Annotated in this window: 47 protein-coding genes and 6 pseudogenes (1 of these 53 running past the window's edge); 26 read left to right on the forward strand and 27 right to left on the reverse strand. The window is 70.0% G+C overall.

The genetic code is table 11. The features are described 5' to 3' along the window. Positions 1-7: 7 nt before the first annotated feature. The 3 genes from K4G64_RS07575 to K4G64_RS39905 all read right to left on the reverse strand — a co-directional run bounded on the left by K4G64_RS07575 (position 8) and on the right by K4G64_RS39905 (position 2321). Positions 8-1333 (reverse strand): HAMP domain-containing sensor histidine kinase, encoded by a 1326-nt coding sequence (locus K4G64_RS07575; RefSeq protein ID WP_221755257.1) that lies wholly within the window; start codon positions 1331-1333, stop codon positions 8-10. Beyond that, on the reverse strand, positions 1330-2019 hold the full coding sequence (locus K4G64_RS07580; RefSeq protein WP_221755258.1) for a response regulator transcription factor: 690 nt from the start codon (positions 2017-2019) through the stop codon (positions 1330-1332). The genes K4G64_RS07575 and K4G64_RS07580 overlap by 4 nt, the downstream gene beginning before the upstream one ends. Before the next feature lie 113 nt (positions 2020-2132). Beyond that, the gene (locus tag K4G64_RS39905; protein WP_260460139.1) at positions 2133-2321 is read right to left on the reverse strand and encodes a hypothetical protein; all 189 of its coding nucleotides are present in this window, start codon (positions 2319-2321) and stop codon (positions 2133-2135) included. A gap of 91 nt (positions 2322-2412) precedes the next feature. Between K4G64_RS39905 and K4G64_RS07590 the strand changes: the two genes are divergently transcribed. Both K4G64_RS07590 and K4G64_RS07595 read left to right on the forward strand, forming a co-directional pair. After that, positions 2413-2625, forward strand: a complete 213-nt coding sequence (locus tag K4G64_RS07590) for a hypothetical protein (RefSeq protein WP_221755259.1) — start codon at positions 2413-2415, stop codon at positions 2623-2625. Positions 2626-2951: 326 nt separating this feature from the next. Continuing rightward, positions 2952-3521: a DinB family protein gene (locus K4G64_RS07595; RefSeq protein ID WP_221755260.1), complete on the forward strand. Its 570-nt coding sequence runs from the start codon at positions 2952-2954 to the stop codon at positions 3519-3521. A gap of 217 nt (positions 3522-3738) precedes the next feature. Here K4G64_RS07595 and K4G64_RS07600 read toward each other — a convergent pair whose 3' ends face one another. Beyond that, the gene (locus K4G64_RS07600; protein ID WP_221755261.1) at positions 3739-4335 is read right to left on the reverse strand and encodes a hypothetical protein; all 597 of its coding nucleotides are present in this window, start codon (positions 4333-4335) and stop codon (positions 3739-3741) included. Between the two features lie 466 nt (positions 4336-4801). Between K4G64_RS07600 and K4G64_RS07605 the strand changes: the two genes are divergently transcribed. Beyond that, positions 4802-6313: a DUF4246 domain-containing protein gene (locus K4G64_RS07605; protein ID WP_221755262.1), complete on the forward strand. Its 1512-nt coding sequence runs from the start codon at positions 4802-4804 to the stop codon at positions 6311-6313. Positions 6314-6373: 60 nt separating this feature from the next. On the opposite strand, the gene K4G64_RS07610 is transcribed toward K4G64_RS07605, so the two are convergent. Further along, entirely contained in the window at positions 6374-7243 is an 870-nt protein-coding gene (locus tag K4G64_RS07610) for a glutathione S-transferase C-terminal domain-containing protein (RefSeq protein ID WP_221755263.1), read from the reverse strand. Positions 7244-7610: 367 nt separating this feature from the next. On the opposite strand from K4G64_RS07610, the pseudogene K4G64_RS07615 reads away from it, so the two are divergent. From K4G64_RS07615 to K4G64_RS07625, 3 genes and pseudogenes are all read left to right on the forward strand, one after another. Next, positions 7611-7880, forward strand: a pseudogene (locus K4G64_RS07615) (LysR family transcriptional regulator); the annotation flags it as partial. A 105-nt stretch (positions 7881-7985) separates the two neighbouring features. After that, positions 7986-10985 (forward strand): LodA/GoxA family CTQ-dependent oxidase, encoded by a 3000-nt coding sequence (locus K4G64_RS39910; RefSeq protein WP_260460140.1) that lies wholly within the window; start codon positions 7986-7988, stop codon positions 10983-10985. Further along, entirely contained in the window at positions 10982-12088 is a 1107-nt protein-coding gene (locus K4G64_RS07625) for an NAD(P)/FAD-dependent oxidoreductase (protein WP_221755264.1), read from the forward strand. Before K4G64_RS39910 ends, K4G64_RS07625 begins: the two co-directional genes overlap by 4 nt. Before the next feature lie 85 nt (positions 12089-12173). On the opposite strand, the gene K4G64_RS07630 is transcribed toward K4G64_RS07625, so the two are convergent. The 4 genes from K4G64_RS07630 to K4G64_RS07645 all read right to left on the reverse strand — a co-directional run bounded on the left by K4G64_RS07630 (position 12174) and on the right by K4G64_RS07645 (position 16297). Further along, complete coding sequence (locus K4G64_RS07630; protein WP_221755265.1) at positions 12174-12632, reverse strand: SRPBCC family protein; 459 nt, start codon at positions 12630-12632, stop codon at positions 12174-12176. A gap of 347 nt (positions 12633-12979) precedes the next feature. After that, complete coding sequence (locus tag K4G64_RS07635) at positions 12980-15256, reverse strand: catalase (RefSeq protein ID WP_221755266.1); 2277 nt, start codon at positions 15254-15256, stop codon at positions 12980-12982. Positions 15257-15505: 249 nt separating this feature from the next. Next, entirely contained in the window at positions 15506-16021 is a 516-nt protein-coding gene (locus tag K4G64_RS07640) for a hypothetical protein (RefSeq protein WP_221755267.1), read from the reverse strand. Between the two features lie 15 nt (positions 16022-16036). Further along, positions 16037-16297 carry a hypothetical protein gene (locus K4G64_RS07645; protein WP_221755268.1) on the reverse strand — a complete coding sequence of 87 codons (261 nt, stop codon included), beginning with the start codon at positions 16295-16297 and terminating at the stop codon, positions 16037-16039. A 229-nt stretch (positions 16298-16526) separates the two neighbouring features. Between K4G64_RS07645 and K4G64_RS07650 the strand changes: the two genes are divergently transcribed. Further along, positions 16527-17714: a PotD/PotF family extracellular solute-binding protein gene (locus K4G64_RS07650; RefSeq protein ID WP_221755269.1), complete on the forward strand. Its 1188-nt coding sequence runs from the start codon at positions 16527-16529 to the stop codon at positions 17712-17714. Between the two features lie 9 nt (positions 17715-17723). Here the strand turns inward: K4G64_RS07650 and yidD are convergent, their stop codons facing one another. The 3 genes from yidD to K4G64_RS07665 form a co-directional block, all read right to left on the reverse strand. Further along, positions 17724-18053, reverse strand: coding sequence for a membrane protein insertion efficiency factor YidD (gene yidD, locus K4G64_RS07655; RefSeq protein ID WP_308122267.1), 330 nt, complete (start codon positions 18051-18053; stop codon positions 17724-17726). A 245-nt stretch (positions 18054-18298) separates the two neighbouring features. Beyond that, positions 18299-20062 carry an FAD-dependent oxidoreductase gene (locus K4G64_RS07660; RefSeq protein WP_221755270.1) on the reverse strand — a complete coding sequence of 588 codons (1764 nt, stop codon included), beginning with the start codon at positions 20060-20062 and terminating at the stop codon, positions 18299-18301. 164 nt (positions 20063-20226) lie between these two features. Beyond that, a complete protein-coding gene (locus K4G64_RS07665; protein ID WP_221755271.1) occupies positions 20227-21210 on the reverse strand; it encodes a class I SAM-dependent methyltransferase in 984 nt (327 codons plus the stop codon). Positions 21211-21894: 684 nt separating this feature from the next. Here K4G64_RS07665 and K4G64_RS07670 point away from each other — a divergent pair. From K4G64_RS07670 to K4G64_RS07680, 3 genes are all read left to right on the forward strand, one after another. Continuing rightward, entirely contained in the window at positions 21895-22515 is a 621-nt protein-coding gene (locus tag K4G64_RS07670) for an SRPBCC family protein (protein WP_221755272.1), read from the forward strand. Between the two features lie 36 nt (positions 22516-22551). Next, a complete protein-coding gene (locus K4G64_RS07675; protein WP_221755273.1) occupies positions 22552-24864 on the forward strand; it encodes an FdhF/YdeP family oxidoreductase in 2313 nt (770 codons plus the stop codon). A 201-nt stretch (positions 24865-25065) separates the two neighbouring features. Beyond that, complete coding sequence (locus K4G64_RS07680) at positions 25066-26856, forward strand: lysyl oxidase family protein (protein ID WP_221755274.1); 1791 nt, start codon at positions 25066-25068, stop codon at positions 26854-26856. 326 nt (positions 26857-27182) lie between these two features. On the opposite strand, the gene K4G64_RS07685 is transcribed toward K4G64_RS07680, so the two are convergent. Beyond that, entirely contained in the window at positions 27183-27425 is a 243-nt protein-coding gene (locus K4G64_RS07685; RefSeq protein WP_079129310.1) for a DUF5302 domain-containing protein, read from the reverse strand. 122 nt (positions 27426-27547) lie between these two features. Beyond that, positions 27548-28501, reverse strand: a complete 954-nt coding sequence (locus tag K4G64_RS07690) for a LysR family transcriptional regulator (RefSeq protein ID WP_221755275.1) — start codon at positions 28499-28501, stop codon at positions 27548-27550. 173 nt (positions 28502-28674) lie between these two features. Here K4G64_RS07690 and K4G64_RS07695 point away from each other — a divergent pair, with 173 nt between their 5' ends. Both K4G64_RS07695 and K4G64_RS07700 read left to right on the forward strand, forming a co-directional pair. Continuing rightward, the gene (locus K4G64_RS07695) at positions 28675-29820 is read left to right on the forward strand and encodes a PrpF domain-containing protein (protein WP_221755276.1); all 1146 of its coding nucleotides are present in this window, start codon (positions 28675-28677) and stop codon (positions 29818-29820) included. Positions 29821-29923: 103 nt separating this feature from the next. Beyond that, entirely contained in the window at positions 29924-31177 is a 1254-nt protein-coding gene (locus K4G64_RS07700; RefSeq protein WP_260460141.1) for an SLC13 family permease, read from the forward strand. A gap of 31 nt (positions 31178-31208) precedes the next feature. Here K4G64_RS07700 and K4G64_RS07705 read toward each other — a convergent pair whose 3' ends face one another. Then, a complete protein-coding gene (locus tag K4G64_RS07705) occupies positions 31209-31670 on the reverse strand; it encodes a C40 family peptidase (protein ID WP_221755277.1) in 462 nt (153 codons plus the stop codon). Between the two features lie 1081 nt (positions 31671-32751). Continuing rightward, positions 32752-33183 (reverse strand): TetR family transcriptional regulator C-terminal domain-containing protein, encoded by a 432-nt coding sequence (locus K4G64_RS07710; protein ID WP_260460146.1) that lies wholly within the window; start codon positions 33181-33183, stop codon positions 32752-32754. Positions 33184-33344: 161 nt separating this feature from the next. Between K4G64_RS07710 and K4G64_RS07715 the strand changes: the two genes are divergently transcribed. Then, a complete protein-coding gene (locus K4G64_RS07715; protein ID WP_221755278.1) occupies positions 33345-34283 on the forward strand; it encodes a GNAT family N-acetyltransferase in 939 nt (312 codons plus the stop codon). A 90-nt stretch (positions 34284-34373) separates the two neighbouring features. On the opposite strand, the pseudogene K4G64_RS39915 reads toward K4G64_RS07715, so the two are convergent. After that, positions 34374-34528: pseudogene (locus K4G64_RS39915) on the reverse strand (alpha/beta hydrolase); the annotation flags it as partial. Between the two features lie 43 nt (positions 34529-34571). Here K4G64_RS39915 and K4G64_RS07720 point away from each other — a divergent pair. The 3 genes and pseudogenes from K4G64_RS07720 (at position 34572) to K4G64_RS07730 (ending at position 36739) form a co-directional block, all read left to right on the forward strand. After that, the gene (locus K4G64_RS07720; protein WP_221755279.1) at positions 34572-35090 is read left to right on the forward strand and encodes a hypothetical protein; all 519 of its coding nucleotides are present in this window, start codon (positions 34572-34574) and stop codon (positions 35088-35090) included. A gap of 32 nt (positions 35091-35122) precedes the next feature. Continuing rightward, positions 35123-35838 (forward strand): annotated as a pseudogene (locus K4G64_RS07725) (beta-glucanase). A gap of 511 nt (positions 35839-36349) precedes the next feature. Beyond that, positions 36350-36739, forward strand: a complete 390-nt coding sequence (locus K4G64_RS07730; RefSeq protein WP_221755280.1) for a thiol-disulfide oxidoreductase DCC family protein — start codon at positions 36350-36352, stop codon at positions 36737-36739. Positions 36740-36867: 128 nt separating this feature from the next. On the opposite strand, the gene K4G64_RS07735 is transcribed toward K4G64_RS07730, so the two are convergent. Then, positions 36868-37812 (reverse strand): MerR family transcriptional regulator, encoded by a 945-nt coding sequence (locus tag K4G64_RS07735; protein ID WP_221755305.1) that lies wholly within the window; start codon positions 37810-37812, stop codon positions 36868-36870. A gap of 123 nt (positions 37813-37935) precedes the next feature. Here K4G64_RS07735 and K4G64_RS07740 point away from each other — a divergent pair, with 123 nt between their 5' ends. Both K4G64_RS07740 and K4G64_RS07745 read left to right on the forward strand, forming a co-directional pair. Further along, positions 37936-39459 (forward strand): alpha/beta hydrolase, encoded by a 1524-nt coding sequence (locus K4G64_RS07740; protein WP_221755281.1) that lies wholly within the window; start codon positions 37936-37938, stop codon positions 39457-39459. 121 nt (positions 39460-39580) lie between these two features. Next, positions 39581-40632, forward strand: a pseudogene (locus K4G64_RS07745) (fatty acid desaturase). 99 nt (positions 40633-40731) lie between these two features. On the opposite strand, the gene K4G64_RS07750 reads toward K4G64_RS07745, so the two are convergent. The 4 genes and pseudogenes from K4G64_RS07750 to K4G64_RS07765 all read right to left on the reverse strand — a co-directional run bounded on the left by K4G64_RS07750 (position 40732) and on the right by K4G64_RS07765 (position 44910). Next, entirely contained in the window at positions 40732-42054 is a 1323-nt protein-coding gene (locus K4G64_RS07750; protein ID WP_221755282.1) for an aldehyde dehydrogenase family protein, read from the reverse strand. A gap of 208 nt (positions 42055-42262) precedes the next feature. Beyond that, positions 42263-42487, reverse strand: a pseudogene (locus K4G64_RS07755) (hypothetical protein); the annotation flags it as partial. A gap of 330 nt (positions 42488-42817) precedes the next feature. Continuing rightward, positions 42818-43816 (reverse strand): type I glyceraldehyde-3-phosphate dehydrogenase, encoded by a 999-nt coding sequence (gene gap, locus K4G64_RS07760; RefSeq protein WP_221755283.1) that lies wholly within the window; start codon positions 43814-43816, stop codon positions 42818-42820. Positions 43817-43953: 137 nt separating this feature from the next. After that, positions 43954-44910 carry a GlxA family transcriptional regulator gene (locus K4G64_RS07765; RefSeq protein WP_221755284.1) on the reverse strand — a complete coding sequence of 319 codons (957 nt, stop codon included), beginning with the start codon at positions 44908-44910 and terminating at the stop codon, positions 43954-43956. Positions 44911-45226: 316 nt separating this feature from the next. Here K4G64_RS07765 and K4G64_RS07770 point away from each other — a divergent pair, with 316 nt between their 5' ends. The 3 genes from K4G64_RS07770 (at position 45227) to K4G64_RS07780 (ending at position 48590) form a co-directional block, all read left to right on the forward strand. Further along, positions 45227-47119, forward strand: coding sequence for an ATP-binding cassette domain-containing protein (locus tag K4G64_RS07770; RefSeq protein WP_221755285.1), 1893 nt, complete (start codon positions 45227-45229; stop codon positions 47117-47119). Between the two features lie 124 nt (positions 47120-47243). Beyond that, complete coding sequence (locus K4G64_RS07775; RefSeq protein WP_308122268.1) at positions 47244-47972, forward strand: thioredoxin domain-containing protein; 729 nt, start codon at positions 47244-47246, stop codon at positions 47970-47972. A gap of 48 nt (positions 47973-48020) precedes the next feature. Next, a complete protein-coding gene (locus tag K4G64_RS07780; RefSeq protein ID WP_221755286.1) occupies positions 48021-48590 on the forward strand; it encodes a DUF6328 family protein in 570 nt (189 codons plus the stop codon). 73 nt (positions 48591-48663) lie between these two features. Here K4G64_RS07780 and K4G64_RS07785 read toward each other — a convergent pair whose 3' ends face one another. Further along, on the reverse strand, positions 48664-49290 hold the full coding sequence (locus tag K4G64_RS07785; protein WP_221755287.1) for a hypothetical protein: 627 nt from the start codon (positions 49288-49290) through the stop codon (positions 48664-48666). 179 nt (positions 49291-49469) lie between these two features. On the opposite strand from K4G64_RS07785, the gene K4G64_RS07790 reads away from it, so the two are divergent. Both K4G64_RS07790 and K4G64_RS07795 read left to right on the forward strand, forming a co-directional pair. Continuing rightward, a complete protein-coding gene (locus tag K4G64_RS07790; protein ID WP_221755288.1) occupies positions 49470-49955 on the forward strand; it encodes a DUF2975 domain-containing protein in 486 nt (161 codons plus the stop codon). Positions 49956-50018: 63 nt separating this feature from the next. Beyond that, positions 50019-50441, forward strand: a complete 423-nt coding sequence (locus K4G64_RS07795) for a hypothetical protein (RefSeq protein WP_221755289.1) — start codon at positions 50019-50021, stop codon at positions 50439-50441. A gap of 16 nt (positions 50442-50457) precedes the next feature. Here K4G64_RS07795 and K4G64_RS40975 read toward each other — a convergent pair whose 3' ends face one another. Both K4G64_RS40975 and K4G64_RS07805 read right to left on the reverse strand, forming a co-directional pair. After that, the gene (locus K4G64_RS40975; protein WP_221755290.1) at positions 50458-53271 is read right to left on the reverse strand and encodes a tetratricopeptide repeat protein; all 2814 of its coding nucleotides are present in this window, start codon (positions 53269-53271) and stop codon (positions 50458-50460) included. Continuing rightward, positions 53258-53713: a hypothetical protein gene (locus tag K4G64_RS07805; RefSeq protein ID WP_221755291.1), complete on the reverse strand. Its 456-nt coding sequence runs from the start codon at positions 53711-53713 to the stop codon at positions 53258-53260. Before K4G64_RS07805 ends, K4G64_RS40975 begins: the two co-directional genes overlap by 14 nt. A 325-nt stretch (positions 53714-54038) precedes the next feature. Between K4G64_RS07805 and K4G64_RS07810 the strand changes: the two genes are divergently transcribed. Next, positions 54039-55190, forward strand: a complete 1152-nt coding sequence (locus K4G64_RS07810) for a S1 family peptidase (RefSeq protein ID WP_221755292.1) — start codon at positions 54039-54041, stop codon at positions 55188-55190. Between the two features lie 216 nt (positions 55191-55406). Here the strand turns inward: K4G64_RS07810 and K4G64_RS41325 are convergent. Continuing rightward, positions 55407-55565 (reverse strand): annotated as a pseudogene (locus K4G64_RS41325) (hypothetical protein); the annotation flags it as partial. Positions 55566-55690: 125 nt separating this feature from the next. Here K4G64_RS41325 and K4G64_RS07815 point away from each other — a divergent pair. Then, a complete protein-coding gene (locus K4G64_RS07815; protein ID WP_221755293.1) occupies positions 55691-56062 on the forward strand; it encodes a DUF6234 family protein in 372 nt (123 codons plus the stop codon). Positions 56063-56141: 79 nt separating this feature from the next. Then, the gene (locus K4G64_RS07820) at positions 56142-57182 is read left to right on the forward strand and encodes a vWA domain-containing protein (RefSeq protein WP_221755294.1); all 1041 of its coding nucleotides are present in this window, start codon (positions 56142-56144) and stop codon (positions 57180-57182) included. An 83-nt stretch (positions 57183-57265) separates the two neighbouring features. On the opposite strand, the gene K4G64_RS07825 is transcribed toward K4G64_RS07820, so the two are convergent. Beyond that, positions 57266-57671 carry the end of an enoyl-CoA hydratase/isomerase family protein gene (locus K4G64_RS07825; protein ID WP_221755295.1) on the reverse strand. 668 nt of this gene lie beyond the right edge of the window, so only the last 406 of its 1074 coding nucleotides appear in the window; its start codon lies beyond the right edge, outside the window; it ends in the stop codon at positions 57266-57268.

Raw genomic sequence — 57671 nt, forward strand, 5'->3', positions numbered from 1 at the left:
ACTCCGGTCACCGCACCCCGCCGCCGGCCCCGCCCCCGTCAGCCAGTACGAACGACACCCGCACCCGGGCGCCGCCCAACGGCGCCCGGGTGATCGTCAGTTCGCCGTCCGCCGCACGGGACGCCCGAGCCACGATGTCCAGGCCCAGCCCCGTCGAACCTGCGACGCTCACACCCCGCGTGAGCGCTGCGTCGGGGTCCGCCACGCCCGGTCCCGCGTCGTCGACCGTGAGGAACACGTGCCGGTCCGCCCGCTCCACGCGCACGGCGAAGGCGGTGCCCTCGGGGGTGTGCCGAAAGACGTTGCCGATCAGGGCGTCGACGACGGCCGCGAGGTCGTCCTCGGAGAAGGCGACGGGCACCAGTCGCGGCGTGAGGGAGCGCTCGCACGGCCGTCCCTGCTTGGCGGCGAGGACCGACCAGAAGTCCAGGCGCATGGCGACCACTTCCGCGACGTCGCACGCCTTCGCCGCTCCGCCCGCGCGGGCCGGCTGGGCCGACGCCAGCGGTGTACGGGCCGCGGCGATGATCGCGTCCAGTTCGCTCTCCAGCTGGCCGGCCGCCTCCGCGACCCGCCGGGCGCTGGGCGTCGACCCCATCCGGTCGGCCTCCAGGTAGAGAGCGGTCAGCGGGGTGCGCAGCCGGTGCGAGAGGTCGGCGACCAGCTCGCGTTCCACGGCGAGCAGGTCCAGGACGCGGTCGGCCATGGTGTTGAACGCCGCACCGGCCTCCTGCAGTTCGGGCGGGCCGTCGGGTTCGACCCGCACGTCGAGGTCGCCGGAGCCGAGCGCCAGTGAGGCGCGCTTGAGACTGCGCGAGGAGCGCACGACGCGGGCGCCGAGCCGGTCGGCGACGAGGACCGAACCGCCGACCAGACCCAGCGCGAGCAGCGCCATGACGCCCCAGGACGCGGCCACGCCCCGGCTGAGGTCTGCGGCGGGCACGAAGGCTTCCACGACCGCGACCCGGTCGCCCTGCAGGACGACGGGCTGGAGGTAGACCCAGCCGCCGGCGGTGTCCACGGCCAGCGTCTCGCGCCCGCGCACGGCCCGCTCGAGCGCGTCCCGTGGCGCGTGCGGGGTGCCGACGAAGTCGCCGTCGGGCAGACGCACGGCGAGCTGGTCGGAGGAGCCGAGCTCGGCGACGGCCTGCTGTACGTCGGCGCGCCGTGTGGTGAGGGCGAGCACCGGAGACAGGGCGGACGCCCGCTGCTCGGCGGCCGTGGTGGCCCGGTCCCGTACCTGTTCGCGTACGAGGAGGGCGAGGGGGATCAGGAAGGACAGAGCCACCATCGAGGTGACGGCCAGGGCGATCCCGGCGAGGGCACGTCTCATGGTGAGCTGACCAACTTGATGCCCAGACCGCGAACCGTGCGCAGATAGCGGGGCTTTCGCGCCTTCTCGCCCAGCTTGCGGCGGAGCGCGGAGAGGTGGACATCGACCGTCTGGTCCTCGACATACGGCTGCTGCCACACCTCGGCGAGTATGCGCTGTCGGGTGACGACCTGGTCGGCGTGGGCGGCGAGGTAGGCGAGCAGATCGAACTCTCGGCGGGTCAGGAGAAGTTCCCGGCCGGCCAGGTGCGCGGTGCGCGCGGTCGGGTCGATGCGCAGGTCTGCCACCTGCAGGACGGGCCGCCGGGCCGCCTGTACGTCGGCGGGCACGGATCGGCGCAGCACGGCGGCGAGCCGGGCGGCGAGTTGGCCGCCGGAGAACGGCTTGACCAGGTAGTCGTCGGCCCCCGCGTTGAGCAGCCGGATGATCTCGTTCTCGTCGTCACGGGCGGTGGCGACCAGGACCGGTACGCGGGAAATGCCCCGGATCATACGCAGTACGTCCAGGCCGTCGAGGTCGGGCAGTCCCAGGTCCAGCACCACGATGTCCGGCGGATTCTGGGTGATCTCGCGCAGCGCCTCAAAACCCTGGTGGGTGGTCCTGACCGCGTAGCCGTGCCCGGTCAGGACCTCGATCAGCGCGGCCCGGATGACGGGGTCGTCCTCGACGACAAGTACGGAGGCCATGAGCAGGCACGTTAGCCGGTCCGTCACTATGGTGTCGTGTCCCGTCTCCTGCGCTACCTGATCATCTGGCTGGCCTGCACGGCAGCCAGTGTCACCGCTGTCATCCTCACGATTCACTTCGTGGTGGGGTCGACCAGGCCGACCGCGCCGGTCGCGCAGTCCGCTCCGAGCAAGCCCCTGAAGCCCCCGCGGCCCAGCCCCACCACCGCGAAGCCCTCTCCGAGTCCGTCGGTGAGCAGCCGCAGGCCCAGCCCGCCGCCCCGGAGCAGCGAGCCGGCGACCGATCCCAGCCCGACGCCCACGCCCACTCCCACCGGCCGCACCAGTACCCCGGGGACGCCGACGGGCGCGGACGGCTCGGGGTGCCAGGAAGGCGGCGCCGGCGTCTACACGGTGCCGTCCGAGGGCGGCAAGGCCACCGTGCGGTTCGGTGACGACGCGGTGTGCCTGATCTCGGCGGTGCCCAACCAGGGGTTCACAGTGAGCACGAGCCGGACCCAGGCGCAGACACTCACGGTGACGTTCTCGGCGAGCCGCCACCGGTCGGAGATCACCGCCACCGTCCAGCCGCAGAGCCGGGCCGACGTCCGCGAGGTGTCATGGTGACACCTGCTCAAGTGGACCTGTTTTGGGTCGCCGGGCTCGTCCTGAAGGAGTGCGGACGCCGGACACGACCACCCTCAGCGAGCTGAGCGCCGCTGCTCGGTCCGGCTGAGCAGGCGTCTGAGCAGCAGAGCGCTGCCGCGCGCCCCGCCGAGTTCCGTGACCATGTCCGCAGCATGCGCTATCGGGACACCTACGGCGACGCATACGACTGCATGTTGGACGACAACGGAGACGGGGCGGTCGACGAGTACGAGCGCCCCAACTGAACCCTCTCTGCGCAGCCGCGAAGGCGCAGCCAGGTCTCCGTTTGTATGTAGTGTGCGGAAATGACAAGAAGCGAGCGGCTCGCGGAGCAGTTGGACTGGCACTGGCACCAGAACTTGCGTCCGCGCCTGGACGGTCTTACCGATGAGGAGTACCACTGGGAGCCGGTGCGCGGCTGCTGGAGCATCCGGCCACGTGGCACGTCGACCGCCCCGATATCTGCCGGTTCGGGGGAATGGACGATGGACTTCGCGTCCCCTGGCCCGGAGCCGGCGCCGGCGCCGGTGACCACGATTGCCTGGCGGCTGGCGCACATCATCGTCTCGTGCCTGGGCTATCGGGTCGCGTGGTACTTCGGCGGCCAGGACGTGGACTCCGAGACATTCGCGTACGCGGGGTCCGCTGACGAGGCGCTGAAACAGCTCGATGAGATGTACGGGAGATGGAACGCTGGGGTCCGCGAACTCTCGGACGCCGACCTGGAGAACCCGCCCACGGTGGGTCCCGAGCGGTTTCCCATGGAGAACAGGATCCTGCACGTCAACAGGGAGTTGATCCATCACGGCGCGGAGATCTCCCTGCTGCGCGACCTCTACCGCTGGCAGGACGGAGTCGTACCGCGTCGCGTATGACGTGTGCGCCTTACGTCTGCGGAGATCCAGACCATCCGGCCCTGCTCGTCGGTCAGAGCAGCCACCGCGTCACCCAGCGGGACCGTGCCGGGTTCGAGGACATCCAGATACACCCCGAGGCACGCCGGCCGAAACAGGTCGAAGACCGGCACCCGGAGGCCATGGATCCCATAGGGATCAACTACGACGCCGCAGGCCCTGCCCGCCGTTGCCCGGCTCAGCCGTTAAGGATGCCGCCGACCTCGGTGACAGGGACCGTTTCCGCGGCCCGCGGCACTGTCACGCGGACCGGCTCGCCTATGTCCGAGAGAGTCATGGTCAGCGCCGACCGGGCACCGGACATGTTCACGCTCATGCCAACCTGCACCAGCCGTCCCCGGCTGTCGACCCATGCGTCTGCGAAGACCGGGACGTCGCTGCCCAGGACATCGCGGGCCTGGTTCATCCTTGTGCGCACGGCCGGGGCCATGCGCAGGGTGACGGTCCGGTGGTCGAGGATGCCGCGGTAGCGCACGGCGTGCACCCCCCTGATGTTCTCCTCGCCCTCCCGGGAGATCTCGCGCATCGCGGCGATTTGCCGCAGGACATGCTCGGGGTCGTTGAGCGGTGCCCGCAGCAGGTAGTGGGCCTCCGCCTTGTCCCGTGGCATGACACCCCAGGCGTCCTCGCCGATTCCCTGGACACCGTTGATGTAGATCTTGCCGCCGGCGAAGACCTGTTCGCTGTGGTCGATGGCGCCGCCGGGGAGGTCGACCGCCAGGTGACCCTTGTCCGCGGCGAAGTCGAACCCGCCGGCGATGGTGAGGCCGTACACCTGCCCCTCCCCCTCCAGCTCGACTTCCTGGCGAAACCCCGCACTGTCTTCCCGAAGAGCCGCCACGGCTGCTCGCACGGCAGAGCGGGCATCGGAGGATGCATCAGACGGTGACGCGGCGGCGGGCTTGTCACGCTTTCCGGCGTCGACCGAGGAGCAGCCGGCGCACAGCAGCGCAGCGACAGCGACAAGGACGAGAGGACGATGCATGGGATTCTCCGAGATTCTTGGGTGAGCACTCGGCCACTGCGGCACCGTCTCGCCGCGAGATCATACGGAGTTGAGCACACCAGTACGAAAGAGAATCGGGCGTCAGACGCCCGGTAGCCGGGGCGCTCGTCTCATCGGCTACCGGGAAACACACAAGGCCGCCCCACGCCGCGGAAACGTCAAGGCCAACGCTGCGGTGTCAGTCTGCTGACGTATTCTTCGCGTCACCGCACACCGACTTCGAGGACGAAGAGAATTGACCGGCTTGTCTGCCTTTCCGTTGCCCTTTCATGCTGCCCGTTCGATATCGTTCGCCACACCCCGAACGCTGCGGGAACTCCAGATGATGCAGTGCAGCGCGCACATCCGGGCGAAGCCGGGGTGGGTAGAGAAGATGAACGATCCGGACATCGTCGCGAGATGGACGCGAGAAGCGGTCGCCCAGGGTCTCACCGAGGCGCAAGTTCGTTACGTGCTCGCCGAACTCGTGCACTATGCCGCGCTGCGGGACGCGCAGAGCGGAACCGAGGTGTCCGCCGTCGACGGGGTGTGGCAGTCGGACCGTCTGGTCGACGACGAGCTCAGATCGCGACTGTGCACAGCGGTTGAGGTTCTGGAACAGGTCCCCGAGGCCGAACAGGACTGGCATCCCGGATCCGACCGCCAGGTGCTGGACTTGGTTCACCCCTCACTGTTCTGCCTGGTGAGAGAGGCGAGCGACGCGCCCGAGCAGGCTTGGCGGAACCCGACGAACCAGTACTCGAAGTACGAGTTCTCGGAGAGGTTCCAATGGCTGCCCACGGACGTCGACGTCAGTGACGACGGCGATGTCGCCTTCCGCTCGTACGTCAACAACGTCCACCCCGACACCCATCGCGAACTGGGCGCCGTTCTACCGGACTTGTTCGCGCGTATGCGCCCGCTGCTGGAGAACGTGCTCACCGATCTGCGTCATCCCCGGCCCCCGCGGATCGAGGCCGATCCCTACGGGTGGTACGACTCGGAGCCGGAGTATCCGAACAAGTCCTCATACGGTGATGACGGGGCCGCCTACGCAGAGGCCCTCCGTGCATGGGAAGTCGCCCAGGACGAGTGGTGGGAAAACCGCCGACCGATCATTCCGGACGCCCCGGCCTTCACTGCACCCGAGTTGCCCGATGAATCCGCCCGAGTCGATCTGCGCGGCCGGCGTCTCCAGGTCATCGTCAAGCTCGCGACCCTTCACCTCACGCCCGACAAACCCGAGTACGCCGGCGGTTCCTGGCATGTCGAGGGCATGTTGAACGAGCGGATCGTCTCCACCGGCATCTACTACTGGGACAGCGAGAACATCACCGAAAGCCGGCTGAGCTTCCGGGCGGCACTCGACGACCCGCACTACGAACAGAACGACGACAACGGTCTCCGTGATGTGTACGGCCTGGAGGACGAAGACGCACTCAACCAGATGCTGGGTTCGGCATCGACGCCTGCGGGCCGCTGCCTGGCGTTCCCGAACATCCTGCAGCACCGGGTCGAACCGTTCCGCCTCGTCGACCCCACCCGCCCGGGGCACCGCAAGATTCTCGCGTTCTTTCTGGTCGACCCCTCGGAAAGGATCGTCTCGACATCTGACGTGCCACCGCAACAGCCGTGGTCCGACACCTCGACCATGACGCTCGAGCAGGCCAGGAACTACCGCGAGCAGCTCATGCAGGAACGCAAGTTCTTCGTCGACGAACACAACGAGCAGCTCTACGAACGAGAGTTCTCCCTCTGTGAGCACTGAGCCCGGGTCCACCGGCTGACGATCCATGGGCGGGCCGCGGCGGACCACGTGCCGCTGCGGTCAACCGGGATGTCGCAGGGACTCATCACGCGACGCGTGGGCCATCCAGTCCACGATCTGTACCGCCGCCCCCGCGGCCTCCATGCCCCGGCAGTGGGTGTGGTGCCTGCGGGCGATGCCGTCCAGGTCGAGGTGGGAACCGAAGGCGGGGTGCGCCGCCAGCCGCCGTGCGTACGCCCACACGTGGCGGTGTCCTGTGATGCGGTGCACCGCGGTGGCGTCCAGGTGATGGCGGTGCACGGTGTCCAGCTGTACGAGCGACACCCACAAGTGGACGTCCGCGAGGGTGAGTTCCTCGCCCAGCGCGCACTCCTGGGCTGCGAGCCGCCGCTCCAGCAGGGCGAGCGTGCGCAGCAAGGTGGCCAGCGCGGTATCGCGTGCCGCCGAGTCCCGACCTGGTTGCCCTGCGCGCTGGGCGGCCCACGTGATGCCCTGCTCGCAGAGCCGCCGGACGGTGTCGATGGCCTTTTCGGCACCGCGGGGGTAGAGATCGCGGCCAGGTCCGTCGAACCGCCGGGCCAGGTCCTGCAGGATGTCGGGGGTGTGGGTGCTGACGATCGTTCCCGTCCAGTTGTCACTCAGGACCGGCGCCACGGCCGGTCCGGAATACTGGTGCGAACTGGCTTCGTACAGCGGGCGCAGAGCCCTGTGCCCGCCGTCGGGAGCGTCTGGCACGGCGGGCAGCAGGGCCACCGGGAGGACGCGGTCGAGGCCGAGCAGACTGTGCGTGACGGCGATCTGCAAGGACTGCGGACAGGACAGCGAGAGGTGGAGCCGGTAGCGCTGTGGCGCGGCGTAGAAGCCGCCGCGCGTGTCACAGCCGATCCTGCTCCGGAAGGACGGCACGGCTGACGGAGATGAGGCGGACATGCGTCTCCCTGGGTGCTCGGTCACAGACGTACGGGCATACGGAGGCGGCGGCTCGTGGCGGCTTCGGCACGGCCGTGATGCGGTACTGGTGTGAGGATCAGGCGCAGGCGGACATGCGCTCACCGTGCCGGGAACTCGCCGCACTGCACACGCGCAGAAGGTCGATGTGGCGGCGGGACGTCAGCAGGGGCAGCATCGGGACGGCGATGCGGACAGCCCGAGGGCCGGGGTCCAGCACAGTGCAGCCCATCTTTCCCTACCGATTCACTAGGACTTCCCTCACTGGAGTGTCGTGTCGCGAGCAGGCCCCGTCAAGAGTGCGCGCGACACCCTCCCCGGAACGTCTCACCACGTGAGAGGGCTCCTACGACCTGGGACCTTCTCGTACTCCACCGACGGCGCCGAGATGGGCAAGCTGATGGTCGCCGAGGGGCTGGAGGCCGCGGTGCTGCCCGACCTCAGTGTCATCGGCGATCCCCTGGGGCGACGCGGCACCGTCACCGTACGGCCACTCGCCGAGGACGAAACCGACATGCTCCTGGTGCTGCAACGCCGCCACGCCGTATCGGTCGCCCGGGCCGTGCGTGATCTGCACGCGTTGTTCGTTCGCAACGCTGCCGGGCACCGAGAGGTGTGAGACGCACACTGCGCCGAACGAGCGACTTAGGCATATTTTCCCGGGTCCTGCTCCACCTATGAGCAGGGAACGCCGAATCAGCTCGACCAGCAGGAGAGCGCGCCCATGACCGGGACAGCCGACCCCCACCGGAACTCGTCGCAGGCTCTGCCCGACTGCGCGACCGAGCCGATCGCCGGCATCGTGGCCGAGTTCGTGGACAAGCGCATGGGGCAGCGGATCGCCCAGGGGCAGGACCCCGTTCTGCGCCCGGTCTTCGTCAAGTACCACGGCACCGCTCGCGGGGTGCTCACGGTCGCCCCCGAGCTGCCGCCGGAGCTGAGCATCGGATTCCTCGGGGCCGCCCAGGACCAGCCCGGCGGTCTGACCGCCTGGGTCCGCTTCTCCAGCGACACCCTGCCGGACCGCCCGGACCTCCGTCGGCCCCTCGGCATGGGCATCAAGCTGTTCGGCGTTCCCGGCCCGAAGCTGCTGGAGGACGAGGACCGGGCGGACACCCAGGATCTCGTGCTCCAGAACCACGACGTGTTCTTCGTCGACACCGCCCGGGACATGTGCGAGTTCCAGCAGGACCCGATCGCCTACCAGAACGCCCACCCGGTGACCCGCGGCATTCTGCAAGCCATGCGCAAGCCCGAAAAGAGCGCGCTGACAGCCCGGTACTGGGGCGTGCTGCCGTACGCCTTCGGGCCCGACCGCCATGTGAAGTACGTACTCGTGCCCGTTGCCTGCCCGCCCGGTGATCCGCAGGCGACGCCCCAGGACGAGGACCCCTCCTTCTTCCGGGGAGACCTGCGGCACCGGCTGGCCGCGGGTGAGGCCGCCTTCGACCTGATGGTGCAGTTCCGTACGGACCCCGAACGAATGCCCCTGGACCGTGCCACCGTCCGCTGGGAGGAATCGCTGAGCCCCCCGGTGCGCGTCGCGCGACTGACCCTGCATCAGCAGGACGTCCGGGCGCGAGGCCAGGACGCCTACGGCGAGAACCTGGCCTACAACCCCTGGCACTGCCTGGCCGAGCACCGGCCCGTCGGCAGCATCGCCGAGGCCCGCAAGGTCGCGTACAGGGCGTCGGCCGTACGGCGCCGCGACGCGAACGGCGTTCCCGTGGTGGAACCCGGACCGGCACGGCCGCCGTCCGGCGAACCCCACGGGCGTGACACCCGGATCGTGCGGGCCGCGATCCATCCCGCCATCGGTGTGGCGCGGGTCGGTGACAGCGCGGACGAGTTCTTCCTCGCGCCCGAGGTGGACGACCCTCCCCCGTTGCCCACCGGGTCGTACAAGGACGCGACCGGCGCCCTGAAGCGGCAGGCGGCGCGCTTCCGCGTGTACGGCTACAACGCCGCCGGGGAACCGGTCGCCGAGCTGACCGCGGACAACGCGGACATCCACTGGACCGTGCACGTGGCCAACAAGAAGGCGTCCTGGTACCAGTTCCAGCTGGCCCTGGACATCCCCGAAGCGGCCGCCGCGCCCGACAGCACGCCCCGCAACGCCAAGGTGCCCGCCGAGAAGCGTGGCCGCCTGGTCATCGACCCCGGTCCGCGCTCGATCCGTGGCCGGGACCGCGCGGGCCGGCCCGAGTACCGGTTCGACACGGGCTGCTTCCTCGGGAAGCCCGTTCATCTGGGTGAAGTGCGCACGGACGCCGTCGGCCGGCTGGTGTTCCTCGGCGGGCACGGGGTCTCGGCCTCGGTGGACCACGCACAGGCCACGCACTTCGCCAACAACGACGGCTGGCACGACGATGTCTCCGACGGCCCGGTGACCGCGCGCGTGCGCGTCGACGGCCGGCCGGTGCCGGTCGAACCGGCGTGGGTCGTGGTGGCGCCGCCCAACTTCGCGCCGGAGCTGAAGTCCGTGCGCACCATGTACGACCTGATGCGTGACGTCTTCGTCTCCTCCGGATCTCTGCCGCCCCCGGAGAACGTTTCGTTCACCCGTGACGTCCTGCCGATCCTGCGGCGCTTGTGCGATCTCCAGTGGGTCAACCGCGGTATCGCCGCCCTGTTCGGGCACGGCGGTCGTGAGCACTTCCTGGCACCGGAGCGGCTCGCCCGGCTGGCCGAGGCCGGGCCCCGCAACGCGGAGCTGCGTCAGCAGATCTGGGCCACGATGCGGGACCTCGACCGTGACGGGCTCTCGCCCGTGCCGTGGCCACCGCTCTACGGCGACTCGATGAGCGTGCGGCCGGTCTCCGCGCGGCAGCACCTGACGCTGACTTCGTTGCAGTACCGGTCCCTGGCCCGGTGGGCGGCAGGAGACTTCGACGCCGACTACGACCCTGCGGCGGTGCCGCCCGCCGGTCTCGACGAGGTGCCGCCGGCGGACCGGCCGGGCATGCTCGACCGCGCGGCCCTGTCGTTCTGTCTGGCGGACGCCTTCCACCCGGGGTGCGAGATGTCCTGGCCGATGCGCCACGGCACGCTGTACTCGGCCCCCTTCCGGGTGCGGCACCGCGATCCCGGCACCCCCGAAGCCGACTACGGCCAGGTGCTGACTCCGCAGACGGCCCTCGGGGTCGACGGCCCGCTGTACGCGCAGGGCCCTGGCCACCTCACGCGGTGGATGGCGGTGCCCTGGCAGACCGACACCGCCCGCTGCCGCTCCGGTTACTACCTCGGGTACGGGCCGCGTTACGACCCCTACCTGCCCACGTTCTGGCCGGCGCGGGTGCCCAACCACGTGCTGACCGAGCAGGACTACGAGACGGCGATCGACCCGGACAGCCCCGCCGATGAGCGCCGGGCCGCCTTCGAGCGCCGGGCCGTGTGGGACAGGTGGCTGCCCCCGGACCGCATCCAGCAGATGAACGCCATGGTCAAGGACTTCGGCAAGCTGGGCCTCGTGGAACGGCGCACCGGGGCCGCCGACGACCCCGAGCTGCCCGCGACGATGTTCGTCGAGTCCGCGGTGGGTTTCCACCCCGAGCAGCCTCCGCCCGCGCTGCGGAACCTGCGGTGCCTGCACGTGCCGGAGGCGGCGGACCCGTCCCTTGACGGCAGCGCCCTGGCCGCGGCACTCGCGCGGACGGACGTGCCGCACGAGCAGGTGATGGCAGGCTACTTCGAGAAGGTGGCGCGCTTCCCGGACGAACGGTGACCCATGAGGTGATCGTGGCCGGTGGCGGCCCGGCGGGCGCCGTCGCGGCCCTGGTACTGGCGCGGGCCGGGCGCCGCGTCCTGCTCGTCGACAAGAGCACCGGCGGTCCCGGCCCCGCCGCGTTCCGGATCGGGGAGACCCTGCCGCCCGCGGCCAGACCGCTGCTGCACGATCTGGGATTGTGGCCCGAGTTCGCCGCGGCTCCTCATCTGCGGTGCGTGGGGACCTATGCCTCCTGGGGATCGGAGGCACTCCACGGCCACAGTCACCTCCACGACCCGCAGGGACACGGCTGGCACCTCGACCGGCCCCGGTTCGACGCGTTTCTGCGCGGGGCCGCCGAAGCCGCGGGTGCCGAGCTGCGCCGGGCAGAGGTCGTACCGCATCCCCCGCACGCGGACGAGCGGCGCGTACTGATCCGCGCAGACGGCCGGCTCGGCGAGGAGCGCTGCGACTGGCTCGTGGACGCCACCGGCCGCCGTGCCGTGATCGGCCGTCGGCAGGGCCGACGCCACAAACAGGACCGGCTGGTCGCCGTGTACGCCCTGTTCCGACGTCGAATTCCCGGTCATCGCACCGAGGACACCGAGCTCCGTACGCTCGTCGAGGCGGTCCCCGGAGGCTGGTGGTACACGGCCAGGGTTCCGGCCGGACGAGTGGTCGCACACCTCACGGACACCGACCTGACCGACTCCGCGCTGCGCACCGCCGAGGGGTTCCTCGACGCGATCGGGAGCACCCGCCACGTCCGCACCCGCCTTGACGGCTACGACCCGGCCGACGCCCCGGCGCCACGCTGGACCTCGGCGCATGGGCTGCGCCTCTACCCGGCGGCCGGTCCCGGATGGATCGCCGCCGGGGACGCCGCCCTCGCCGTCGACCCGCTCTCCTCCCAGGGCCTCCTCAACGCCCTCCACACCGGAGCCCGCGCCGGCCTGACCGTCGACCGGTGCCTGTCCGGCCGGCCGACCGCCCTCGCGGACTACTCCCTGTTCCTGGAGCGGATCACGGGCGCGTACGCGCGGCATCACGCGGAGACCTACGGACAGGAACAGCGCTGGCCGGGTCATACGTTCTGGGAACGCCGGCAGCACGGGCGCTGACGCGGCGCGTCGCGGGGGGGGGACGGCTCGGGCAGCACCCCGCCGCGACCTTGCCCCACCCTGGCGCCGAACCGGCCTGAGCTGATCAGCGAGGCTGGATCGCCGTCTCGGCCGCTGCCTTGATCCGGGCGCCGAAGGCCGGGGCGTCCTTGCGGGCGGCGGTGAGCGCCAGACCGACCAGCAGCTTGCCCAGTCCATGGCCTTCCAGCACGTTGTAGAGACGGACCCGCGTCCTGCCGTCGGCCAGTGGCTCCAGGTCGTAACCGCCCTCGGCCACGGCCACGCTGTTCTTGGACGCCTCGGTCCACCGGATCCGCGCAGGGGCTTCGAGTTCGGTGACACGGAACTCCCTGGCTGTCTTCACCCCGGCGTCCTTGACCGTGCTGCGGAAGACCGTTCCCACGGCGGTCGGGGTCTCGGGAAGCCGCTCGATCCTCAGCACACGGGGGCTGAACTGCGGATCGTTGCGCCCATCGGCGAGGTACTCGAACACTTCCTCGACGGGCCGGTCGATCTCGGTGATCGCTTCGAACTGTCCTGACATGAGGGCTCCTCGGTCACATGGCCCGCGCGGTCGTGAAGGTCGTCAGTGCGTTCCGCTGTACGGCATCGAGACCCTACGGGAGCGCCGGGCGTCCCGCGAGGCGACAGGCAGGTCCTTCGATGCGAACCACATGGGCGGACCACGCACCTCAAGACCAGTCGAAGGTGGTGTCATGACGCGGTTGCCTGGGCCGACGTGGCCGGCCTCACGTGCTGCGGCGGACGATCAGGGGGGCCGACCAACTTGTGAGCCCTCACCTCCGCCGGCCCTGCGGAGTACGACACGTGGGCTGCTGCCCGCCAGGGGGCAGCAGCCCGGGCCGCCGGTGTGGGCGGCGCGTCACCGCGTCAGGCGTTCGTTCGGAACCGCTCCCACACGCGGTGCTTGGACATCAGCTCCTGCAACTGCTCCAGCACGGAGGTGCCGTTCTGTCCGACCACGACGCCCGGCGCGTCGGCGGGGATCCCGGACGCTTGAAGCGCCTCGTCGCCGCCCGCCCAGGCGCCGATCGCCTTGCCGTGGCGGAACGCCTCCGACAGCAGCAGGCTCACCCTCGGGTCGACCGTCCCAAACGCACCGGCGGGCTGCGCCTTGGCGTCGCGGGAGCCGTAGGCGTCGCTGCCGGCCGCGGGTGACCCGGCCACCAGCAGGGCGTCGAACTCGATGGAACGGGCGGTGGCGAACGTCCGCTGGACGGTGACCGCGTCGTCGCCGGTGCCGAGCTTGCCGCCCGTGGGGGCGATGATCAGCGGCACCATGTCCGCGCCGAGCACGGTCTCACGCACCGCGCGTACGCCGTCCAGGTCCCCGTCCGGGCCGGTCACGATGCCGATGAGACGGCCGTCCGTGGGCCAGGACTGCCCGACCTGGGACAGCGCCGGGCTCGGTTCGACCTCGGCCGGCGGGACGGTCGGCTCAGGCGCCGGCAGCCCCAGGCCCTCGGCCACGCCCGCACACAGCTCGGCGTCGATGTTGGCCAGGACCTGCAGGGCCCTCTCCTTGATGGCCTGTTCGTAGCACTTGCCGAGCTCGAAGGTGTAGGCGGCGATGATGTGTTCCCGCTCCACCGCGCTCATGCTCAGCCAGAACCGGCGCGGCTGGCTGAAGTGGTCGGAGAACGACTCGGGGGCCGCCCGGACCTTCGTCGCCTCCGGCACCCGTACCGGCGTCTCGATGAACGCTCCGGTGTCCGCCCCGGCCAGGAACGGGCAGCCGCCGTCTAGCGAGTTGGGCTGGTACGGCGCCACACCCCGGTGCACGGCGTCCTGGTGGAAACCGTCCCGCAGCATGTCGTTGACCGGCGAGTGCGGCCGGTTGATGGGGATCTGGGAGAAGTTCGGGCCGGCCAGCCGGGTGATCTGGGTGTCCAGGTAGGAGAACAGCCGCCCGGCGAGCAGTGGGTCGTCGGTGACGTCGATGCCGGGCACGAGGTGACCGACGTGGAACGCGACCTGCTCGGTCTCGGCGAAGTAGTTCGAAGGGTTCCGGTTCAGTGTCAGCAGCCCGACGGGCTGGACGGGGGCGAGCTCCTCGGGGACGAGGTTGGTCGCGTCGAGCAGGTCGATGCCCTCGAAGGTCTGGTCGGGGGTGTCGGGGAAGGTCTGGATGCCCAGCTCCCACTCCGGGTAGGCGCCCGCCTCGATGGCGTCGGCCAGGTCGCGGCGGTGGAAGTCGGGGTCGACGCCTCCCGCGATCTGCGCCTCCTCCCACACCAGGGAGTGCACGCCGAGTTTCGGCTTCCAGTGGAACTTCACCAGCGTCGTGGAGCCGTCGGCGGCCACCAGGCGGAAGGTGTGGACGCCGAAACCCTCCATCGTCCGGTACGAGCGCGGGATGCCCCGGTCGGACATGTTCCACAAGGTGTGGTGGGTGGCCTCGGTGTGCAGCGTGACGAAGTCCCAGAAGGTGTCGTGGGCGCTCTGGGCCTGCGGGATCTCCCGGTCCGGGTGCGGTTTGCCGGCGTGGATGATGTCCGGGAACTTGATGGCGTCCTGGATGAAGAAGACCGGGATGTTGTTGCCGACCAGGTCGAAGACGCCCTCTTCGGTGTAGAACTTGGTCGCGAACCCGCGAGTGTCCCGCACCGTGTCGGCGGAGCCCCGGGAGCCCAGCACCGTGGAGAAGCGCACGAACACCGGCGTCTCCGCGCCCGGCGCCAGGAACGCCGCCTTCGACACGGCGGCCGCTGAGCCGTAGCTCTTGAAGACGCCGTGCGCCGCCGCGCCCCGGGCGTGCACGACCCGCTCCGGGATGCGCTCGTGGTCGAAGTGCATGAGCTTCTCGCGCAGGTGGTGGTCCTGCAGCAGCACCGGCCCGCGTGGACCGGCCTTGAGCGAGTGATCGGTGTCGTACAGCCGGGTGCCCTGCGCATCGGTGAGGTAGGCGCCCGACTGGGCCATGCGTGCCTGGGCCGCGCCGGTGGCCTGCCCGGTGGGCGACATCGTGTCCGGGCCGCTCTGGTCGGGCTTCGGCGGCAGGGGCTCGCGCGGTTCGGTGGGCTCCGCGACAGCGGGGGATTCCGGGGCCGGCTTGCCCGGGATTCCTTCCTCCGGTCCAGCGCCCGCGCTCTGGATGGCTTCGGTGACCTTGTCCGCCGCCCGCTTGAGGGGATTGGGCTGGCTCATCGCTATCGTTCCTCCGCGTTCGACCGGCCACGGCCAGCGCGGCCATGTGCATGGGGGGTGCCGTGAGATCCGGCGCCGGGTACCCGGTTGTGATGTACTAATCACCGGTCGGGCCTGACAGGCACAGTCCCGCAACGCTTCCACGCGGCCGCGCCCCTCGCACCCGGCGGGTGTCAGGGACGTGAGGGCACCGTGGTGGGGGTGGGTGCGGCGGTTCTCTCCACTGCCGCGCACAGCGGACATGCCGTATCAGTCACGTGTCCGAAGCGCCTCGCGCATGGTGCGCAGCCTTCGGTGCTGGAGGTTTCCGTAAAGGACGAGCCAGGTCAGGAAGGCCGCGGCGAGCACGCCCATGCCGAGGGTCTGGCGTAGGCCCGCGGTGAGGGCCATGAGGACCACGAGGGTGGCCCACATGACGGCGAGGAGGATCTGGGCCGCGACACGGTGGCGGGTGCGGTGCAGACGTTGAGCGACCAGGTCGCGCATGGCCTGGCGGGCGCGAGGATCGGTGGGCACCTCGCCGCGGCGCAGCATCCTGTCCAGCGACACGAGGTCGTCCACCGAGCCACCTGCGGCGCGCTTCTCCTTCCTCCGTACGACCAGCAGAACGACGACACCCCCGAGGGACGCGGCAGCCACACGGGTCACGACCGAGACAGGCGAGCGCTCCGGGAACAACAGCCAGACCACGGCGCCGGCGGCAAGGACGGACAGGAGGACCTGAAGCCACAGGTGCTTGCCGAGATAGGAGTTGACGCGTTCCATGAGCGACCTCCCTGCCTATGTCCGGGCCCGGCGGCGGACGACCACGACCCGCATGGCCAGGGCGACGGCCAGCAGCACCCAGGCTGCGACGCAGTAACCCCACGCCGTCACCCCGCGCACGACACCGACGGAGGCCCACACCGCCCACAGGGCGACGAGAACCCACAGTGCGGTCCAGGCGATGTCGGCGATACGACTGGGCAACTGGGCGCGCTGTCTGGTACCGGGTTCGAGCGTTCCGAGCTCCGATGGCTGTGCCGCATTCCGTCGGGTCATCGATGGTTCCTCCGGGGTCGAGAGCGGGTCTCTGGGACATTCCGGCTTCCCCGGGGGTGATGCGGCATGCTGCCAAATCCGGTGCCCTATAAGGAATGTGAGACTCCGTAACCTGCGCATCTCGCCACCCCTGGCGCCTGGGAGATTGACAAGGTGTCCCGTACACGTGCTCGGCTTCTCGACGCCGTGTCAATTGTTCGGTCGTGAAGGGGCGCGGCATGCTGCCCCCATGCCCCTGACGACGATCCCTCCGCTCTCCCGCCGTACTCTGCTGCGCGCGTTGGGCTCCGGTGCGGCGCTCGGCGGACTCGCCGGGTGTGGTGTCCCGGCCGCGTATGTGCGGCCCGGCGACCGGGCCGCCACCGATCTGTCCTCCACCGACAAGCGGCTGAACTGGGCGAACTGGCCGCTGTACATCGACACCGATGACGAGCGTCCGTCACGGCGGCCCACACTGGAGGCCTTCGAGAAGCGCACGGGGATCTCGGTCGAGTACGTCGAGGAGATCAACGACAACGACGAGTTCTTCGGCAAGATCAGCCCGGCACTCATGAACCACCAGTCCACCGGCCGCGACCTGATCGTCATCAGTGACTGGATGAGCGCGCGGTTCGTGCGGCTCGGCTGGGTGCAGGAGATGGACCGGGCCCGGCAGCCGAACGTGACCCGGTACCTCGACCCGCAGCTGCGGACACCCGCGTTCGACCCCGGCCGCACGTACACGGTGCCGTGGCAGTCCGGCATCACCGGTCTCGCGTACAACCGGCGCAGGACCGGCCGGGAGATACGGCAGGTCTCGGATTTGTGGGCCAGCGACCTGAAGGGACGGGTCACACTGCTGTCCGGTCTGGACGAGGCGTTCGCACTGCTGATGCAGGGAAACGGCGTCGACATCACCCGCTGGACGGCCGACGACTTCCACACCGTCTGTGACCAGGTGGAAAAGCAGGTGAAGGGGGGACAGATCCGGCGCTTCACCGGCAACGACTACATCAAGGACCTGTCCAGCGGTGACGTCCTGGCCTGCCAGGCGTACTCGGGGGATGTGATCCAGCTCCAGGCCGACGACCCGGACATCGAGTTCGTCGTCCCCGACCAGGGCGCCGAGCTGTGGGCCGAGTCGCTGATGATTCCCAACCTCGCCCGCCACAAGGCGAATGCGGAGCGGCTCATCGACTATTACTACGATCCCGAGGTCGCCGCCGAGCTCGCCGCCTGGGTCAACTACGTCTGCCCGGTCCCGGCCGCACAGGACGTCCTGGCCTCCGCCAAGGACGAGGAGAGCGCCGCCCTCGCCGAGAACCCTTTGATCTTCCCCGACGAGGAGATGCGCAGCCGGCTCGCCATCGCGCGGGACATCACCCCGGACGAGCGGGTGGAGTTCGCCGAGCGGTGGAATCAGATCGCGGGATTGTGAGGGGTGTGGTCAGGGCCGGGCCGGTGGTACCGGGTCCTGGTAGGCGCGACGGCGGGCCGCGCCGGGGCGGCAGCGCAGCAGGCGCGCCAGGATCAGTCGGCCGCCGCGGAGGGCGCCGTGGCGGTGGAGCGCCTGTACGGCGTACGTGGAACAGCTCGGGGTGTACGGACAGCACGGCGGCCGGGTCGGGCTGACCGCCACGCGGTAATGCCGCACGGACCGGTACATCGCGGCGGCCAGTCGGCCGCGGGGCGGGGGCGCGGCCGGGTCGGCGCCGTGTCCGGTGGTGAGCGAGGGGCGCAGCAGCGTGAGCCACAGCGCGGCCGCCTGTGACCACACACCGCCGCAGCAGCACGGGTGCGTCAGCGTGTCGAGCGTGGCCGCGCAACAGCCTTCGTCCGTCTCTCCGTCCTGTCTTCTCCCCCGGCCGCGCCTTCTGTTCCGCGCCACTGCCCACCCCGCTTCTTCGCAACGAGGAATGATCATACGAAGGAGCGGGGTAGCGGATCACGCCGTGACGGCGGGCCAACTCGGGAACATTTCAAAGCGCCGTTCGTCACCCAACTCTCTGCCGGCAACGGCCTTCAGCCGATGTCGAAGGCGTTCGGCAGGCCGAGGAGGTAGCGGGTGCGGTCGTGGCGCCTGAGGGGCTCCAGCTCCGGGGCGCGGTACAGCGGGGTCACGGTGCAGCGTCGTGCGGTGGATCCGGATCGGTCCAGCAGGGCGTTGACGGCCTGCCGGGCCGAGGAATTGGCGCCCTCCATGGTGGCGAGGTCGATGGGCACGGCCACGTAGTCGCCGGCCAGGAAGAGGTTGGGGATCTTCGTGGTCGACCGCGGGCGGTGGTGGAAGGTGCCCACCGGGTGGATGAGCAGTTGTTCGTCGTTGACGGGATGCGGCGTGCCGAGACCCCCGACGGCGGGGTCGAGGAACCAGGAGTGGAGCACCGAGTCCTTCAGGGCCGTACGGCCGCTGTCGTTGAGCGACGCCTTGAGCTGAGCCCACACTTCGCGTGCCACTTCGGTGCGGGTGCATTGCTTGGCCGTCTTGCCGTACAGGATGCCCGGGCGGTCCCACTCGGAGACGTCCACGGACAGGCAGTCCGCCACCGTGCCGTCGCCGTAGTCGGCCGGGAAATCGCGGCCGGGCCAGTGCTGGGCCTGGGCGATCGCGGTCAGCGACCACGGGGAGTCGATGAGGTCGAGGTGTCCGTGCACGATCGGCGTGCGTTCGGTCAGATAGAACTGAATGCCCGTCATCCAGTCCGTCTCCAGCCGGTCGCACTCCGCGAGCTGGGGGTCGGCTGCACGGACGGCGGAGTTCCATGTGCGGCGGGCGTGTTCGACGGGCATCGCCGAGATGTAGTGATCGGCGGTGACGGTCCGGCGCACTCCTGAGGGGTCCTCCACGATTGCTCCGGCGATCGCCCCCGTCCCCAGCGTCAGGTCCCGTACGGTCCAGCCGACGCGGAACTCCACTCCCAGTGACGTCAGGTAGGTCACCCAGGGGTCGATCCATGCCTCGTTGGTGGGCGCGTTGAGGATCCGGTCGAGTGGTCCGTCCGCGCCCCGCCCGAGGAGGTTGAAGGCGAAGGCCTCCAGCAGCGTGCCGACCGTGCGGGTGCTGGCCTCCTCCGCTTTGGTGGCCACGATGTTGCGGGTGATGCCGACGGCAAGGACGCGCTGGTAGTCGTAGGACATCCGTCCGGCCCGCACGAAGTCCCACCAGGGCGTCCGCTCCCACACGGTGTCGCGGCGCTGGTCGCAGCTGGTGAGGAAGACCAGGATGCGGTTGGCGAAGTAGAGAGCCTCGTGGAGGGGGAGGTTGAAGGCCGTGTCCAGAACGGCGGTGAGGGCACGGCGGATTTCGTCTGGGGTGAGTTCGGCCGGGGTGGTGTCGGGCCAGGGCAGCGGGATCCGGATGTCCTCGCGGCCTCCCGACCTGGCGAACAGCATCTCCTTGGGGGCGACGAGGTTGTCGTGAACGCCGCCCGGGTTGCCGGGAAACGGGATGCGCCGCATCGTGTCGGGCAGGTTGTGGTAGATGCCGGGGATGAAGCGGAAGCCGTGCTCGCCCGGCAGGGGGCTTCGTCCGCCCGTGGCGCTGTCCGGTACGTCCATGCTGCGGGCCTTGCCGCCCAATGCCTTGCGCTCGTAGACCGTGACCCGGAAGCCGCGCTCGGCGAGTTCGTGGGCCGCCGTGAGCCCGGCGACGCCGCCGCCCAGGACCGCAACGGTCTGGGGTGCGGAGCCGGTATCGGCCGAAACCCGTTCGGGTGTTACGAGGGCCACCCCGCCGCCGACGGCCGCGGCAGTGCCCAGGAACTCTCTGCGCGTGGTGCCGCTCATCGCCACCCCTTACCCTCGGTAACATCGGCCGCACGAGGATATGGGCGAGGCAACGATCCCGGAAGGCAGCGGACGCAACTTGGCTTGATGGCACGCCACTTGGCGATGCCCCGCGGGCCGGGTTCTCGTCCAACGCCCCGCGAGATGCCGCAGTTGTGTCGACGTCAGCGGCGGACGATACGGAGGAGAGCCAGGTGCCAGTGCGTCTCGACGGCTCCCGGGTCGGCAGCGGCACGAGCCGCCAATCGGGTCCGGAACTCGGTCATCACCTCGTCGACCGCCTCAGAACTCCGGCTGCCGGGAATCAGGGCGCTGAACAGGGACGGCCCGAACGCCGCCTCGAAGAATCCCGCCACCCGGTTTCCGAAGTGCTCGGCGTCCCGCGTCGCCTGATACTCCTCCAGCAGAATGTCGGGCAGGGCGACAAGACTGTGCTCCTCGACGCTCAGGTCGCGTTCCAGCGGCTCGGCTCGCAAGGGGGCGAGGAACTCCTCCAGGGTTCTGTTCCACGTGGGGATCATCATGCGGGCATGCTCGTCCGCATCCAGAAGTCCCTGCTCGACCAATTCGACCAACACCGCGTTCGCCGTGTCCATCAGACCTTCGGCGCCGCTGGAACCGTCGTCGGCCGCCGCTCCGCCGAGGATGACCATCCGGCCGCCTGGACGCAGTTCGGCGGCGCGATGGGTCAGGAACACCTCCCAGTCGCTCCGGGACTGCTCTCGCAGGGCTCGGCGCATGTCGGAGTCGGCCCGTGAGGGGTAGATATGGTCCTGGGCGACCACGGGCAGTCGCGACAGCCACTGCACCGCGATGGCGCTCCAGACCAGATGCAGTTCGGCCGGCGGGAACAGGGGCCCGTAGAACGACCCTGATGCGGCATAGGCATGGACGCCTGGTCGATGGGCGTACGAGTCCGGCGAGCCGTGGATGGTGGAGAAGAGAGCGTTGAAGTCGTTGCCGGCGATGTCGGTGTGCACCACCGTCACGGGCAGCTCGTACCCCGCACGCGCCCGAACGTCGTCGACCACGGCGCGCAGAGGTTCCATGGAGTTGGTCCCCGCCGCCGCACCGAGGTCTGCCGCGCGGAACGGCGAGGCGTCCTGTGGGAGAGGCACCTGCTCCAGGGCGCGGTGCAGGTAGGGCATGCCATTGCTTCCGGCGTCTCGCTGCACTTGCGAGTGCCTGGCATAGTCGCTGCCCATCGCGCCCTCGACGAAGTCGGGCGATGGCGACTGCCCGCTCACGAGCGCGTCCGGCGTGCCGAGGAGGCCGAGGCAGGGGCGGACCGGTTTGCCGAGGAGGGGGCGATGACGGCGTGGGGCCGTGCGATTCCGGACCCGGCGATTTCGTTGAACACCACACATCGGTTCTAGAGGGCCTCGGGAGGTGCTTCCGGCCGACACCCGGTCGAACCATGGGGGGTCACCTGTCCGGAGTAGCGGGCGCGCCGAAAGCTTCCCCTCACCTGTCCGCTCCCCCACGGCAGCCGGCGACGCGGATCGACGCGGATCAGGGACGGCGTCGAGGCCGCGTCGGCGGAGTGTAGCGGAGGGTTTCCACGCCTGGGGGCCGAGTGTGCCTGACCATGAGGTGGGCCGCCTGGTCCACTCCGTGTCCTCTCCCCCACACCGCTCGTTGCGGGGGAAGCTTGTCCACGGTGCCCGAATCGCATGCATGCGTCGCTTTTGATGGGAAATAGTTGCTCCGCAGACGCCAACCCACCGGGGTGACTCGAGGTGCTCGATCTGGGAACCGGAAGTGAAGCCCTGACGCACGAGGGGAGGCCCGGCTGCCCGGACGTCCTGTCCCTCACCGGAAGAGAGACCGCTATGGCGCACGAAGAAGACGCCCACCGAGCCGTGCCGGACGCGCCGGGGACGCCCGCCGACGCCGACGGCGTCACGCGCCGCCGCCCACTGCGGGAGTCGCACGTCGAAGAGACGGTCGAGGTCGCGGTGCCGGTGCGAACGGCGTACAACCAGTGGACGCAGTTCAAGACCTTCCCGCGCTTCTCCACCGTGGTGCGGGGCGTCGAACAGGTCAGGCCCACCGTGACCGCCTGGACCATCGGTTACGGACCCCTGCGGCACCGCTTCGCGGTCGAGATCGTGGAGCAGGACCCCGACGCCTACCTGGCGTGGCGCGGTCTGGAGCAGCACCCCTCCCACCAGGGCGAGGTCGAGTTCAGGCCGACGGAGTCCGGCGGCACCGCGATCACGGTACGGATGCTCCTGCAACCGCGGGGAGCCGCGAGGATCCTCACCCGCTCGTCCAGGGCCGCCCGGCTGACCGCCCGGCTGGTGCGCGGCGAACTTGTGAACTTCAAGCGGTTCATCGAGGGGCTGGGGCAGGAGGGCGGGGCCTGGCGCGGCACCATCCGCAACGGTCGCGTACAGCACGATCACCCGGAACCGCCCAGGAGCCGCGTGGCCCAGTGGCCCGTCGGCTGACCTGCGTACCGGACACGGCAAGAGAAAGGCGTACCGATGCAGAACCCGCCCGGCGAGGAGCCGGAGACCAGCCTCTCCGTGACATCCCCGAAGAAGTGGGCTGCCGGAGTCCCCGCGGTCGTACACGCGCTGGAGTACTCCCTGGAGCAGACCTCCCCGCGCAAGACCGGGGTGGACCTGCTGGCCATGAACCAGGTGGGCGGGATCGACTGCCCCGGCTGCGCCTGGGCGGACCCGGCCCCCGGGCGGCGCCATCGCAACGAGTACTGCGAGAACGGCGCCAAGCACATCAACGACGAGGCCACCACGCGCCGGATCACCGCCGACTTCTTCCGTGAGCACAGCGTCTCCGACCTCGCCGGACGCTCCGACATGTGGCTCAACCAGCAGGGCCGGCTCACCGAGCCGATGATCAAGCGGCCCGGCTCCGGGCACTACGAGCCCATCGGCTGGAACGACGCCCTGGGCGTCCTCGCGCAGGAGCTGACGGCCCTGGACTCCCCCGACGAGGCCGTCTTCTACACGTCCGGCCGCGCCAGCAACGAGGCAGCCTTCGTCCTGCAGCTCTTCGCCCGCGCCTTCGGCACCAACAACCTCCCCGACTGCAGCAACATGTGCCACGAGTCCAGCGGATTCGCACTCAGCGAGACCCTCGGCACCGGCAAGGGCACCGTCAGTCTCGACGACCTCCACCATGCCGACCTGATCTTCCTGGTCGGGCAGAACCCGGGCTCCAACCATCCTCGCCAGCTCTCCGCCCTGGAGGAGGCCAAGCGGGGCGGCGGACGGATCGTGGCGGTCAACCCGCTGCCGGAGGCCGGGCTGCGGCGCTTCAAGAACCCGCAGAAGCCGAGCGGGATCGTCGGACGCGGCACCCAGATCGCCGACCGCTTCCTGCACATCAAGCCCGGCGGCGACCTCGCCCTGTTCCAGGCCCTCAACCGTCTGCTGCTGGAGGCCGAGGACGCCCGGCCCGGCACCGTCCTGGACCACGACTTCATCGACGCCCACACCACCGGCTTCGAGGAGTTCGCCCGGCACGCCCGCACCGTCGACTGGGACGACGTGCACACGGCGACCGGACTGACCCGCGAGGAGATCGAGAAAGTCCGGGACGAGGTCCTGAAGAGCGAACGCGTCATCGTCTGCTGGGCGATGGGCATCACCCAGCACAAGCACGGCGTGCCCACCGTCCGGGAGATCGTCAACTTCCTCATGCTGCGCGGCAATCTGGGGCGCGCAGGCACCGGCGCCTGCCCGGTGCGCGGGCACAGCAACGTCCAGGGCGACCGCACCATGGGCATCTGGGAGCAGATGCCGGACACCTTCCTCGACGCCCTGCAGAAGGAGTTCGGCTTCGACCCGCCGCGCCCGCACGGCCTGGACTCGGTGAACGCCATCAAGGCGATGCGCGAAGGCCGCGTCAAGGTCTTCCTCGCCCTCGCCGGCAACTTCGTCCGCGCCGCGCCCGACAGCGACGTCACCGAGGAAGCGATGCGCTCATGCCGGCTGACCGCCCACATCTCCACCAAGCTCAACCGTTCGCACACCGTCTGCGGCGACACCGCGTTGATCCTGCCCACCCTGGGCCGCACCGAGCGTGACGTCCAGGCCAACGGCGAGCAGTTCGTCACCGTCGAGAACTCCATGAGCCAGGTGCACACCTCCCAGGGCCGCCTGGAGCCGGCCTCCCCGCTGCTGCTCAGCGAGGTGGCCATCCTGTGCCGGCTCGCCCGCCGCACCCTGGATGGCAAGGCGGACATCCCCTGGGAGAACTTCGAGGGCGACTACCGCACCATCCGCGACCGCATCTCCCGCATCGTGCCGGGCTTCCACGACTTCAACGCACGGGTGACCCGCCCCGGGGGCTTCCAACTGCCCAACCCGGTCAACGAGGGCGTCTTCAAGAACGCGGTCGGCAAGGCCCTGTTCACCTGCAACGAGCGCGTTGTCCCCCGGGCCCCCGAGGGGCACCTGCTGCTGCAGACGCTGCGCTCGCACGACCAGTGGAACACCGTCCCCTACACCGACAACGACCGCTACCGCGGCATCCACGGCAGCCGCCACGTCGTGCTCGTCAACCCGGCCGACCTGACCGAACTCGGCCTCGCCCAGGGAGATCGCGTCGACCTGGTGAGCGTCTGGGCGGACGGCACCGAGCGCCGGGCAGCGAACTTCGAAGTCGTGCCCTACCCGGCCGCCAAGGGCTCGGCCGCCGCGTACTACCCCGAGACGAACGTCCTGGTGCCGCTGGACAGCGTCGCCGACATCAGCAACCAGCCCACGTCGAAGGGCATCGTCGTCCGCCTCGAACCCACGCCCGACCGGACACAGCCCACACCCGCCTGACCGACGGCCGGATCTCGTCACCACGACGGCATCCGGCCAACCCTTCACCCCCTTTCCGTCCTTCGGACAACCGCACAACCGGTCCGGTCCTCTCACAGCGCGGGCGGAGCAAAACGCCCCTGACGTGACGGCCCCGGCCCGGACCTCGCGGACGCGCCGTGCCGCCTGCTTGCTTCCCAAGCACCGGAGGACGAGGGAACCATGACCAGAAGACGCACCGCTCGGCTGCGGCGTACGCTGCTCGCCGGCACCACGGCCGTCGCCGTGACGGCCGTGACGGCCGGCATCGTGGCCGCAGCTCAGGAGCCTGCCAAGGCCGCGAAGGGACCCGAGCTGAGCCTCGTGGCGGCGACCAATTCGGTGACGCTCACCTCCTGGAAGGAGGAGCCGGGGGTGTACCTGGACCTCGGCACCTACCTCATCGCCGAGGGGACGCCGCTTGAGCTCAAGGTGACCCGGAAGTCCTACAAGGACCCGGTGGCCGTCACCCAGACCGTGTACGAGGGCGGCAAGCCCAAGGCGAAGAAGCTGCCCACGGGCACCGTGAAGGACTTCTCCGGGCTGCCCGGCTTCTCGGAGATCACCCTCACCGACAAGGCCGGCAAGAAGGTCCTCACCCGCAGTGAGGGCTTCTGTCCGAACAACGCCAGCGGCCGAGTGCGGCCCGACGCACCCTCCACCTCCAAGTATCCGGAGAGCTGCCCCACCAACCCCTTCACCCTCGGCTCCGTGTGGGGCGTGGAGAAGGGTTGGGCGGCCAACACCTACGGGGGCTCCTACAGCGAGCCGGTCCAGCTGCCGGCCGGTACGTACACGGCCAAGGTCGGTGTCGCCAAGAAGTACCGCGACCTGTTCGGCATCACCGACAAGGCGGCCACGGTCAAGGTGACCGTGGTGGAGCGCAGCCAGGAGGGCGAAGGGGGCTCCGCCGGCTCGGCGCCCCGTTCCGCGAAGGCCGGTGGCGCCGGGCACGGTGCGGGCCATCAGGCTCCGACCGAGCACGCCGGGCACGGTGCCGGTCATCAGGCTCCGACCACGCACGCCGGGCACGGGCCGGGGCATGCGCCGAGCCGCGCCGAGGCCGCCGCGCCGGTGACGAGCGGTGCGGGTCCCTCGTACAACGTGGGCCACGGTCCGCTGAAGGCCGCGCCGCCGGCCCTGCCCTGGGCGCTGAAGAAGAAGCAGTCCGCGCTGTCTCAGCAGGCCAGGGATGCCGGCGGCCAGACCGACGGCTCGCGTCAGGCGCCCGCCCTCAAGCCGCTGTCGAAGCGGCCCGCCGGCAAGCCCTCCGTCCCGGACGTCCCCAAGCCGGACCTGCGCTCGCTGCCGGCCTACGGCATCACCATCAGCGACGGCGACGAGGACGTCCCGGGCAAGGACTACCTGGCGTTCAGCGCCAACGTCTGGAACGCCGGCCCGGCGCAGCTCGTGGTGGACGGGTTCCGCAAGCCCGGCAAGGCGAAGATGGACGCCTTCCAGTACTTCTACGACGCCAAGGGCAAGCAGGTCGGCTACACCCCGACCGGCACCATGGAGTGGGACCCGCGCCCGGGGCACGTGCACTGGCACTTCACCGACTTCGCCAGTTACCGGCTGCTGAAGGCCGACAAGAAGGAGGCCGTGCGCAGCGGCAAGGAAGCGTTCTGCCTGGCCAACACCGACGCGATCGACTACACGGTGAAGAACGCCAACTGGCACCCGTACAACACGGACCTGGCCACCGCCTGCGGCGAGGAGAACTCGATCTCCGTCCGCGAGGTGCTGGATGTCGGATCCGGTGACACGTACACCCAGGACCTGCCGGGCCAGTCGTTCGACATCACCGGGGTGCCCAACGGCACCTACTACATCCAGGTGCTGGCCAACCCCGAGAAGCGGCTGAAGGAAACCAACCTCGACAACAACAGCGCCCTGCGGAAGATCGTGCTCGGCGGCGAGCCGGGGAAGCGGACGGTCACCGTGCCGGCGCACGACCTGGTGAACGCCAACTGACCCCAAGGCTCGACGGGGAGGACGCCCCCGCCCGAGATCAGGGCGGGGGCGTAGCCGTCCACGGTATGGGAGGTGTACGGGGCGACCGCAGGCGGTCGTGGAGGGCCGCGAACGTGCTGGGAGAGTCACGGCCGCAGCGACCAGGATGCCGACGAGCGGGCGAGGACACGGGCGAATCCGACGCCGATCGGACCGGACAGGTTCTCTCTCGCAGCCAGGTCGCCCGCACCCGGCAGGGCACAGCCCGCCTCGTCGGTGTGGCCGGTGGGCCGTGTCCTGCCGAGTCTCGTCAAGCAGCCGTTCTTGGCTCAGCCGCCGTTCTCGGCTCAGCCGCCGCTCTTGCGCCGGAACGACCGCTGGTTGGCGGCCGGGCCGTGCGCGCCACGGATCTTCGACGCGTGGGGATTGGCGGCGAGGTCGGCGGCATCCGCCTGCATACCGCGCTTGCGGGCCAGGGCCTCACGGAACTTGCGCTTCAGATCGTATTGTCCGTCGGCGTCGGGCGTGAGGGCAGGGCTCTCGGCGTCAGCCGACTCCGAACCTTCTGGTGATGGAGACTCTGCGGCCATGGTGACCTCCTGGGCTCGGACGTTGGAGAGCACAGCTTGTCATGCCGAGTACCGCATGAGGCGCCACCGACGATCATTGCCCGCCACTCCGGCTCACATCCGGGGTTCAGGCGGAGGCATCCTCAGCCACGGCGAACCGCTCCGAGCTGGGCCCGGTGCAGACCGGGCGCGGTGAAGCGCTGTGCCACCGCGCGCAGGACGCGGTCCATCGCCTGGGCGGGTGGCGTGGCGGGGCGGGCGGTGGCGCGGGCGAGGAGGATGCGGCGGGTGGGGGCCGGTACGTCGGACGCGAAGGGCAGGAGGCGTACGTCGCTGCGCCGACTGGTGAGGGCCAGGCGGGGGGCGAGGGCGATCCCGAGTCCGGCGGCGACCATGGCCTGCGCCTCCTGGTAGTCGTGCGAGGAATAGGCGATCCGCGGCTCGAATCCCGCCTGGCGGCAGCTGCGACGAAGGACGTCGGCGACAGGGTGGTTGTCGGCGCGGATGATCCACTCCTGGTCGGCGAGGTCGCCGAGTCGCACGGCGGGATGGGTGCGCAGGGGTGAGTCCGCGGGGACCACCAGCACCGTGGGGTCGTCCAGGAGGTGCGTGAGGGAGAGCGCCGGGTCGTCGAGGCGGTTCCACTCGTAGTCCCAGAGCAGCCCCTGCTCCACCTCCCCGGTGTGCAGCATCTCCCGTAGCTCCGCGAGGACGCCGGCACGTACCTCGATACGGATTCCGGTGTGGCGGCGCCGGAAACGGGTGAGCGCGAGCGGCAGCAGGGATGCGCTGGCCGTGGGGAAGGAACCGAGCCGGAGCGTGCCCTGATCGAGGGCGGTGAAGGAGTCCAAGTCGGCCTGCGCGGCGCGTAGTTCACGGCGGATCGCCTGACCGCGTTCGGCCAGCGCGGCACCCGCCGGGGTGGGACGGATACCGCGCGGCAACCGCTCGATCAGGGGTTGCCCGGCCTCCTGCTCCAGCAGGGACATCTGCTGTGAGGCGGCGGAGGTGGTCATGCCGAGGGCCTCGGCGGCGGCGGTGAGCGAACCGCGTTCGGTGGCTTCGGTGAGCAGCAGCAGTCGGCGCACGTTCAGCATGCCGGTGACTTTAGCTGAGCTAAACCCATGTGAAGCGAACTGCGATTGTTCCGAAGTCACGTCTCTGCGAAGGTCTCCGCAATCGCCGAGCGGTTCACCGGCCCGCAATGCGCGCTTCACCACCGACTCGGCCCCTCCCTCCCCTCTCGTCGCATCAAGGAAGAGCCTCAGACGTGCACACTCCCGCGACCCTGGTGCGTGGCGGCACCAGTAAGTGCTGGCTGTTCAATCAGGTCGACGTCCCCGCCGGCCGTGGCGAACTGGAGAAGCTGCTGGTCTCCGCGTACGGCGCGACCGATCCCGTGGAACTCGACGGCGTGGGCGGGGCGACCCCCACCACCTCGAAGGCCGCGGTTGTCGGCGCCTCCCCCGAACCCGGCGTGGACGTGGACTATCTCTTCGCCCAGGTCGGAATCGGCACCGGCTCGGTCGAGTGGACGAGCAACTGCGGCAACTGCGCCACAGGGGTCGCCCTGTACGCGGTCGCGAAGGGCATGGTGGCGATCACCGGTGACCGGACGCGTGTGGTGATGCGCAACACCAACACCGGCGCGGTCCTCGAAGGGCTCGTGGACACCACCGGTGGCGTCGTACACCACTTCGGCCGCCAGACCGTACCCGGCACGCGTGCCGGCGGGGTCGCCGTCGGCCTCACATTCCGCGATCCGGCCAGTGGCACCACCGGTTCACTGCTCCCCACCGGGCGGGCCGCGCAGGACGTTCCGGTCGCTGCCGCCGAGCCGGTACGGGTGAGCATGGTGGACGCCGGAGCACCCGTCGTCCTCGTCGACGCCCTCGAAGCCGGCCGCACCGGCGCCGAGCCCCTGGAAAGGGTCGGCACGGATGTGCCCTGGCTGCGCACCGTGCGCCATACCGCCGCACCGCTGATGGGACTGCTCGAGCCCGGCGAGGAACCGGGCGACGCGGTGCCCAAGGTGGGCCTGGTGGGCCCGCCGGTGCCGTACACCACCACCCTCGGCGAACGAGTCGCCGGCGAGGACTACGACATCTCGGTGCGCATGCTCAGCATGAACGCCCCGCATCCGGCGATCGGCCTGACCTCCGCCGTCGCCGTCGCGGCGGCCGGGCTCGTCGATGGCTCCGTGGTCTGCGGGATCACGGGCAGCCCGACCGACGAGTGGCTGCGGCTCGGCACACCCGCCGGCATCGTCGCGGTCCGCTGCACCGACGTACGAGACGGCCTGCCGCGGCGGGTGACCGTGCAGCGTGCGGCACGGCTGCTGGCCGACGCCCGTATCTACGTCCCGGAAACAGGGCGCTTCCACGTCACGGGAGCAGGCCGCACACAAGCCGCCTGACCGGGACGGACATCACCTCGGTCGGCCGGTCCCCCAGCCGTACGCACCGGGATACCCTCGCGCCCTCGGGGCGCGCCCCTCCCCCATCGCACCAAGGACAAAGATGTCTGCTGAAGTGATCTCCATAGGCGCGCTGTTGGTGATGTTCGTGGTCGGCACGGTGCTGCCGATCAATCTGGGCATCCTCGCCTTCGTCGCCACCTTCGCGGTCGGCACCGCCTCGCTCGGCCTCACCGAGGACGAGATCTTCGGGGGGTTCCCGGCGAAGCTCTTCGTCACCATCGTCGGGGTCACCTACCTGTTCTCCGTCGCCCGGCGCAACGGCACCATCGACTGGCTCGTCGCGGCCGGGGTGCGGCTGGTGCGCGGCAAGGTCGCGCTCATCCCGTGGGTGCTGTTCCTGGTGGCCGCCCTACTGACGGCGTTCGGCACGTTCACTCCGGCCGCGGTCGCGATCCTCGCGCCGATCGGTATGAACTTCGCCTACCGCTACAAGCTCAATCCGCTGGTCGTCGGCATGATGGTGATCAGCGGCGGTCACGCGGGCGCCTTCTCCCCGCTCGCCGTGTCCGGTGCGCTGGTGCTCGGCCTGGTCGACAAGACCGCACTGCAGGTCTCCGCGGTGACGCTGTTCAGCGCCAGCTTCGTGATCAACCTGGTGCTCTCGGCACTCACCTACGCGCTGCTCGCCAAGCGCCCCGCCCCGCTGGCCGAGGGCTCCGAGGAAGCGGCCGAGGACGAGGACCTCGCCGTGTCCGGCAGGCCCGACTGGCGCCAGTGGCTCACCCTCGCCTGTCTGGTCGCCCTCGTCGTCGGCGCTCTCGGTTTCCACCTGGAGATCGGCTTCCTGGCTCTCGCGGCCGGAGCGCTGCTGGCCCTGGTGGACATGAGGCGGCAGGAAAAGGCCGTGGACGGGGTCAGTTGGTCCACCCTGCTGCTGGTCGCGGGCATGATGACCTACATCGCCATGCTGGAGAAGGCCGGCATCATCGAGAACATCTCCGAGCATGCGGCGGGTTTGGGCGCACCGGCCGCCGTCGCCCTGCTGCTGTGCTTCACCGTGGCCATCACCTCGGCCTTCGCCTCCTCCACCGCGATCCTCACGGCGATCATCCCCATCGCCGTGCCGCTGCTGCTCTCCAGCCACCTCAGCGCCGCCGGGCTGATCGCCGCGCTCGCCGTCTCCACGACGATCGTCGACACCTCGCCCTTCTCCACCAACGGCGCACTCGTCCTCAGCAACGCCCGCGGGGTGGACGGTCGCCGCTTCTACCGCCAGGTCATCGGCTACACCGGTGGGATCGTCGCCCTCGGACCTGTCGTGGCGTGGGGCGCGCTGGTCCTGCCCTGGTCGTAGCGGGGCGGCTGAGTGCCGAGACCGTTCCCCGTCAGGCCGGGCGGATCACACCCTTGATCGCCGACTGACCGGCGTAGAACACCGACTCCTCACAGATGCGTGCTCCCGGGCCCGGTGCGTGAATCATCGTGCCGTTGCCGCTGCAGATACCGACGTGGCGGAGGTCGTCGTGGAAGAAGACCAGGTCTCCGACCTGAACGTCAGCGAGCGTGACCTGCGTCCCCGCTCTCCACTGGGCCTCGGCGGTCCGGGGAAGCGTGACGCCCGCGGCCTTCCACGCGGCCTGGGTGAGACCGGGGGCATCGTACGATCCCGGCCCGACCGCGCCCCATACGCAGGGCCGTCCGATCTGCGCTCGGGCGAAGGCGATCACCCGCTCGGCCTGGGTTCTGTGGGTGGTGTCCGGCGACTGCCAGGATCCTCCGTAAGCCGCTGATGTGACGGTGGTCGAGGGGGTTTCCCAAGCCGCGGAGGTGACGTGTGCCGCCGACATGGCATCCGCTGTGGGCACCGCTAGGGCGGGTATGCCGGTCGGCTCGGCGGGCAGGGCCGGAGCAAGTGCCGTCGCGGCAGGCGCGGTGAGGTCCGGCAGAACGGTGGGATAGGTAGCGGTGAGGTCTGGACCGGTGGGCGGCGCCGTGACGGGCTGCGGGGCGAGCACTGGCCCGGAATCCAGGGCGGGAGAGGCTTCGGGCTCGTACAGCGGCCATGGCGCCACCGGGTCGACGGAGGCCGGCGGCGCATCGGCACGCCAGGCGTGCTCGTCCCGTCGGGATTCGCCTGCGGCGCCCGGTGCGAATGGTCTGCCGGAGAGCTGCGGGAGAGCAGCGGTCGGCGGTGTCTGAGCTGATCCGCCGGTCAGCTCCCATGCAACTCGGGTGGGCGCCTCGAGAACCTCTGGCGTCCTGGGCGTCCTTGGTGCTTCGAGGGCGAGAGGCTCGGCGGGACGTTCGACCGGGCGCACGGGGCGCGCCGCCCGCGGTGCGCGGTCGGGAACGGCCGGCAACCTTCTCTCCGGCAGCGACGCCGACACCGTCGGGCCCAGCTTGGCCCGGGCGGCGTCGAACCACTGCCGGGCAAGGCCTGCGAGCGCAGGCTCCGCGTCCTCCGGGGAACGATCCCGGGTGCTCGTGTCCCGCTGACGCGGGATCGCGGCGGCGCGGGTCGCGTTGAATCTGCCCGTGTCGCTCTCGGCCCGGTCGTAGAGGCTGTCGACATACCGCCGGACCTCGTCGGGGCTCGGCGCCTCGCTCTCAGTCGTCAACGCGGGCACCAGCAGACTGCGAGAGTCGGACCTCGGCGGTGAGGGCCACCGGGGCAAGGGAGTTGACCCTGACCGCGAAGCCGGTCACTCCGGGGCGCGAGGTTCGTTCCGGCGCCATGGAATCAGCGCTCCTTTCATCCGAGCGTGCATGAGACCACCTGCCAATCGATGGAACTCGTGCAGACGGTGACCAACTTAGCCACCTTGTGTTCCTCCCGTGAAGATCGAAGCCGCAAATGCCCGATATGCTTTTGTGACCTTGCTCCCTTCCTCGGATGCGACCGGCAGACCAAGTCGGCCACCGAGCCGGCTACTTGTCCAACCGGGCAGGGCACCGACGCAGGGCCGCCGCGACGATGTCGTCGAGAGGCTCGCGCGGGACTTCACCGCCGCTCACCAGTCGGTCGAAGACCAGCCCGTCGATGCAAGTCAGCAGTGTGTGCGTGCGGTTCCCGGCATCAGCCCCGCCCCGACCAACGAGGAACAGCCGGACGGCCTCCCTGCCGGCGTTCTCGCGAGGGACGAGGATCTCGCGCAGCTCGGGGTCGCGCACGCTCTCGATGATGCAGGCGTAACGGGCGAGCGAGCGGCGGCGGCCCTCTCCGGTGAGTCGCTGTCGGGTGAGCAGCACCAAGCCGTCCACCAGTTCCTCGGCGGTGCGGATGGGCGGGAGACGGTCGGCCGTCGATTGCAGCTCCTCCTGGTCGAGTTGGACCAGGCGAGTGGCGAGTCCGGTGAGCAGCGCGGCCCGGGTGCGGAAGTACGCCGACGGTCGGGCCCGGCGAAGCCGAGTCGCCGTACCTGTCGCTTCGCCCGCACCGCATGTCCGTGGTGCGATGGATATGGGGGGCGGAAAGGAGAGCGATCATGTCCGCAGCGAAGCGATCGGGAGTTTCCGCCTCAGTGTCGGTCCGTCCGCTGGTCGAGCCGGACCTGGACCGGGCCGACGAGATCTTCAGGGTCGCCTTCGGGACCTTCCTCGGGGCCCCTGAGCCGGAGACGTTTTTCGGGAGCGCCGACTACGTCCGCACCCGCTGGGCGGCAGATCCACACGCGGCCTTCGCAGCGACCGTCGAGGGCGAGGTCGTCGGATCGAACTTCGCCGCCGACTGGGGCAGCGTCGGATTCTTCGGCCCACTGACCGTACATCCGGATCTGTGGGACCAGGGCATCGGCAGGCGGCTCATGGAGCCGGTCATGGCCTGCTTCGACACCTGGGAGAACCGCCACCTCGGCCTGTTCACGTTCTCGCACAGCCCCAAGCACCTCGAGGTCTACCGCCGGTACGGTTTCTGGCCCCGATTCCTTACGGCGATCATGAAGAAGCAGGTCGCCCACGACGCCGGGGCCCCCGGCCGCGTGCTGTACGGCGGGCTGACCGACGCCGAGCGGCCCGACGCACTGAGCCTCGGCCGCGCCCTGACGGAGGCCGTGTACGAGGGCCTGAGCCTGGAGCGCGAGATCGTGGCCACACAGGCGCAGGGGCTCGGGGACACGGTCCTCCTCGAGGGCGCCGGCTCCGACCTCGACGGTCTGGCCGTCTGCCACTGCGGTGCGGGGTCGGAGGCCGGTGAGGACGTGTGCTTCGTCAAGTTCGGCGCCGTGCGGCCCGGCCCGGACGCCGGGGACCGGTTCGAGCGCCTGCTGGACGCGTGCGAGCAGCTGGCCGCGGAGAAGGGTCTGGGGCAACTGGACGCCGGAGTGAACCTGGCCCGCCAGGATGCCTACCGGCGCATGGTCGATCGCGGCTTCCGTACCTGGCTACAAGGCGTGACCATGCACAAGCCCAACGAATCCGGCTACAGCCACCCGGATGCCTACGTGATCGACGACTGGCGCTGAGCCCGCCCCGTGCCACGCAACAGAAGCCACGGGACGCCAGTACATGCAAGCGGCCTCGCCTGTGTGCGCTCCCGGATTGGCGGGCAGCGTCTTCTCCTTGCAGCCGGCGGCGTCGATGGTGTTGTGGGCCATCAGGACCAGCGGGGCCGGTGCGATTCCGGGCGTCACAGGGTGCCGGGGATGTCACAGAGGGTGAATTCGCCTTCGAGGGCTCCGTCGTCGAGACGCTGTTCGGCATGAGTGATGTCGGGCTGGCGGGGTCTGCTGCTGATCCGCCAAGATCTGGGCGTGACGAAGCACGAAGCGGAACTGGTGGCCGTGTTGCGCGAGCTCGATGATCCCGAGTGGTTGGAGCGGCCCCGGGACTACGACCCTGGTGAGACTGGCGCGTTGTTCAACGACCTCGTGGCCCACCTTGAGGACGACTTCGCCACGCCATGTCTCAGTGATCGAGACACGCAGGATTCCAGTGAATACGGACGGATCACCGTGCCGGCAGATGCGACTGTGTGCGGAAGCCGGATCGTCGTCTGCATGAGCAAGTTCGGCTCCCTGGCGCTGGTCTGTGCCGACAATCCTGGCGCCTTCCTCGGCACCGGGGAAGCACAAGCAGAGGGCGAGTTGGACGCTGCGGATCTGAACAAGGTCTGCGGGACTTTGACCAATCTCGGGTACGCGATCGTGCCCGAGGAACTACTGGAGTGCGACTACGCCGGGCCGAGCCAGCTGCCTCGGCATTGCCGCGCCACTGTGCTGCCTGCTTCACCTGAAAGGGTCAAGGGATGCCGTAAGTCGTGGCCGGGATGAATAGTCGGCCTTCAGCCGGTGAGACATTCGGTATGACCGAACCCTTACCGGACAGCCCGATTCCGGCTCTCGGCGTACCGCTTTCCGTCCCGGTCGTCTTCACGGCCGACTTCACCTCCACCACCCAATGAGTCGCGGGTCGTTCATGGGCCTATCCCGGCGGAGGCCCGGTCAATCCGCGCGATGACAAGCTCGACTACTTGGTCTCCGACCCCGCGTACAGCCGGACAGGCGTCTTCCGCGCCAGGCGACGGCCGGACGGCCGGTGGAACACCGGGCTGCTCACCACCGAGGGAAGCGAGGAGGGATTCACCGTCCGCCCCAGGTACGGCTTCCCCAGGAGATCGGCGCTTGGCCCGCAATCTGGACCTGGCGGGACGGCGATCAGGAGATCGACGTCTTCGAGTACCACGCGGACAACCCGGACCTCCTCGAATTCACGAACCACGTGCGCGGTACGAACCGTTACCACCAGGACGAGGCGGTCCGACCGGGCGCACAGGTGAACCTGCGCACCGTGTTCGGCTCCCGGTCGGTGGAATGGTGGCTCAACGGCAGGCGGGTCTTCGCCGACGGACGAGGCGTGGGACGCAACTGGCACGCCTACCTCATCGTCAACCTCTCCGTGTGCGCCGGGCGTTACCACCCGCCACCCCAGCCGGAGACGACCGCGATGTCATACGAGGTGAGCCACCTGGTCGTACGGCGACCCGCGACGACGGGCACGGCGGTCGTCGGCGACACGTAGACGTCGTCTCGCGCCCATCGCGGTCACCAGCAGCCGCCGGGCTGCGAGATGCACTGCTCGGCTCCCCCTGATAGGGGGTCGGCTGAGAGTTCCCCGCACGGATTCCTGCCGGTGCTCCGTCGGCTCTGGTGTTCAGTGCGAGATCGGTGTCCTAGAACAACCTTCCCTGATACCCACGTTGGACGGGGCGCGCAGGGGACCCGTCTTTTCCTGTCGGAAGCGGATCGTCACCGAAGAGAGGCGCCGTACCGCACTCGTCCAGCTCTGCGGGGATCCGTCCGTCCACCTCGGGGCGGGGCGGCGCGTCACGATCGAAGTCGTCCGGAGTCATGCACACCCAGTCGCGGCCACCTTGCTCACCCACTCGTCCTCACCGCCTCTCCCCCGGGCCTTCCCCAAGAAGGTTTCCCCGGATCAAGTGTTGCCCATCCTTGATCAGTTCCACCATCGGGGCACCTGCCCACTGGCTCGGGCCCGGGCGAAGCCGCCGCGGGTGCGGCAGGATGGACGGGTGCGGATGCGACCAGTGCTGATCTTCGACGGGGACTGCGGCTTCTGCACCACGTCCGTGGGCATCGCCCGGCGGCTGGTGCGGCCCCGCTGCGACGTTGTGGCATGGCAGCACGCGGACCTCGCGTCGCTCGGCGTCACTGAGGAGCAGGCCCGCCACGAAGCCCTGTGGGTGACACCCACCGGTCGGGTGTACGGCGGGGCGCAGGCCGTGGCGAAGGTCCTGCTGAGCGCGGGCGGCGTGTGGTCCGTCGCAGGAGCGGTCCTCACCCTGCCGCCCGTGCGCTGGGTCGCCCATGGCGTGTACCGACTCGTGGCCGACAACCGCGGGCGACTGCCGGGCGGGACGGCGGCTTGTGCGGTGCCCGGCACGAAGAGTCGCCGGGCGTAGCCTGGCGACGTCCGTGACGTCCGTGACGTCCGTGACGTCCGTGACTCCGTGACGTCCTCGGCGTCCCTGGCCATGGGATGGCGGGGGCGTGATGCGACGAGACGGGCAGCCTGTCGCGGATCCTCCCGTCATGCCGCTCCGGCGTTGTCCCGTTGCAGTGCCGCGCGCAGCCAGTCGTCCGCGGAGCCCGGCGTCGGCCGCGGGCTGCTGCCCGGCGGAGTCAGGACGATCGCGGTGAGTTCCCAGTAGCGGTCCAGGCGCGGATCGGCCGACAGGCGGGCGTCGAGCAGGCGGCGGAAGTCGGGGGTGTCCCGGCTGCGGTAGGCGCTCGCGTAGGCCGCGACATAGGCGTCCAAGGCCTCACCCGGGCGCGGGTCGTGCGCCCTGCGCAGGTGCGGGGCGGCGAGTTCGAACGCTTCCACGAGGCCCGCGTACAGCAGGGCGGCGCCGTCGGCGCCCGCTACTCGGTGCACTTCTGGTTGGGGCTGTCGGCTTCCTGGGCATGGAGCCGTCGTCATGGCGTGGAGCTGGGCGAAGGCGAGTGCCTGGGACGGGTGCGGTTCGTCGGGCGGCTGGGGGACGGCCACCTCCAGGAATGCCGCGGTCGCCCGGCGCGGCATCCGCGGTGGCAGCCAGGTGCGCCAGAACCTGGCCAGTGGTGCGGTGCTCGGCGGGGTGTTCAGCGTGCCCAGCAGCCGCAGCCGGCCGGCGCGTTGGGGCGGTGGGCAGTCCCGCACCAGTTGGAGTGCCGCTTCTCGCCAGCGCAGGGCCTTGAGCTCGCTGCCGAGATCGCGCAGGCGGCTGTCGACGGCGTTTTCCAGGACATGGCCGGCTTCGTCGTCGTCCTCGAGGACGCGGCGTATCTCGGGCAGGGGCAGGTCAAGGGTGCGCAGCGAGCGGATCAGCTGCAGTCGTTCCAGTGCCTGGGCGCCGTAGCGGCGGTGTCCGCCACTGCTGCGGGCGGCTTCGGGGAGCAGGCCTTGGTCGGAGTAGAAGCGGACGGTCTTCACCGTGGCACCGGCGCGCTCGGCGAGCTCCCCGATGCTCCACAACAGCTCGTGCGACGTAGACAGTTGAACCTCCCTTAAGGGGAGTTCCTACGGTACCGGTGCGCGGGGAACGGCAGCTGCCGTGGCCCGCGGAGGACGGCGTACGCGACCGGCGCGGCGCCATGTGACGATCCCGGGGAGGCCTTTGTGCAGGTGTTCATCATGGTGGCGGGTGTGTTCACCGGGGCCCATGTCTGGCAGGAGACGGCCGAGGGGCTGGTCGCGGCGGGCAGCGCGGCGCACGCCGTCCCGCTGACGGGCATCGACCCGGCGAGGCCCGCGACGCCGGCGCACGTCGGTCTGGAGACCCACATCGAGGACGTGATCGCGGCAATCGACGCGGTGGAGGCGACGGACGGGCAGGAGATCGTGCTCGTCGGTCACGACTACGGGATCCACCCGGTGCTCGGCGCCGCCGATCGGCGGGCGGAGCGCGTCGCACGCGTCGTGTACCTGGACTGCGGGATGCCGCAGAACGGTGTTCCGCCGCTGGCCGCCGTTCCGGACCAGGCTCTGCGCGCGCAGTTGACCGAACGTGCCGAGGCCGGTGAGCGCGAGGGCGTGCTGGCGCCGCCGGGCCTCGAAGAGTGGGGACGCTGGGGCAGTACCGCCGGTGTGGGCGAGGCGGCGCTGAAGCGCCTGACCGCGCTGGCAGCGGCGCAGCCGCTGGGCACCCTGCTGGAGCCGCTGCGGCTCACGGGAGCGGTGGCCGCGGTTCCCGTGACCGGCGTGCTGTGCGCGAGCAACGGCGCCCGCATCGACCTGGTGCAGAGGCTCGTGGACTTCGGTGACCCCGCGCTGGCCGTCCTCACCGAACCTCAGGTCACCTTCTTCGAGCTGCCCACCGGCCACTGGCCGATGCTGTCCTGCCCCGACGCACTGGCGGAGGTCCTGCTGGGGGCCGCGGCCGGGCAGGGGCATCGTCTGCGGCGGGCCGGTAACGATGTGCAGGCGCCGGCCCACCTGCGCCCGTTCCCGCTGGACGTACCCGAGTTGCCCCGCGACCGCCACGGGCATGTCGATCTGTACGTCCCCGACGGTGACGGCCCGCGACCGGCCGTGGTCTTCGTGCACGGCGGACCTGTGCCGGCCGGGGCGCGGCCGCGCCCCCGTGAGTGGCCGACCCTGGTGGGATACGCCCGCCTGGCGGCCGCCGAGGGCATGGTCGGCGTGACACTCGACCACCGTCTGCACGACATCGCGGACTACGACCGCGCCGCCGCGGACATCGCCGCCGCGGTGGAACTGGTGCGGGCCGACGCCCGGGTGGACGCCGACCGGATCGCCCTGTGGTTCTTCTCCGGCGGCGGCCTTCTCAGCACGGACTGGCTGGCCCGGCCACCCGCCTGGCTGCGCTGCCTGGCCGCCTCCTACCCCGTCCTGGCCCCTCTCCCCGCCTGGGGAATGTCCGGCACCCGCTTCCACCCCGCCAAGGCGGTCGATCAGGCGGGGCCCCTGCCCGTCGTCCTCCTGCGCGCCGGGCGAGAAGCACCCGAAATCGCCGCGACCGTCGATGCGTTCGTGAGCGCGGCCAAGGGGAGCGCAGCGCGGCTGGAGTTGGTCGATGTCCCCAACGGCCACCATGGGTTCGAGACCATCGACCCACCGGAGGAGACACGGCCGGCCCTGCGGCGTGCGATGGGCTCGGTGATCGCCCACCTGACCGGCTGAGGGCCTCCCGGATGCGGTGTTCCCCCCGGTTCATGGTGGCGTCAACTCCACCTCGGCCGGGGGGTGAACGTCATTCTGCCGCCGGAGAATGATCTGAATACTGAGCTCCATGAGCAAATCCATGGCGCTTCCGGTGAACCCGTCGACGCAAGGGGAACGACAGGAGCGGAACAGGGGAAGCGATTTCGCGGAATTGTCTCGGCGTATAGCCGAGGCCGGGCTTCTCCGGCGCCGTCCTCTGTATTACACGGTTCGATTCGGACTGGTCGCCCTCGCCCTGACGGGATGCGTCGGCGCGTTTCTCGCGATGGGGGACAGTTGGGGTCAGATGTTCGTCGCCGTCGCTCTGGCCGTGGTCTTCGGGCAGCTCGGACTGGCTGCGCACGATCTCGCCCACCAGCAGGTCTTCTCCCGGCGGCGGCCCAGTGAGGCAGGGGGGCTGCTGGTCGCCGACCTGTTGCTGGGCATGAGCTACGGGTGGTGGATGAACAAGCACACCCGGCATCATGCGAACCCCAATCACGAAGGCAAGGATCCGGACGTCTCGCCGGACATTCTCGTCTGGTCGCGCCGGCAGGCGCGCACGGCCAGGGTTTGCCGCGCTTCATCGGGAAGCATCAGGCCGCGCTCTTCTTCCCGCTGCTGACCCTGGAGGGCTTGAATCTGAGTTTCAGCAGCTTCCGCGCGCTGAAAAGTACGTCGGTGAAGAGGCCCGTGCTGGAGTGCACGCTGCTCATGACTCACTTCGCGTTGTACTTCGGCGGCCTGTTCGCAGTCCTCTCCCCCGCCAAGGCGCTGCTCTTCCTGGCGGTCCACCAGGGCCTCTTCGGCATCTACCTCGGTTCGGTGTTCGCACCCAACCACAAGGGGATGCCGATGATCGAGGAGGGCACCCGGCTGGACTTCCTGCGCCGCCAGGTCCTCACCTCGCGCAATGTCCGGGGCGGCGCAGTGGTCGACGCCTTCATGGGCGGGCTCAACTACCAGATCGAGCACCACCTCTTCCCCAGCATGCCGACACCGGCACTCGCCAGGGCGCAGGTCATCACCGAGCGGTACTGCGCGGAGCTGGGCATCCCGTACCACCGGACGGGGCTGATCGCCTCGCACCGGGAGGCACTGCGACACCTGCGGAGCGTCGGTGAGCCGCTGCGCGCCCCGGCCGAGGGCTGACCCCGTGGACCGCCGGGCCGCAGCCGAGGGCTGACCCGGTGGGCCGCCGGGCCGCCGGGCCGCAGCCGAGGGCTGACCCGGCGGATCCGGCCGTGGGCGTCAGTGCAGCGGCTTGTCCAGGACCGCCTTGCGGTGGCTGAAGGTCTCGATGGAGTAGCGGCCGTGGTAGTTGCCCATGCCGCTCTCCCCCACCCCGCCGAACGGCAGGTCGGAGACGGTGAGATGGGCGAGGGGAAGGCCATGGCCGAGGCCGCCCGAGGAGGTCTCGGCGGCGAACCGGCTTCGCGTCCCGTCGGACTCGGCGAAGACGTACAGGGCGAGCGGCTTGTCCCGGTCGTTGATGAAGTCGATCGCCTCGTCGAGGCCGGGGACCGTCACGATCGGCAGGATGGGGCCGAAGATCTCCTCCCGCATGACGGGCGCGTCGGGATCGACGTCGGCCAGAACGGTGGGCGCGAGGTACTTCGCCGTCCGGTCACTCGTGCCGCCCACGACGGTGCGTCCGGAGTCGAGCAGGCCGGTGAGCCGGTCGAAGTGCCGTTCGTTGATGATCCGCCCGTACTCGCCGGAGGTGGCCGGGTCGCTGCCGTACAGCGCCCTCACTGCGTCCGCGAGCAGCGGCTCCAGGGCCGTCGCGGTCTCCGGATCGGTCAGGACGTAGTCGGGGGCGACGCAGGTCTGTCCGGCGTTGAGGAACTTGCCGTGGGCCAGCCGCTCCGCGACGACGGCCAGGTCGGTGTCGCGGTCGACGAACGCCGGTGACTTGCCGCCGAGTTCGAGGGTGACCGGGGTGAGGTGCTCGGCGGCGGCGCGCAGCACGATACGGCCGACCGTGCCGTTGCCGGTGTAGAAGATGTGGTCGAAACGTTCCGCCAGCAGGGCCGTGGTCTCGGGAACGCCCCCCTCCACCACGGTGACCGCGTCGGTGTCGAGGTACGCCGGCAGCAGCCGGGCCAGGGCAGCGGAAGTGGCCGGGGACAGCTCGCTCGGCTTGGCGACCACCGCATTGCCCGCGGCCAGGGCGCCGACGACCGGGGCGAGCAGGAGCTGGGCCGGGTAGTTCCAGGGCGCGATGACGAGGACGACACCCAGCGGGTCGTACTGCGTCCAGACCGTCACGTCCGCGCCGAGGTGGGCCGGGGTCGGGGCGGGCTCGGGACGCAGCCAGTCCGCGAGGTGATCGAGGGTGTGGTCGATCTCACGGACGGTGAAGTCGATCTCGGTGCGGTAGGCCTCGGTGGTGCTCTTGCCCAGGTCGGCGTGGAGGGCTGCGGCCAGGTCCGCGCCGTTCTCCGTGAGCATGTCGCGCAGTCGGCGCAGCTGGGCCGTGCGCCACTCGACGGGCTTGGTACGTCCGGTGCGGAAGGTGGCGCGCAGACGGGCGACGATGTCGGCAGGCTGCTCAGGGGCGGAGTGGTTCACGGGTTCCTCGCAGGGTCACGGTCGGATGTATATGCCAACCTTCTGACCGCACCTCTGGATTCCACCGTTTCCGCATCACATCCGTGCCGTGTGTCACAGCGGGTCGAGTCCCCGCCGCAGGACGCGCGCGCGAGGCGGCGGCGGGGATCGACCAGGCGGCTCCTGGGCGGCGCCGTTCGGTCGGCGGGCCGCGGGGGCCTTTCGAGGGTCAGCGGGTCCTGAATCGGCGGAAGAGGTTCCGGGCCACATACACGCCCGGGCCGCCGAAGCCGACGATGTCGACGCGTCCGTCGCCGGTGATGTGGGCGAGGAACCGTGGGTGATGGCCCACCCGCCAGGCGCCGGCGTCGTCGTTGTACCCGAAGCCCCGGAACACCAGCTGGGCCTGCTCGAATCGGCAGTCTCTACGGTTGTGCGCCACCCAGACCCCTTCGCCCACCGCCGACCGCAAGCGGTACTCGGCCGGCTGCGCGCCGCCGCCACGCCGGTACCGGCGCTCTGCGATGGTGACGCGCACAACGGACAACCAGGGACGAACAGCGGGACACCAGATCACGCAATCGTCTGGAAAAGGAGTGTTTGCCCAACCTGCGCCCCAGGGCGTCCTGTTGACGGGGTGAGGCGCTCACCAGGATACGACCGAAGGGCCAGTCACCCTCGGGAGGCAATGACAGGCGAGGCGTTGACGCTGCCGGGCTGGGGGTGTGGGAGCAGGCGCGTGGGCGGGACGGCAGCGTAGCCATGCCCGCCCTGCGGCGTCCCGTCAGCCGGCGGCGAGGAGCTGCAGCGTGTCGATCACGCGGTTGGAGAAGCCCCATTCGTTGTCGTACCAGGCGACCACCTTCACGTGGCGGCCGTCGACGCGGGTGAGAGCCGAGTCGAAGATGGACGAGGCGGGGTTGCCCACGATGTCCGAGGAGACCAGCGGGTCCTCGGAGTATTCGAGGATGCCGGCGAGCGGCCCCTCGGCCGCGGCACGGTAGGCGGCCAGCACGTCGTCGCGGGTCACGTCGCGGGCGACCGTCGTGTTGAGTTCGACGATCGATCCGACCGGCACCGGCACGCGGATCGAGTCGCCCGACAGCTTGCCGTCCAGGCCGGGCAGGACCAGTCCGATCGCCTTGGCGGCACCGGTCGTGGTCGGCACGATGTTCACGCCGGCGGCCCGGGCGCGACGGGCGTCGCGGTGCGGACCGTCCTGCAGGTTCTGCTCCTGCGTGTAGGCGTGCACGGTCGTCATGAATCCGTGCTCGATACCGGCGAGGTCGTCGAGCACCTTCGCCAGCGGGGCGAGCGCGTTGGTGGTGCAGGAGGCGTTGGAGACGATTGTGTGCAGGTCCCGGTCGTAGGAGTCGGTGTTGACCCCGAAGGCGAGGGTGACGTCGGCGCCGTCCGACGGCGCGCTGACCAGCACCTTGCGCGCGCCCGCGTCGAGGTGGGCGCGGGCGGCCTTGGCCGAGGTGAAGCGGCCGGTGGCTTCCAGGACGATGTCGACGCCCAGTTCCGCCCAGGGCAGCTGCGCCGGGTCACGCTCGGCCAGCACCTTGATCCGGCGGCCGTCGACGACGAGGACATCCCCCTCCACGGTCACCGGACGCCCGAGGCGGCCGGCCGTCGAGTCGTAGGCGAGCAGGCGCGCGAGCGTGGCGGGCTCGGTGAGGTCGTTGACGGCGACGATCTCGAGGGCGCTGTCGCGCTCCAGCAGGGCGCGCAGCACATTGCGCCCGATGCGGCCGAATCCGTTGATGGCGATGCGAGTCATGAGTGATGTCCCTTCGGTATCGCCACCAGGCTCGCTCGCCGCTCACGCCGCCGACAGTGGCGCGATCGCCACGGTTCAAAAGGATCCCGCCAAAGCTCCCGCTCGGACCTCGGATCCCGATACGGACCCCGCCACCGCTACTCGCCCCGGGTGAAGGTGCGCCGGTACTCGCTCGGTGTGGTGCCCAGGATGTGCTGGAAGTGCAGGCGCAGGTTCGCGCCCGTACCGAGCCCGACGTCGGCGGCGATCTGTTCGACGCTGCGCTCGGAGCGCTCCAGCAGTTCCCGGGCCCGGTCGATGCGGGCGCGCATCACCCACTGCATCGGTGTGTAGCCGGTCTCCTCGACGAAACGCCGGGAGAACGTGCGCGCCGAGACCCCGGCCCGGCGCGCCAGCAGGTCGAGGGAGAGTGGCTCGCCGAGCCGGTGCAGCGCCCACTCGCGGGTGGCGCCGAAGCGCTCTCCGAGCGGCTCGGGCACGCTGCGCGGCACGTACTGGGCCTGGCCGCCGCTGCGGTAGGGGGCCGCGACCAGACGGCGGGCCGCGTGGTTGGAGGCGGCCACTCCCAGGTCGCCGCGCAGGATGTGCAGGCACAGGTCGATGCCGGAGGCGGCGCCCGCCGAGGTGAGCACGCTGCCCTCATCGACGAACAGCACGTTCTCGTCGACCTGGATGCGCGGGTACCTGGCCGTGAGGGCCCGCGTGTAGTGCCAGTGCGTCGTGGCGCGCCTGCCGTCGAGCAGGCCCGTCGCGGCGAGCGCGAAAGCCCCGGTGGAGATGGCGGCCAGCCGCGCACCGCGCGCGTGGGCGGCGATCAGCGCGTCGACCACGGGTGGTGGCGGGTCCTCGAGGTCCGGGTGCCGGTAGCCGGGGACGAAGACGATGTCGGCCCACGCCAGCGCGTCCAGTCCGTGGGCGACGTGATACGCGAGTCCGTCGCCCCCGGTCACCAGACCGGGCATCGCCCCGCACACCCGCATCTCGTACGGCATGCTCGCGCGGGTCGTGAAGACCTGCGCGGGAATGCCGACATCGAGCGGCTTGGCACCCTCGAGCACGAGGACGGCGACGCGGTGGAGACGGGAGGACGGCACGGAGAAGAGGCTACGGGGAGCGGGGCGCCGGAACACCCACCGCCCGGCCGAGCAGCCGGCACCCCGAGCCGTCCTCCCGCGGCGCCCGACACGCGCTGCCCCACTGCCGCCCCGGCCGCCGCGGCGCGCAGGGCGTCGTCGGCGTTTTGGCCACCCTCGCTCGCAGCCACGCCCGTTGCACGGCAAGGGTCGGTGCGCTGCGCATGCTCCGCCGGGCGCTCAACCGCAAGGTTCCAGGTCCGTCCGAAACACAGGTGTTCGAAAATCTGGCGCTGTCGTTGAGCCACGTGACCAGCCGCGACGAAGGGGAGCCACGTTGACTTCAGCTGAATCTCACGGGCAGCAGGACACCGCGCCGCCGCCGTTTCCACCGCCGGCGGAGATCACTTACAGCGGGCAGTACGCGGTCAATCCGCTGGCCGAGGTGTCCTTCGGGCGGATGTGCGCACACATTCCCAAGGTGCTGCTCAGGATCGCCCGGTTGTCGTGGAGGACCGACCGTCGTGCGGTGCAGCTCCTGCTGGGCTGCCAGGTGATCACCGGTGTCTCGGCCGCCGTCCTGCTGACCGCGACCGCCGAGGCCATGGAGTCGCTCCTGGCCGACGCCACCGTGGCCGATCGGCTGCGCAGTGCCCTGCCCGCGCTCCTGGTGCTGGCGTTGGCCGCCTCGCTCGGCCGAGGCGCGGGGTCGGTGGCCACGTATGCCGAGCGTCGCATCACCCCCCGGCTGACGACGGAGACGGACAGCGCCCTGGTCGAGGCGGTGTGCCGGGTCGAGGCGGCCGCGTATGCCGTGGACGGGTTCTCGGACCGTCAGGAAGCCGCCGAGATGGGGGTGATCCGTAGCCACGTGATGGTCACCGACGCCCAGCGGTTCGTGTCCGCCCTGATCCGCATGGTCACCGCCGGCAGCGTCCTGTCGGTACTGAACGTGCTGATGCTGCCGCTGCTGCTGCTCGCCGTGCTCCCCGCCGGCGTCGGGGCCGTCATGACGGCCCGGGTGGACTACGAGACCCACTACGCCAACGTGGCCGACCGCAACGTACGCGGCATGATGCGCTGGTGGGCCACCACCTCGAAGTACGGCGACGAAGTCCGCGCCAACTCGATGACCGACTACCTGACCTACTGGTACCGAGCCCTGTCGGACCGGTGTGACCGCCGCACCCTCGCCGCCACGCCACGGACCCTGCGCATCTCCCTGCTGTCCTCGCTGGCCGGGGGTTTCTTCCTCGTCGCCACCTGGGGGGCGCTGGCCTGGCTCGCCGTCAGCGGACGCATCGACCTCGCGGTCGCCGCCACCGCCGTCGTCGCCGTACAGACGACGCTCGCAGCCCTGTCCCAGGTCGTCGTCAACGGCGCGGCCGTCTTCCACACCAGCCTCTACCTCGGCGACACCCAGGCGTTCCTCGACGACGCCGCGGACCGCGCTCCCCGACGCGGCACCCGCAGCGTGACCGCGCCGATCGAGGAGATCACACTCGAGGAAGCCGTCTATCAGTACCCGGGCAAGGACAAACCCGCCGTGGAGGGCGTCTCCCTCAGGCTGCGGCGCGGCGAGATCCTGGCGATCGTCGGTGCGAACGGCTCCGGCAAGTCCACCCTCACCCGGCTCATCACCGGGATCTACCTGCCGGACAAGGGCAAGGTCTGCTGGAACGGTCTGGACCTCGCCGAAGTCGCCCCCGCCACCGTGTGGGCGAACACCGGCCTCGTGCCGCAGATCTTCGCCCAGTGGCCGCTGCGGGTCCGGGAAAACATCACTCTCGGGCAGCCCCGCACCCATGACGACACGGCCGTGTGGGAGGCCGTCGAGGCCGCCGGCCTGCGTGAGGCCGTCGACGACCTTCCGGCCGGCCTGGACACACTGCTCGCCCGCGACATCTTCGGTGGATCGGAACTCTCCGGCGGCCTGTGGCAGCGCGTCGCCTGTTCCCGGGCCCTGTACCGCAAGCCCGAATTGCTGATCCTCGACGAGCCCACCTCTCAGATGGATCCGCGCGGCGAACACGGCATCTTCGAGCAGATCAAGGCCATCGCCGCCGACCGCATCACCATCGTGGTCACCCATCGCCTGGAGAACACCAGGATCGCCGACCACATCATCGTGATGGAGCACGGCCGCATCACCGAGCAGGGGAGCTACGACGACCTCGTCCACGGCGGCGGAACCTTCGCCGAGCTCCTGGAACTGTCCCAGGACCGCTGACCGGACCGGCCGGTGGACAGGCCCGCCGAGCAGTTTCGCGCTCATGATCTAGAGTCACCCTGCTCTTCCGGGGAGGGGATGACGCGTGGTGCGTGGGAGTAGACGAGTCGTGTGGTGCGCTGCCGTGGTGCTGGCGCTGGCCGGCTGCGGGCAGTCATCAGGGGCGCCGCCCGAGCGGCGGCCCGCTTTCGGGAGCATGGAGGACCTGCCCGAGAAGCTCGGTAAGGACGGCACCACCATCATGGTCGGCGATCCCGACGCGAAGGTGAAGGTGCACCTGTACGAGGACCTGCGCTGCCCCGTCTGCGAGCAGTTCGAGACCTCGGGCGGGGGCCCGCAGTTGCGGAAGGCGATGCTCGAGCGTACCGCGACGGCGCAGTACACCCTGGCCTCCTTCCTCGACGACGGGGTCGGCGGCAGCGGATCCAAGAAGGCGGTCAACGCACTGCGCGCGGCGCTGAAGGAGGGCAAGTTCCTCGAGTACCACGAGGTGCTCTACCTCAACCAGCCCGAAGAGAGCGTCGATGGCTACACCGACGCCTACCTGCTGAAGTTGGCGGGCCAGGTGGAGGGCCTGCGCAGCACGGCGTTCGACGCGGCAGAACATGAAGTACCGCGATTTCGTGGCCGCTTCGCAGAAGGCCTACGAGCGGGCCGGAGGAGCGGAGGAGCCCGAAGGGCCGGGCACACCCACCGCGGTGATCAACGACAAGCGGATTCCCGCGGAAGTCAGCGGCGTTCTTCAGGACGGCACCGCCTTCTCCCAGCTCCTGTCACAGATCCACGCCAATCCGTGGGAGTGGGAAGCCACCACCTTGTGACCTCGACGTGCGCCCCAGGAATGCCTGGTTGAAATGCGTGACGGCGGGGCAAGCGGATCCTCTGGAACAGGGAGGATGCCATGACCACGACGGAGCGGCCCGTCGAGCCGGAAGGCGAGAGCAGCGCGTGCTGCGCGCGGCACAACGGCACGGGTGAGAGACCCGGTACCGAGGAGCCCGAGACCGCGCGGGAGCGAGTCAACCGGCGCTGGAACGAGATACTGCAGGAAACACGAGTCACGCAGACGGGCGTGCAGATCCTCTTCGGTTTTCTGCTCAGCGTGGCCTTCACCCCGCTGTTCAGGGAATTGGAGACGCTGGACCGCGCCATCTACGTCACCACGGTGGTGCTCGGGGCAGCGGCCACCGGAGCGCTCATAGCCCCGGTCTCCATCCACCGGTTCCTGTCCGGGCAGCGCATGAAGGACGAGGTGGTCGAAGCCGCCGGCCGTCTGATGATGTGCGGCATGGTCCTCCTCGCCCTGACCATCGGCTGCACGCTCCTGCTGATCCTCCGTTTCGTCGTTCCCGGCGTGCTCGCCGAAATGCTCGTCGCCGGGGTCATGGTGTGGTTCGGCCTCTGCTGGTACGCGCTGCCGCTGTATCTGCGACGTCGCGGGGACCGGCGCTCCCGCACCACGGACGCGTAGGGTCACGAGTGCCGTGGGGCGGGGTCCTCACCGGCTTGGGACGTACGCCGCCACTCTGCGGTCGTCTTGTCAACTACACCGCGTAGGTCACCGGACGCACGAACCGCTCCCGCCCCGCCTCGTCACGCATCCGCGTGCACCCCGCAGCCAGGAGTCGCTCGGCCAGTGTCGCGCGCCGGGTCGAGTTGATCCGGAGTGCGCCCAGCAGGAACGCCGGGGTGAGGACGGCGAGGGGCAGGAGGACGGCGTACTTTCCTGTCAGCAGCGCCAGCAGCAGGAACAGCAGTGGTCCCGCCCATGCCATGGCCAGCAGCTGCTTGCGGTTGGCGGCGGCGCCGGCCGCGTCGTAGCGGATGAGCGTGGTGACCAGGTCGACGTCCGCCTGCGCCTCGGGGACCGGCGTGAGCGAGCCCAGGTACATGCCCGGCACCGGCCGTCCGGGGCCGGGGTCGGGGAAGGCCGCGGTGTTGGCCGCCGCGCGCTGCTGCGCCTGGGGGCTCGTGTCGCGGACGAGGTGGATGTGCGCGATCTTGTGCTTGCCGACCAGGCGGACGTCGGCGTACCGGAATCCGTAGCACTCCGCGATGTACGCGAGCGCGCCGAACGTCTGCCACTCGGCGAAGGGGTGGACGAGCTCGATCGTGTCCTGGGTCGCGATCTGCCGCATGAGGGTCGTGATGTGGCGGTCGGCGAGGCTCAAGGTGACTCCTGGCTGGAAAGCACTGCTGAATTTCTGGTTCCGCACACCAGACTGATCAAGCGGCCCAAGGGTTGCCCTCCTGGTCCACAGAAACCTGTCCCCCGTTCTCCGTCCCCAACCTTTGCTTCATCTATCGACATTCGATAGATTCCCATCGTGCGTCGATGGAAGGATGGGCGATGGGGAAACTGACACTGGGTGCGCTGCGCGCCGTGCTCGGGGTGGTGCTCGTCGGCACCGTGTTCGTGCAGGCATCGATGGTGTGGGCGTTGGCCACCGACCCGGAGGACGGGTCGCTCCCGCTGACCCCACTGCGCGTGATCACGATCCTGGGCATGGTCGCGGCACAGGTAGCCGCGGTCTGCGTAGGGCGGCTGCTCACGATGGTGCGGCGCCGGACCGTCTTCTCCCCCGCCGCCTTCCGGTACGTCGACGCCGTGATCGGCGCGATTGTGACGGCGGCCCTCCTCTGGTTCGCCGTCACCCTCATCAACGCGCCGGGGCAACGGGAGGACCCGGGCGTCACCGTCATCATGGGCGGGATCGGGGTGGCCATCCTGGGCGTCGCACTCATCGTGCTCGTGCTGCGGATGCTGCTCGCCCAGGCGGTCTCTCGTGATGTCGAAGCCTCACAAATGGAGGCCGAGTTGGACCAGGTGATCTGACGCCGTTCAGGCCGTCGACCAAGTCATGGCACAGACAGGTCAGGCCGTGAAAGAGTGACGCGCGTGGAGCAGAGCGAGGATCGGATCCTGGTGGAAGAGCTTGCGGCGCTGGGTGCCACGAGCGGGGGCAGTGGGCGCTTGACCGGCCTCGTGGCACGGCTGTTGAAGAAGAATGTCCATGAGATGGACCTTGTCATCCCGTTGCCGTTCGACGATGCCGCGCGTCACGTCGTCACGGTTCTGGAAGGGGTGGGGCGGCCAGGGAGGCCCACCCATGTCGAACCCGGCGGGGACCAGAAGACGATTCGTGTCGTGACCGGTGGTGGTGCCGGTGGCTTGAACCCCGTAGTGGTCACCGCGCTGGTGATCAGGGGCACGGGGAACCGCACGGCGGTCACACTCCGTGCGGCAGCCAAGGAAGGCCTGCTCAAGCAGCGAGCGGGCGAGAAGACGGCCGCCCGCGTCGCCGAGTTGCTGAGTCGATAGAGCTGCCAGGTGTACTTCAAGTGGTCGGTCGGCGGAACCTGTTCCGCAGGGCGATGAACGCCCGGAAAGGGTGAGCGCCCTGGAGCGATGTCTTCGACAGCTGCGTCACCGTCTGGATGTACTGCCATGGAGCCTCGTCCACGCCCTCGTCCTGCAGTCTGCACAGGCACTTGATCATGGTCACCCACGCCCAGAACGCGGCGATGACATGCCCAGCTCGCATCTGCATGACCATGAGGGCGGCCAAGGTCCTGCCCTCTTCGCCAAGCGCGTTGTTCGAAGGCACGTTGGCCAGGACCCAGGTGTACCCGGCCCTGGTCCTCTCGGCTCGTGGCGCGTCGCGAACCCGTAGACCGAGGTCCGCGAGTGTTCTGTCCTCGCACCAGGTGTCGTTCTGCTCGCGGTAGATGCCGACCGCCTTGATGCGCGCCTCGACCGCCTGAAGCCGGCGGCGTCCACATCTCAACGTCGTGGCGAGGCGTTCCAGGGCCTCGGCCTCCTTGTGCATGTCGCCGCGAGCCCGGGCCAGCTCGATCTCGCGTTCATGCACCTCGACGGCCTCCGTGATACGCCCAGCCGTACGCAGTGCGATGCCGAGGCTGTTCAGCACCTTGAGCAACAGGCGTTCCTCATCACGCTCCTCATGGATGGCCGCTGCCTCTCGGTAGGCCGCGACAGCCTCCTCGTACCGGTTCAGCTGCTTCAGCCTGTCGCCCAGGGCGTTCAGCGCCACGGACTCCAGCGCGCGGTCCCACACCTTGTGGCAGATGGCCACGAGCCGCTGGTAGTTGTCCACCGCCTCCTCCGCGCTCAGGTCACTCACCGACCACAGGTTCTGCAGTGCGATGGCCTGGTGGTGCTCGTCGCCGCGCTCCTGGTAGAGGGCGAGGGCGCGGCGGACGGTCTCGACGGCTTCGGCGGACTGCTTCATCGCGAACAACGTGTCCCCGAGCCGCATGAGTTGCAGACCCTCCGCATGCCAGTCGTCCATCGCGGCGAAGTGCCGTACGGATTCGTTGAGCACGTCGGTGGCTTCGTCGTAGCGGCGTGTCTCGTGCAGTGTGTCGGCCAGGCCCATGAGCGCCTTGCCGATGCAGCCCTGGTCGCCGAGTTCCCGGCTGACGGTCAGGCTCTCGGTATGGGCCTTGACGGCGTCCTCGAACCTCTCGGCGCGCTGCAGCGCGGCCCCGAGGCTGGTCAACGCCGTGGCCTGGCGCGCCCGGTCGCCGCGTGACCGGCTGATGTCCAGACTCTTCGAAGCGGCCTCCACCGCCTCCTCCACCCTGCCGCAGTCGGGGAGGATCTGACTGAGGTAGTTCAGGGCGGTGGCCTCACAACACGGGTGGTCGATCTCGCGGGCACAGTCGACGGCGAGCTGGCTGACGGTCACGGCGTCGGTGGCGTAGCTGCGTCGGCTGAGCAGGAACGGGCGCATCTTCTCCTGGAGGTCCAATACCGCGCGGGGGTGTCCGGTCACCGCGGCCCGGGCGATGAGGGCCATCAGGTTGGCCCGTTCGTCCTCCAGCCATTGCACGGCGTGTGCGCGGTCCCGGAAGTCGTCCGGCAAGGGCCCGTCGTCAATGGTGTGCAGGTGTGCGTTCGCCGCCTGCACGAGCTTTTGGCAGTGTTTCAGCAGACGGGCGAAGGCGGCGTTTCGCCACGTGGCGCTGTCGCCTTCGACCAGCCTGGCCGCGTAGACGCGCAGGAGGTCGTGCATGCGCCAGCGTCCCGAACCCACCGGCTGCTCCGCCAGCAGCCCGGCCCGGGCGAGCGCGGCAAGTCCGTTCCGCGTGCGGGCACGCGGCTGTCCCCAGAGTGCCGCCGCCGCGTCCGTGCCGGTGTCCGGGCCGGGATTCAGCGCGAATTGCCGGAACAACTGGCGGTGGTGCGGCAGCAGGCGTTGGTAGGAGAGGTGGAACGCCGCCTGGACCGCTGTCGTGTGCCCACCGTCCTCGTAGCGCAGGACGTCCAGGCGGGTGTGGGCGTCGGCGAGTTCGGCGACGAGTTCGACGATGGCCCGGCCGGGGTCGGTGGTGAGCAGGGAAGCGGCGATCTGCAGGGCGAGTGGGTGGTGGCCGCAGTGCCCGGCGAGTTCGGCGATCGCGTCGGTCTCCCGCAGCCGTGGATCGTCGGGTCGGGCGTGCCTGAGCGCCTCGGCGATCAGGTCCGCGGCACCGCGCGGTTCCAGCTCGTCCAGGCCGAACAACCGAGCCTGGAACGAGGGCCCGGTGAGCAGGTGTCGGGAGGTCACCAGCAGTCGGTGTGCGGAGCGGGCGGGCACGAGGCGTTCGATCTGCGCGGCGCTGGACGCGTCGTCGGCGATCAGCAGGACGGCCCTGCCCTCGTCGGCGAGCCGGTTGAGCGCGGCCTGGCACAGACCCGTCTGCTCGTCCGGTGTCATCGCGTCCTCCACGCACAGGGCCCGCGCCAGCGTGCCGATGGCCTCCTCCGCGCCGACCGGACCGGCCGGGTCATGGCCCCGCAGGTGAAGGAAGAGGGCACCACCGGGGAACCACCCCCGCGCCACGGCCTGATGGGCGACATGGAGGGCCAGGGCGGTCTTGCCGATGCCGGGCAGCCCGGACAGCACCGAGACGACGGGGGTGGCACGCGCCCGGGACGAGGGGGCCAGCAGTGCCAGTACGTCCTCGGCTTCCTTCTCCCGGCCGGCCAGGTGCGTCGGCTCCGCGGGGAGGCGCAGCATCGGCGTCGGGTGCTCGGGGCCCGACGCGCAGACCATGTTGCCGTCGCCATTGACCTGGATCACATGGCCGTGTCCGGATGCCGTGGCGGCCTGGGACCGCTCGGCCCTGCTCCTACCGAACCCCACGGACGGGACCCCTCGTGCCGTCGCTCCCGCCGACCTGGGTGATGCCGGCCCGGCCCGACGCCGTCGCGCGCTGCGTCACCGTGTCGGGGCGCTCCTCGGGACCGGCGTGTCCGGTGTGCCCTGCGATCTGCGTGACCCTGGCAGCGTCCGACGCCGTCGCGCTCTGCCGCACCCGGGTTGCGGAGCGGGGCGGGCGTGAGGTCCCCGGGGAGCGGTGGTCCGTGGGGTCGGTGCCCGATCGGCCCCTGTCCCCGGCCCACCAGGCCGCCGCGGCTCCGACCAGCGTGGTCACCGTCGTCGCGAACGTCGTCGCCACCAGCCACCGGTCGGCCTCCGCTGTGGGCAGGAAACCGAAGGGTGCGGCCCTGGCCGACCACAGACAGACCACGAACGAGCCTGCCCCCGCGAACACCGTGACGGCCCAACGCCTTGCGCGCTGCATGCGTCCCCCCTTGTCTCGACGCGTGATGTCAGAGGTACAGACGAAAACCGGTCGCCCGGACCAAAACATGGAAAGCAGGGACAGATGCTCGCGCTTCGGCTATCGCATACGACGGGGCGCTTCCCCAGGCAGGAGAGCGACGACCACCGGCCGGTCCGAGGTATCTCAATCCCCGTCGGCCGTACGTCAGTTGCGGACCAGCACCCGCGGGCACAGGCATAGACCTTTTCATGATCACGGGCTAGGCTCTGCCGCGCGTATCCGAGAGCGCTCTCAAGCTCTGCTGTTCCACCCCCACCCTGCTGGAACAACGAAGGGGCATCCCTTGAGACGCACCACCATTCTGCGCACCGGACTGTCCGCGCTGCTGCTGCTCGGCACCTGGGCGACCGCGAGCACCCTCCCGGCCTCCGCCGCCGACGTTCCCCCGCGCTCCGCCGAGGCACCGGCCTCGTCGGGCCTCCTCTCCGCGATGCAGCGCGACTTGGGGCTCACCCGGGGCGAGGCCGTAGCGCGCCTGGCCGCGGAGAAGACCGCCACAGCCGTCGAGCACAAGGCGCGGAACGCCGCCGGTTCGGCCTACGGCGGCTCCTGGTACGACGCCGGCAGCGGCAGACTCACCGTCGCCGTGACCCGCGCCGCGCACGCCGACGCGGTACGGGCGACCGGCGCGACCGTGCGGCTCGTGCGGTTCAGCGCACGGCAGCTCGACGCGGCGAAGAAGCGTATCGACGCGTTGTCCGCGCCCGCCGGAGTCGGGAGTTGGCACGTGGACCCGAAGGCCAACAAGGTCGTCGTGGACGTCGTCGCGGCGCACCGGGACGACAACGATGTCCGGGCCTTCCTGACCCGGGCCCGCGCGGCCGGTCCCGTCACGGTGCGGGAGACCCCGTCCGCACCGCGGACCTTCGCCGCCGGCACCGTGGGCGGCGACCCGTACTACACCGGCAACGTCCGCTGCTCCATCGGCTTTTCCGTGCACGGCGGCTTCGTCACCGCCGGGCACTGCGGCTCGCCGAGTGCGGCGGTGTACGGCTGGGACCGGTCGTACATCGGCAACTTCCAGGGGTCGTCGTTCCCGGGAGACGACTACGCCTGGGTGAACGTGGGCAGCGGCTGGTGGACCGTGCCGGTCGTGCTCGGCTGGGGCACGGTTCCCGACCGGCTCGTCCGTGGCTCCGCCGAAGCGCCGGTGGGCGCCTCCGTCTGCCGTTCCGGTTCCACCACGCACTGGCACTGCGGCACCGTGCTGGCGAAGAACGAGACGGTGAACTACAGCCAGGGCGCCGTCCACCAGATGACGAAGACGAGCGTCTGCGCCGAGCCCGGTGACTCGGGCGGTTCCTTCATCAGCGGGGACCAGGCCCAGGGCGTCACTTCCGGCGGCTGGGGCAACTGCGGCAGCGGCGGGGAGACCTGGCACCAGCCCGTCAACGAGATCCTTAACCGGTACGGGCTTCGGCTGCACACGGCCTGACCACTGATCAGCACAGCGAGCGGGCGCCGTACGCCACTTCGGCCGACGGCGCCCGCTCGGACGCCCGCTCCAGGCGAGCTCACCGAGACGCCGGTGGCCGGCAGATGGGGCAGGCCCCTCCCGACGCGCGCTGTCAGTGGGACGCGAGGATCGCGGCGGCTCTCCGGGCCAGCGCCCGGCGGAGGTGCTCGGGGGGGGACCTCGTTGCGGACGCGGTCACGGCGAGTGGGGCGGGAATGCCGTCGATACGGCGTCGCAGGGCCTCCCAGACGCCGGACAACTCCAGGCGTCGCGGTGCCGGGCGGGCTGGTCGAGGACGGTGGCGGACAGCGCGCGGTCGGTGCGGAAGGGGCGGGGTTCGCCGACGTGGTCGGCGACGAGGTACCAGACACCGGCCTTGTCCGCCCAGGGCCGGTACGGCGTGCGGGCCCGGGGCCGGACGTCAGGCGGTCGCCGTCCCGGGCGGTGCCGAACGTGTCATTCCGTGGTGCAGTCGGGTCATGGCATCTCCGCCCGCGGACGACCAGGGCTCCCCGGCGCCTGCCCGGCGTGAACGCCCTTCCCGACTGATCGACGTCGGCGTCGCCCTGCTGCTCCTGGTCGCGGACGCGGTCATCGTCGTCGTCGCCGCGTTGCTGCTCGTCGCGGTCGGCCTCGGGACCGCTCCGTCACCAGACTCCCCGCGCCGCGTGCACTCTCGCGACACCCCCGTCCTGGCGTGGTGCGTCATCTGGGGCACGCCGGCCGTGGCGGCTGTCGGCGCCTTCGTGCACGCCCGGCTGCGGATGCCCGTGACGGCCGTCGTGCAGGGCCTGTTCACACTCGTCTGCGGGCTTCTGGCCGTCGCCTGGACGCGCATGCTGCTGTCGTAGGCCGGCATAGGAACCAAGATCGATTGTCAGTGGTGGGTGAGAGGATCGGAGCATCAAGTCGGAACAAGGGGGAGCTGTGATGTCCGGAACCCAGAACTACATCAATCACGTTGCTCTAGTGCTGGATGCGAGCTCGTCGATGTCGCACCTGAGCCGGAAAGTCGTCGAGGTCGCCGACCAGCAGATCGCCTATCTCGCGCGCCGCTCCAGGGAATTGGACCAGGAAACCCGCGTCACGGTGTACGTCTTCGCCGACAAGGTGGAGTGCGTCATCTACGACAAGGACGTGCTGCGCATGCCGTCGCTCAAGCAGCTCTACCGGACCGGTGGAATGACGGCCCTTCTGGCGGCCGCACTGAAGTCGCAGCGGGAGCTGGCCCAGACGGCCCAACTGTACGGCGACCACAGCTTCCTGACGTTCGTGCTCACCGACGGGCAGGAGAACGCGAGCCACCGCTGCGAGGACGCCCCCGTCAGGAATCCACGCCAACTGGTCCAGGCCGTGGCCGAGATGATCGAGCGGCAGCAGGACAACTGGACGCTGGCCGTGCTGGTGCCCGACCAGATGGGCAAGCGGGAGGCCATGCAGTGCGGCTTCCCCAAGGACAACATCGCCATATGGGACGCCACCAGCACGCAGGGCCTGGAGGAGGCCGGGCAGGTCATCCGGCAGGCCACGGAGAACTTCATGATGGGCCGCACCCAGGGCATCCGTGGATCGCGGGCGGTGTTCTCCACGGGGGCGGAAGCGGTCAACGAGGACACCATCAAGGCGGCCGGCCTCACCCCGGTCGACCCGTCGAAGTACCAGTTGATCCCGGTGGCCCGCAATGCGGGTATCAAGGAATGGGTCGTCGAATGCGGGCACACCTACCGGACCGGTGGTGCGTTCTACGAGCTCAGCAAGTCGGAAAAGGTCCAGGCACAAAAGCAGATCGCGGTGCTCGAAAAGAAGACGGACCGCGTCTATACGGGACCCGAGGCCCGATCCCTGCTCGGCCTGCCCGACACGGAAGTCCGCGTCAAGCCTGACCACAACGACCACTTCACCATTTTCGTGCAGAGCACCAGCGTCAACCGGAAGCTCGTTCCCAACACGCGACTGCTGCTTATGCTCTGACCTTTCATGAAGCCGATGGGGTGCCGGAGGCTTCGCCGCCCCGGCGTCCCATCACGCGTCCGTTCCACGGCATCGCCGACGAGTCATGTGCCTTCAGCGCATGGCGGCGACAGGCCGAGTTCCCACTCACCGAGCGGGGTGAAGAAGCGCTCGACATCGGCGTCGGTCACCTCGCCCAGGGTCTTCGGTGACCAGCGCGGCCTACGGTCCTTGTCGACGACCTGGGCCCGGATTCCTTCCACCAGGTCGGGCGTGCCCAGGGCCGCGCAGGAGACGCGGTACTCCTGGTTCAGGACCAGTTCCAGCGTGCCGAGCCTCCGGGCGCGGCGCAGGGAGGCGAGGGTGACCTTGAGGGCGGTCGGCGACTTGGCGAGCAGGGTTTCCGCGGTCTCCTTCACGGCGGGGTCGCCGTGTGCGAGCAGCCGGCGCACGATCTCCTCGACGGTGTCGGCGGCGTAGCAGGCGTCGATCCAGTCGCGCCGGGCGGCC

Source organism: Streptomyces sp. WAC04114, assembly GCF_019733245.1.
In the GTDB taxonomy this organism is placed as follows: domain Bacteria; phylum Actinomycetota; class Actinomycetes; order Streptomycetales; family Streptomycetaceae; genus Streptomyces; species Streptomyces massasporeus_A.

Coding starts and splice junctions, on each gene's coding strand:
- K4G64_RS07575 (WP_221755257.1), bottom strand. CDS start 1,333: ATGAGACGTGCCCTCGCCGGGATCGCCCTGGCCGTCACCTCGATGGTG.
- K4G64_RS07580 (WP_221755258.1), bottom strand. CDS start 2,019: ATGGCCTCCGTACTTGTCGTCGAGGACGACCCCGTCATCCGGGCCGCG.
- K4G64_RS07595 (WP_221755260.1), top strand. CDS start 2,952: ATGACAAGAAGCGAGCGGCTCGCGGAGCAGTTGGACTGGCACTGGCAC.
- K4G64_RS07610 (WP_221755263.1), bottom strand. CDS start 7,243: ATGTCCGCCTCATCTCCGTCAGCCGTGCCGTCCTTCCGGAGCAGGATC.
- K4G64_RS39910 (WP_260460140.1), top strand. CDS start 7,986: ATGACCGGGACAGCCGACCCCCACCGGAACTCGTCGCAGGCTCTGCCC.
- K4G64_RS07630 (WP_221755265.1), bottom strand. CDS start 12,632: ATGTCAGGACAGTTCGAAGCGATCACCGAGATCGACCGGCCCGTCGAG.
- K4G64_RS07635 (WP_221755266.1), bottom strand. CDS start 15,256: ATGAGCCAGCCCAATCCCCTCAAGCGGGCGGCGGACAAGGTCACCGAA.
- K4G64_RS07640 (WP_221755267.1), bottom strand. CDS start 16,021: ATGGAACGCGTCAACTCCTATCTCGGCAAGCACCTGTGGCTTCAGGTC.
- K4G64_RS07645 (WP_221755268.1), bottom strand. CDS start 16,297: ATGACCCGACGGAATGCGGCACAGCCATCGGAGCTCGGAACGCTCGAA.
- K4G64_RS07650 (WP_221755269.1), top strand. CDS start 16,527: ATGCCCCTGACGACGATCCCTCCGCTCTCCCGCCGTACTCTGCTGCGC.
- K4G64_RS07660 (WP_221755270.1), bottom strand. CDS start 20,062: ATGAGCGGCACCACGCGCAGAGAGTTCCTGGGCACTGCCGCGGCCGTC.
- K4G64_RS07665 (WP_221755271.1), bottom strand. CDS start 21,210: ATGCCCTACCTGCACCGCGCCCTGGAGCAGGTGCCTCTCCCACAGGAC.
- K4G64_RS07670 (WP_221755272.1), top strand. CDS start 21,895: ATGGCGCACGAAGAAGACGCCCACCGAGCCGTGCCGGACGCGCCGGGG.
- K4G64_RS07675 (WP_221755273.1), top strand. CDS start 22,552: ATGCAGAACCCGCCCGGCGAGGAGCCGGAGACCAGCCTCTCCGTGACA.
- K4G64_RS07680 (WP_221755274.1), top strand. CDS start 25,066: ATGACCAGAAGACGCACCGCTCGGCTGCGGCGTACGCTGCTCGCCGGC.
- K4G64_RS07685 (WP_079129310.1), bottom strand. CDS start 27,425: ATGGCCGCAGAGTCTCCATCACCAGAAGGTTCGGAGTCGGCTGACGCC.
- K4G64_RS07690 (WP_221755275.1), bottom strand. CDS start 28,501: ATGCTGAACGTGCGCCGACTGCTGCTGCTCACCGAAGCCACCGAACGC.
- K4G64_RS07700 (WP_260460141.1), top strand. CDS start 29,924: ATGTCTGCTGAAGTGATCTCCATAGGCGCGCTGTTGGTGATGTTCGTG.
- K4G64_RS07705 (WP_221755277.1), bottom strand. CDS start 31,670: ATGTCGGCGGCACACGTCACCTCCGCGGCTTGGGAAACCCCCTCGACC.
- gap (WP_221755283.1), bottom strand. CDS start 43,816: ATGACTCGCATCGCCATCAACGGATTCGGCCGCATCGGGCGCAATGTG.
- K4G64_RS07780 (WP_221755286.1), top strand. CDS start 48,021: ATGACCACGACGGAGCGGCCCGTCGAGCCGGAAGGCGAGAGCAGCGCG.
- K4G64_RS07790 (WP_221755288.1), top strand. CDS start 49,470: ATGGGGAAACTGACACTGGGTGCGCTGCGCGCCGTGCTCGGGGTGGTG.
- K4G64_RS07805 (WP_221755291.1), bottom strand. CDS start 53,713: ATGCAGCGCGCAAGGCGTTGGGCCGTCACGGTGTTCGCGGGGGCAGGC.
- K4G64_RS07815 (WP_221755293.1), top strand. CDS start 55,691: ATGGCATCTCCGCCCGCGGACGACCAGGGCTCCCCGGCGCCTGCCCGG.
- K4G64_RS07820 (WP_221755294.1), top strand. CDS start 56,142: ATGTCCGGAACCCAGAACTACATCAATCACGTTGCTCTAGTGCTGGAT.